Below are 56,587 nucleotides of genomic sequence, written 5' to 3' on the forward strand. Positions count from 1 at the left end.
CTCGCCCGCATGGCCAAACTCGTCGAGGACGCCCAGAACGGCAAGGCGTCCGCCCAGCGCCTGGCCGACCGCATCTCCGCCGTCTTCGTCCCCATCGTCATCGCCCTCGCCCTCGCCACCCTCGGCTACTGGCTCGGCAACGACGCCGGACTCACCGCCGCCTTCACCGCGGCCGTCGCCGTCCTGATCATCGCCTGCCCCTGCGCCCTCGGCCTCGCCACCCCCACCGCCCTCATGGTCGGCACCGGACGCGGCGCCCAACTCGGCATCCTCATCAAAGGCCCCGAAGTCCTGGAGACCACCCGCCGCGTCGACACCATCGTCCTCGACAAGACCGGCACCGTCACCACCGGCCGCATGACCCTCCAGACCACCCACACAGCCGACACCACCACCGAAACCGAAGTCCTCCGAATCGCCGGAGCCCTGGAGAACGCCTCCGAACACCCCATCGCCCAAGCCGTCGCCACCGCCGCGACCGACACCACCGGCCCCCTCCCCACCCCCGAGGACTTCACCAACGTCCCCGGCCTCGGCGTCCAAGGCATCGTCGAAAGCCACGCCGTCCTCGTCGGCCGGCCCCGCCTGATCGCTGACGCCGGGATCTCCCTCCCGCCCTCGTTGTCACGGGCCCTGGAGGAGGACGAGGCGCACGGGCGTACGGCGGTCGTCGTGGCGTGGGACGGGGAGGCCCGGGGCGTGTTCGGGGTGGCGGACGCGGTCAAGGACAGCAGTGCGGCCGCCGTGGCCGAGCTGCGCGCCCTGGGGCTGGAGCCCATCCTGCTGACCGGCGACAACCGGGCGGTGGCGGAGGCCGTGGCGCGGGAGGTGGGCATCGACACGGTCCACGCGGAGGTACTCCCCGAGGACAAGGTGGACGTCGTGAAGCGCCTTCAGGCCGAGGGCCGGGTCGTCGCCATGGTCGGCGACGGGGTCAACGACGCGGCCGCGCTGGCCACGGCATCCCTGGGGCTGGCGATGGGCACTGGGACGGATGCGGCGATCGAGGCGAGCGACCTCACACTGGTTCGTGGAGATCTCAAGGTGACAGGTGACGCAATCCGCCTTTCCAGGCGTACGCTGGCCACCATCAGGGGCAACCTCTTCTGGGCCTTCGGGTACAACGTTGCGGCCTTGCCCCTGGCTGCAAGTGGCCTGCTCAACCCTATGATCGCGGGAGCCGCCATGGCGTTTTCGTCCGTGTTCGTCGTCACGAACAGCCTCCGGTTGCGTGCCTTCACGTAACTTCCACAAAGAGATTTAGATCACACCGGTTTCAGGGTAACCATCCGGTGGGTTCGCGAGTCTTAGAGTGCGACTGCCAAGGATGTCTTGGGGGACGTCCGACGGAGTGTCTTGGGGGACGCTCCTGATGGCATGCGTTGGCCGGGGCACGTGCACCGGGGAGCTTTGAGCGGCCCTCCCGTGCGTACGTACCCCGGCAGATCGCGGCACAACAGAACAACGGGAGCTTCGGCTCCCAGCAGACGCCCGGCCGGATCCCGTGGGGGGAATCCGCTCCGGGATATGGGAAGCGCCCCGACCGTCGACCCGTGGGGGGATCGACGGCGGGGCGCTTCTTCCTTTACGGGGACGGTCACCGGCCCCGAAACGCCGAATCGCCCCGGACACCGCGCTCTGTGCGAAGCGCGGTACGCGGGGCGAAGGCAGTCGGCCGAAGAGGCCGGGGCACTACGGGGCGGTCATCAGGTCCGGGTCAGCGGCCCTCGACCGGGACGAAGTCGCGCAGGACCTCGCCGGTGTAGATCTGGCGCGGGCGGCCGATGCGGGAACCCGGCTCCTTGATCATCTCGTGCCACTGGGCGATCCAGCCGGGCAGCCGGCCGAGCGCGAAGAGCACGGTGAACATCTCGGTCGGGAAGCCCATGGCCCGGTAGATCAGACCGGTGTAGAAGTCCACGTTGGGGTAGAGGTTGCGCGAGACGAAGTAGTCGTCGGAGAGCGCGTGCTCCTCCAGCTTGAGCGCGATGTCGAGCAGCTCGTCGGACTTGCCGAGCGCGGACAGCACGTCGTGCGCGGCAGCCTTGATGATCTTGGCGCGCGGGTCGAAGGACTTGTACACCCGGTGGCCGAAGCCCATCAGGCGGACGCCGTCCTCCTTGTTCTTCACCTTGCGGATGAAGGAGTCGACGTCGCCGCCGTTGGCCTGGATGCCTTCCAGCATCTCCAGGACCGACTGGTTGGCGCCACCGTGCAGGGGGCCCCACAGCGCCGAGATACCGGCGGAGATCGAGGCGAACATGTTCGCCTGCGAGGAGCCGACCAGACGCACGGTGGAGGTCGAACAGTTCTGCTCGTGGTCCGCGTGCAGGATGAGCAGCTTGTCCAGCGCCGAGACGACGACCGGGTCCAGCTCGTACTCCTGGGCGGGGACCGAGAAGGTCATGCGCAGGAAGTTCTCGACGTACCCGAGGTCGTTGCGCGGGTAGACGAAGGGGTGGCCGATCGACTTCTTGTAGGCGTACGCCGCGATCGTCGGGAGCTTCGCCAGCAGGCGGATCGTCGACAGGTGACGCTGCTGCTCGTCGAACGGGTTGTGGCTGTCCTGGTAGAACGTGGACAGGGCGCTGACGACCGAGGACAGCATGGCCATCGGGTGGGCGTCGCGCGGGAAGCCGTCAAAGAACCGCTTGACGTCCTCGTGCAGCAGCGTGTGCTGGGTGATCTCGTTCTTGAACGCCGCCAGCTCGTCGACCTTGGGGAGGTCACCGTTGATCAGCGTGTACGCGACCTCGAGGAACGACGAGCGCTCGGCGAGCTGCTCGATCGGGTATCCGCGGTAGCGCAGAATGCCCTGCTCACCGTCGAGGTACGTGATGGCGGATTTATAGGCGGCGGTGTTGCCGTATCCGCTGTCCAGCGTCACCAGGCCGGTATTGGCCCGGAGCTTCCCGATGTCGAAGCCCTTGTCGCCGACGGTGCTGTCGATCACCGGGTAGGTGTACTCGTCATCGCCGTACCGCAGTACTACAGCGTTGTTGGTGTGCTCGCTCACGTCATCCCTCACCGACGTAGTGCCTCTTCTTCGAGGTGCCCTGACTGTCTTCCACCCTCCCCCATTCGGCTCAGGAGAGTGCACTCGGGGTCGTCCATTGGACCTACTGGCGGCACTGAGTGCCGCCAACTTACTCATCCTGCCCCCTTGACTGCGGTTCCGGAAGACCTCCGTGATGTTTCCCACCGATTTGATCGATCATTTTTGTGCAGGGGTCACGAGAAGTCTTCTCCGGAGCCGCCTCTGAGCCGGAAATCCAGTGCCGTACAACGCCTGCCTGCGGAAACCGTGCGGACCGCCTGGCCGATCGCCTTACGGGACCCGACGAGGACGACGAGCTTCTTGGCCCTCGTCACGGCGGTGTAGAGAAGGTTGCGCTGGAGCATCATCCAGGCACTGGTGGTGACGGGGATGACGACGGCCGGATATTCGCTGCCCTGGGAGCGGTGGATCGTCATGGCGTACGCGTGGGCCAGCTCGTCCAGTTCGTCGAAGTCGTAGCCGATCTCCTCGTCCTCGTCGGTGCGGACGGTGAGCTTCTGCTCGTCCACATCGAGGCTGGTGACGACGCCGACGGTGCCGTTGAAGACGCCGTTCTCGCCCTTGTCGTAGTTGTTGCGGATCTGGGTGACCTTGTCGCCGACCCGGAAGACCCGGCCGCCGAACCGCTTCTCGGGGAGGTCGGGGCGGCCCGGGGTGATGGCCTGCTGGAGCAGCCCGTTGAGATGGCCCGCGCCGGCCGGGCCCCGGTGCATCGGGGCGAGGACCTGCACGTCACGGCGTGCGTCGAGGCGGAACTTGGCCGGGATGCGGCGGGCCGCGACATCGACGGCGAGCTTGCCCGCGTCCTCCGTCTCGTCCTCCACGAAGAGGAAGAAGTCGCCGAGCCCCTCGGTGAGCGGTGGCTGTCCGGCGTTGATGCGGTGCGCGTTGGTGACCACGCCGGACTGCTGGGCCTGGCGGAAGATCCGGGTGAGCCGGACGGCCGGGACCGGGCCGCCCTCCGCGAGCAGATCGCTCAGCACCTCCCCCGCGCCGACCGACGGCAGCTGGTCCACATCGCCCACCAGGAGGAGGTGGGCACCGGGTGCCACCGCCTTCACGAGCTTGTTGGCGAGCAGCAGGTCGAGCATCGACGCCTCGTCGACGACGACCAGATCGGCGTCCAGCGGACGGTCCCGGTCGTACGCCGCGTCCCCGCCCGGCTTCAGCTCCAGCAGCCGGTGCACGGTGGACGCCTCGGCCCCGGTCAGCTCGGAGAGGCGTTTGGCGGCGCGCCCGGTGGGGGCGGCGAGCACCACCTTGGCCTTCTTCGCCCGGGCCAGCTCGACGATCGACCGGACGGTGAACGACTTCCCGCAGCCGGGGCCGCCGGTCAGGACGGCCACCTTGCGGGTGAGCGCGAGGCGTACGGCCTGCTCCTGTTCGGGCGCGAGATCGGCCCCCGTGCGCGTGGCGAGCCAGGCCAGGGCCTTGCCCCAGTCGACGTCCCCGAAGGCGGGCATCCGGTCCTCGCCGGTGTTCAGCAGCCGCCTGACCTGCCCGGCGAGGGACAGCTCGGCCCGGTGGAAGGGGACCAGATAGACGGCCGTGATCGGCTCGCCGCCCTCGGGGGACGGCACCTTCTCCCGTACGACGCCCTCCGGATCGGCGGCCAGCTCGGCCAGGCACTCGATGACCAGTCCGGTGTCGACCTGGAGCAGCTTGACGCCGTCCGCGATGAGCCGCTCCTCCGGGAGGTAGCAGTGCCCCTGGTCGGAGGACTGGGACAGGGCGTACTGGAGCCCCGCCTTGACCCGCTCGGGGCTGTCGTGCGGGATGCCGACGGCCTGGGCGATCTTGTCGGCGGTGAGGAAGCCGATGCCCCAGACGTCGGCGGCCAGCCGGTAGGGCTGGTTCTTGACGACGGAGATCGAGGCGTCCTCGTACTTCTTGTAGATGCGGACGGCGATGGAGGTGGAGACGCCGACGCCCTGGAGGAAGACCATGACCTCCTTGATCGCCTTCTGCTCCTCCCAGGCCGCCGCGATCATCTTCGTGCGCTTGGGGCCGAGGCCGGGGACCTCGACGAGCCGCTTCGGTTCCTGCTCGATGATGTGGAGGGTGTCGACGCCGAAGTGGGTGGTGATCCGGTCGGCCATCACCGGACCGATGCCCTTGATCAGCCCGGAGCCGAGATAGCGGCGGATGCCCTGGATGGTGGCGGGCAGGACGGTGGTGTAGTTCTCCACGGTGAACTGCTTGCCGTACTGCGCGTGCGAGCCCCAACGGCCCTCCATCCGCAGCGACTCGCCGACCTGCGCGCCGAGCAGCGCACCGACCACGGTGAGGAGGTCGCCTCCTCCGCGCCCGGTGTCGACGCGGGCGACCGTGTACCCGTTCTCCTCGTTGGCGTAGGTGATCCGCTCCAGGACCCCTTCGAGGACGGCCATGTTGGACATGACCCGACGCTACCGGGTGCCGCTGACAGTGCCGTTCGCGGCAGAGTGCCGGTAAGTCGGTTCAGGGGGCGGGGGGCGTCGGGCCGCCGTTCTCGTACTCGTTCGCCAGCAGCGCGTCCATGGTGGAGCGCAGCGTGCCGAGGAACTGCTCGAACCGCTCGATCTCCTCGGGCGGGTACGCCGCCATCGCCTCGGCCATCCGTTCGCTGTACGGGCCGAAGAACGCCATGGCGCGCGGCCGGATGTCCGGGCTGCTGCGCAGGGTCACCACCCGGCGGTCGGTGCTCTCGCGGGTACGGACGACGTGCCCCGCCTGTTCGAGCCGCTTGAGCAGGATGGCGGTCGCGCCGGAGGAGAGCGAGACGCGCTCGCTGAGCCGGGCCGGCGACAGGGGTGCGCCCTGGTCCTCCGCGTAGAGGATCTCGACGAGGGCGGCGGCGTCGGTGGAGTGCAGCCCGAGCCAGGCCGCGAAGCGGCGGGTGAACTCGGTGTAGTTGGCCCCGAAGGCGCGCAGGCCGTCCATCACGCGATCGACCCGTACGGCGTCGCGGTCGGCCGTGCCGTCCTCGCCGGCTGTGCCGTGCTCGTCGGCGCCGCGTCCGTTCGTCATCGGCACTGCCCCACGCTCTCTTCCGCTCCACGCGCCGGTCCCGGTTCCGGCTCCGGTTTGACAACCTACCTCCCCCTATTTAGCTTTGCCATAAAGCTATCTACCTTTGCGGCAAAGCAATAGTCGGGAGTCGAACCATCGTGACCGAACCCGCGGAAACCCCACCCACAGCCCGCCAGTGGCTGGGCCTCGTCGCCGTGGCCCTCGGCGTGGCCCTGATCGTGGTCGATCTGACGATCGTCAACGTGATCCTCGCGCCGATCATCGAGGACCTGTCCATCGGCTCGTCGGAGGCCCAGTGGATCCAGGAGTCGTACGCGATCACGTTCGCGGCGCTCCTGCTGGTCACCGGACGCCTCAGCGACCTTCACGGCGCGCGCCGGATCTTCCTGCTGGGCCTCGTCGTGTTCGGCGCGACGAGCCTGCTGGCCGCGCTCGCTCCCAGCGGTGGACTGCTGATCCTCGCCCGGTTCGTCCAAGGCGTGGGCGGGGCGATGATGCTGCCCACCTCGCTGGCCCTGCTGAACGCCACGTTCACCGGGCGCGCGCGCGGACAGGCGTTCGCCGTGTGGGGCTCGACCATCGGAGCGGCGGCGGCCGTCGGCCCGCTGCTGGGCGGGTGGCTCGCCGACATCACCTGGCGCTGGGCCTTCGGCATCAACATCCCGCTGGTCGCCCTCATCGTGCTGGGCGTCCTCCGGTACCTCGACGTGTCGCCCCGGACCCGGGGCCGTATCGACGGCGTCGGCGCGGTGCTGTCGGCGTTGGGCCTGGGGCTCCTCTCCTTCGTCCTGATCGAGGGACGTACGTACGGCTGGCTGATGACGACGAAGCCGCTGGAGGCCGGGGGCTTCTCCTGGTCCGGCGGGCTCTCGCCGGTGTTCGTCGCCCTGCTGCTGTCCCTGCTGGCGCTGGGCGCGTTCTGGCGCAGGCAGGCAGCGCTGAGCCGGGCCGGGGACGAGCCGCTGATGGACGTCGGGCTGTTCTCCATCCGCTCGTTCCGCAACGGGAACTTCGTGACGCTGATGGTCGGTCTCGGGGAGTTCGGCATCATCGCGGTCCTGCCGCTCTGGCTGCAATTCGCCCTCGGTTACAGCGCGTTCGAGGCGGGTCTCGCTCTCGTCGCCCTGGCGGCGGGCAGCTTCGCCGCATCCGGGGCGAGCTTCCCGATGGCCGCGACCGTGTCCGCGCTCGCCCAGGTCAGGATCGGCCTGGTGCTGGAGGCCGCCGGGCTGACGATGCTGGCCCTGATCGCCTCCACGGACAGCCCGTGGTGGCTCATCGCCATCGCGTTGTTCGTGTACGGGATCGGCGTCGGTTTCGCCACGGCGCAGGTGACCAACATCGTCCTCGTCGACGTACCGGAACGGAGCGGAGGGCAGGCGTCGGGCATCCAGAGCGCGGCCCGCGAGCTCGGGTCGGCCCTCGGTATCGCCCTCCTGACCACGCTGTTCTTCAGCACCCTGGCCTCCGGGGTGACCGACCGGCTCACCCGGGACGGCCTCGCGACCGACGAAGCGGAACGGATCGGCGGTGTGGTGACGGACAGCGCCGGATCGGTGATCGATGCCCTCGCCGCGCAGCCGCGTACGGCATCGGCGGCGGAGGCGGCACGCGAGGCGATGGCGGTCGGCGTCCAGGTCACCGGCTACGTCTGCGCGGGGCTGCTGCTCCTGGCGCTGGCGGCGACGCTGTTCATGTCGCCGAAGGCGCGTACGGCGAACGGTGGGCCGGGACCCGAGGCGAACGCGGGGCCGGAAGCTCGCGGGAAGGACCTCGGCGAGCGGACCGGAGCCCGGCCGCCGGAGTGACCGGAGTGTCCGGGATCCGCGCTACTCCCGTGGGGCCGGGCCGGCCAGCCCGTTCTCCCAGAGAGCAGCAGGCCGGTGGCGCAGTCCCGGTGCCGGCTGTGTGCCGATCGGCGGATGGGATCGGGGGCGGCGGAGAACGAGGCTTGAGCCGTTCGCTCGACCAGGGGTCAGCCCAATCCCCCGCCAGAACAAGGGAGTCCACCATGCCCGGCACCGTGAGCAGTCCGAGGCGGCGGGCCGTCGCGTCCGGCGCCCCCGCCGCCGGGGCGCCCGTCACGTCCTCGCCCCGAGTCCCCCGCTCCATCCGCCTGGCGGCGCACGCCGCCGCGCTGACCCTGGTGCCGTCCGGGCTGTGGCGGATCGCCATGGCCCTGGGCTGGGACTCCGGCTTCACCGACGAGCACCTCAACCCCGCGAACTACCCCGGCCCCCTGTCCTTCTACCTCATCGGCCTCAGCCTGCTGGCCGAGGCGGTCGGCCTGCTCACCCTGGGCCTGATCCACCGATGGGGCGAGGAACTCCCGTACTGGGTACCGCTCCTGGGCGGCCGGAGGATCCCCGTCCCGGCGGCGGTGATCCCCGCCTCGACCGGAGCGGCGCTCGTCACCCTCATCACGGTCCTCGGTGCGTTCAACTGGAACGACGCGGACAACATGGGTGCCCCCGGCGCTCCCGAGGGTGTCCACTACTGGGTGATGACCGTCTGCTATCTCCCGCTGCTGGCCTGGGGCCCGCTGCTCGCGGTGGTCACGGCGGCCTACTACCGCCGTCGGCGCCGGGAGGGCTGAGGAGGGCGCGGGACGCGGGCCCGGCTCAGCGCGTGCCCTCGTTCCTGCTCCGGCCGGCGTTGAAGCGCGCCTTCTTCTGGCGGTTGCCGCACGTGTTCATGTCGCACCATTTGCGCGTACGGCTCTGACTGGTGTCGAAGAAGGCGGCCCGGCAGGTCGGTGAGGCGCACAGGGCCAGCTTTCCGTCCCGTTCGCCCGAGATGACGTCGACGGCGTCGGCGGCGATCACAGCGAGGGCGTCCTCCACGGAGGAGGAGCCGAGCCGCCACCGCCGCTCCCCCTCGGGCGTCAGGACCGCCGCGGCCCGCCCCTCGATGCTGCGGTCGTCGATCACCTCGACCGCGGCGGCGGGGAGAGCCTCCCGGAGCGCCGCGGCCGTCGCGGCCGCGTGGATCGACTCCCGCAACTCCCTGGCGAGATCGAGCTGTTCAGGGGTGCAGGAGTCCACGGTGAGGCCGTACACCGCCAGCCAGTCGATGAGCCGCCGAGGCACGGGGATGCGCTCCACGGAGTCGCCGAACCGCTCCGAAAGGGTCCCGGTGAAGCTCGTCGCCAGCACGTTGCCGAGGCGGAAGTCAGGAAAGCCAGCACGCATGGAACCACCTTAGCCGGTTGCGGGGTGGCCCGGAGGACTGTTAGAACCGTCTTAGACGGTTCACACGATGAGTCGGCTTCGATGCCCACGATCGCCAGGAGGCACCATGCCCCGCCCGACCAGCGACGCACCCGTACCCAGCGGCGCACCCGTGACCAACGACGTACACGTCCACGCCTGCGAGACCCACGCGACCGACGCCGACCTCGACGATCTGCGGGCGCGACTGGCCGCGGCGCGGCTGCCGGAGGCCGAGACCGTCCGGGGCGCGCCGCCCGGCCCCCGCCGATGGGACCAGGGTGTTCCGCTGGCCGACCTCGCCGATGTCGTGGAGTACTGGCGTACCGGATACGACTGGCGGGCGTTCGAGGAGCGGCTGAACCGCATGGGCCAGTTCCGTACGACCGTCGACGGGCTGGGCATCCACTTCCTGCACCGCCGGTCCGCGCGCCCGGACGCCGTCCCGTTGCTCCTGACGCACGGCTGGCCGGGCAGCGTCGTCGAATTCCTGCACGTGATGGATGAGTTGGCGGATCCGCAGGACGCGGAGGCGCCGGCGTTCCACGTCGTGGCCCCGTCGCTGCCGGGCTTCGGTTTCAGTGAGAAGCCCGCCACCACCGGGTGGGGTACCGAGAAGATCGCGGCCGCGTGGGTGGAGCTGATGGGGAGACTCGGCTACGGCCGGTTCCTGGCCCACGGCGGCGACTGGGGCGGCAACATCACCACGGTGCTGGGCGGCAGGTTCCCGGACCAAGTGATCGGCGTCCACTCCACGTTCGCGGAGGCCCCGCCCGGGCTGACCACGGACGGGCTGACGGAGACCGAGCGCGGGTGGACCGAGGAGACCCGCCATTTCTGGCGCCACCGCGCGGCCTACGCCAAAGCGCAGGCGACCCGGCCGCAGACCATCGGCTACGCGCTCGTCGACTCACCGGTCGGACTGCTCGCCTGGATCCTCGACAAGTTCGCCGAGTGGTCGGACACCGAGGACAGCCCGTTCGAGACGATCTCCCGGGACCGGGTCCTCGACAACGTCACCCTGTACTGGCTGACGCGGACGGGCGCGTCGGCGGCCCGCATCTACTACGAGAGCCACAACTCGCTCGACCCCGCGCTCCGGGTCGACGTCCCGTCGGCGATCACCATGTATCCCCGCGACATCGACAAGACTCCGCGCCCCTGGGCCCAGGAGCGGTACCGGAACATCGTCCGGTGGCGGTCGCCCGAGGCCGGGGGCCATTTCCCGTCGCTGGAGATGCCCGGGTTCTTCGTCGCCGACCTGCGGGAGGGCCTCGCGGCGGTGCTGGCCGCCCGCGAAGTCGCCTGAGCCCTCGGATCACATGAGCTTGCGGCGACCGGTCTCCTTCTTCAGGCCGCCCGCGTTGATCGGCTGGAGGATGACCGTGATCGCGCCGACGGTGAAGTGCTGCACCGGGCCGCCGGTGTTCCGCCCGTGGAAACTGTTCGGCAGCGCCTGCCCGTTGGTCGGGTCCGTGCCCGCCGTATACATGTCGATGATGCCCTCGTGCCCCTGCCGGGCCTTCGCGTCGTTCCCGTCCGCCGCTTGTTCCACGGTGATGTGGTCGTCGCCGTCCACGGCGACCACGGCCGCCACGTGGTAGGGCCACCCGCTCGTGTTGGCGGGCCGCTCGTAGTCACCCTGCCACGCGGTCTCCACGATGGCGTACGCCTGGCCGGGGCCCGGCCGCTCCTCGCCGTTCGCGTGCGGGCCGCCGGGCCGGGCCGCCGCGTAGGCCTGGGCGCCTTCCACGTTCTCCTGGTCGCCCAGGCCGAACTGGGCACCGCCCAGGGCGAAGGCGCTGGCGTCCTGCCCGAGGGCCAGCCGCTGCCGGTGCATGATCTCCTCGGCCGTGTGGGCGCAGTCCGCGAGGAAGGCCGTCTCCGGCTCGTACTCCGTGTACGTACGACCCCCGATGTCACCGCTCTGCCCGGTCGGCGTGCAGTACCGGGGCGGCGAGGCGCCTTCCGCGACCCAGATGACGGTGGTGTCCGCGCCCGGTGTGAGCGGCATGAGGTAGAGGCCGTTCTCCGAGAGCCGTACGCTCCCCAACTCCTCGGTGTTGCTCTCGGAGAAGCGCTGGACGGCCGTGGCTTCGGTACCGCGCGCCGCGTCCCGGGCGGTGGCGTGCGCTTCGCGCTGTACGGGGGTGTCGTGGGAGCCCTGACCGCTCTGGGCGCTCTCCTCGGGCGTCCGCCTCATCACCCGGACCGCGTTGGCCTCGGCCTCGCGCTCGAAGCGGTCGCCGGGGTCGGAGACGCTCAGCCCGGACCCGTTGTCCGTACCGGCCACCGGGCCCTGGCGCTGCTGGATGACGTGCGTCAGCTCATGGGCGAGCGTGTGCTTGTCGCCGCCGCCGTCGCCGATGACGACATGGCTGCCGGAGGTGTAGGCGCGGGCGCCCACCTCGGCGGCGGAGGCGCGGGCGGCGGAGTCGGTGTGCAGGCGGACGTCGGAGAAGTCGGAGCCGAGCCGGGATTCCATCTCCTCGCGCAACGGTGCGTCCAGCGGTCTGCCCGGCGCGCGCAGCACGTCGTGCACGGCGGAGCGCTGCACCGGCTCCGCGCCGGGCTGTTGGTGACCGCAGTCCGGGCCGTGCCGGTGCCGGTCGCGCTGGAGCATGCGGAGGACGGCGGCGTTGCCGGTGGTGCGCTGGAGAGCGAGAAGCGCGTCAGGCACCCGGCCACTCGGGGCCGCCGCCTCCCCCGGCCGCTCGGCGGCGCCCCTGGCGGGGCGCTGCGGCTCCCGCTCGTTCTCTTTCGGCTCGTGCGCGCGCATGGACTTCCGCTCGTAGGGCTGGCGACAGGGCTGTTTCCTCCTGCCTACCCGGTGCGGCGGTCGAGGGTAAGGGCTGTACGGGACACAGTGCGGTGGCCCGTGGGGGCAACACGTCCGCCCGGCGGGCCCCGCCCCTCACCCCATGCTCGCCGCGACCTCGCTCCGCAGCTGCGGCAGCTTGTCGTGCAGGACGCCCGGGCAGAGGGTGTCGCCGAAGTCCTTGTGTCCGTACAGGCGGCTGGGTGCGATGCCGTACTGCCGGCAGACGTACGCGCAGAGCGCCACCAGGACCTCCCACTGGGCCCGCGGCGGCTGTGCGCCGTCGTGGTACGCGCCCTCGTTGGCGATACCGATGGCCTGGTCGTTCTGGCCGGACGTGTGGGCGCCGAGGACGAAGTCGCTGCCGCCGCGCAGGGTGCTGAGGCTCTGGTGGCGGCCCTCGGTGATCCAGCCGCCCCGGCTGATGAGGAAGTGGTAACCCGTGTCGGTCCACCCGTTCTTGTCCAGGTGCAGGTCCTGGACCCAGTGGGCGTGACGGTGGGCCTGGGCACGGGAGATGTCGGAGGTGTTGGCGCTGACCGTGTGGTGCACGATGATCTTCGTCGGACGTTTCCCCACCAACTCGATCGGCCCCTGCGGCGGACGGGCCTGCCACTGGGCCGTACCGTCGATGTCCGGTTCCACGGCGGCGGCGTCGAGGGCGTGGGCCGTGCCCGGTAAGGCGGCTGCGGCCAGGCCGCCGGCACCGGCGAGCAGAATGTGGCGACGGGACGGCTGCGGAAGGTTCACTGCGGGCTCCTGGTGTGAAGGGGTGGGCACACGGCGGGGGTGTGCGGCCGGGTGAGCCGCCGACGGGCTCGCCCGGTCGTCACGAGAAGGATTACGCCGTGTTGTTGGCTAGGGCCTGGAGCCGCGCCAGGCTGCCGTTGAACTTGTTGCGGTCCACGTCGCCGGAGACTCCGCCGACCCGGCCGGTGGCCGTGTACTGCCAGATCGTCCACGTGGGGAAACCTGCGGGGATGGTCGGGCTGGCGGTGCCCCAATGCGCGATCCAGAGAGGCGACTTGGCGGCCATGCCGGTCCAGCCGCCGGTGCAGGTGTTCCACCAGCTGGCCGTCGTGTAGATAACGACGTCCCGGGTGGTGCGCGCCTTGTACGTGGCGTAGAAGTCGTTGATCCACGTCCGCATCTGGGTCGTGGAGAGGCCGTAGCACATGGCGCCGTACGGGTTGTGCTCGATGTCCAGCACACCGGGGAGGGTCTTGCCGTCCTGGGACCATCCTCCGCCGTTGCCCGCGAAGTAGCCCGCCTGCGTTGCCCCGTTGGAGACGTCGGGGCGGGCGAAGTGGTACGCGCCGCGGATCAGGCCGGCGTTGTAGGAGCCGGTGTAGTTCGCGCTGAAGCTGCTGTCCTTGAAACTCGTGCCCTCGGTGGCCTTCATGTAGGCGAAGCTGATGCCCGCGGCCTTCACCGAACCCCAGTTGATCGCCCCCTGCCAGTGGGAGACGTCGATGCCCTGGACGCCGCTGGTGTCCATCGCCGTGATCCCGCCCGCCGCCGAGGACGCGGGGCCCTGCTCGATGCGGGTGCCCGCCCCCATCCACGCCTGGCCGGACCGGACCGGCTCGTCGGGCGCGGGCGGTGCGGCGGCGGCCGTGCCCGTTCCGGTCAGGATCAGCGCCACGGCCGCACCGAGAGCACCGGCCGACACAGCGCCTCGGGGTCTCTTGAGTCGGCGGGACGGAGAACGGTACGCGGGCATGGCCACCTCCGGGCACGTTGACGAGGACGGGATGCGCACGGCATGGCATCCGAGCGGCATCCGATCAGCGGATGCCATGCACATGTCACGAGTAGGCCATGGACCCGGAAAGGCGTAAAGGGGCCTCTTGGTTTAGACCTGTGCCGCCAGCCCCTACCTGCGAGAACGCCCCGAGGCGGCGAGAATTTTCATTTCTGAAAGGCTGCGGCCGCCGTTGACCGAGGTATTCAAATTTGACTAAAGTGCGGCGCATGACCGAGACGACGATCCCGATGCTTCCCTGCCGGACCTCCCTGATCGACTCCGTGGTCGCTTTCTACGCCGCCCTCGGCTTCGAGACGACGTCCCTGCAGAAGAGCCCGTACGGGTACGCCGTCGTCGAACGCGGTGCGGTCGAACTCCAGCTGTACGGGATGAAGGAGTACGACCCCGCGTCCTCCCACTCCGGGTGCTACGTCCTCACCGAGGACGTGGACGGCCTGCACGCGGCGTTCCGGTCGGGGCTCAAGGCGGTCTACGGGCGCGTCCCGACGCGGGGGCTGCCGCGCATCGGCCCGCTGAAGGACATGTCGTACGGGGTCCGGCAGTTCCTGGTGACCGACCCGACCGGCAACACGATCCGGATCGGGCAGCCGATCAGCGACGACCTGAACCACCGGCCCGCCCCTAAGGAGACGTTCGCCCGCGCCCTGCACATGGCGGACCTCTTCGCGGACTCCAAGCAGGATCTGCCGGGGGCCGCGAAGATCATCGACCGGGTGCTGGGCCTGACGGACGAGCGGCCGACTCCGGTGCAGAAACTGCGGCTGCTCGTCCTGCGCGGGGACATCGCCCAGCGGATGGGCGATACGGAGCGGGCGGCGGGGCTGCTGGAGGAGGCGGAAGCGGTCCGGCTCGGGCCGGGAGAAAGGGCAGAGGCCGCCGACGCCCTGGCCAGACTGGCGGAGCTGCGGGGCTGATCCGCCCGGCTCAGACGGTCCGCGTCAGCTTCTTCGCCGTGCTGCAGGAGCCGGCCCGCGCATGCCGCCACAGCTGGACGGCCGTGAGGGCGAACAGGGCCGTGAACGCGAGCAGGAACACGCCCGCGATCCCGACCTGCCGACCGCCCGGATCCCGGTCGGCCTGAAGGACGAGAACCAGCAGGGAGAGGAGCATCCCGCCGAGGTAGACCGGCCGGATCCGCCGCAACTGCCGTACGGCACGGGGTGCGAGAGCTACACGCTTCAAGGTGGCCATGCCCGCCGGGTACCCCCCACTCGGGCGGCCACGCGTCGGTGCACCCGTTCGTGTCGGCCGCCGGGCAAAATTCGATGGCCGGTCCCCCGGCCCCCTTGTTACGGTGCTCGCTCCTCCACCGCGGGACCGACCGCGGGTGACCTCTGGGCGCGAGCCCTGGAAAGCAGTTGATGTATGCCCCGGACAGTGACTCCGAGCCTCCCTCGTCGCACCTGTGACGCCGGGGTGACCGGGCCTGACCGTCCGCGGCCGCCGTACGCGACCGACTGCTGACACCTCACGGCCGGCTGCCGTCGCGCAGCCGGCCGGCCCCGCTCCCCGTACGCCCCTGACGCGAGGGGTGCTCGGTACTTCCCTGCTGCTTCGTTCCTCATCTTCGGCAAGGAGTATCCGGGTGTCTCACGACAACCCCCAGCACCGCTCAGCCATGTCCTCCCTGGACACCTTCACCTGCGTCCGCTGCGGACTGACCGTCGCCGCGTACGCGCCCGACGGCAGCCGGCGCAACCACTGCCCCAGCTGCCTGCACTCGCAGCACCTCGTCGACCACGTCGAGGGCGGCCGCTCCGACTGCGAGGGCCGGATGGCCCCGATCTCCATCGCGGTGCTGCGCACCGGCGACTGGATGGTCGTCCACCGCTGCACCCGGTGCGACGAGCTGACCTCGAACCCGGTCTGCGGGGACGACAACCAGCTGATCCTGATGCGGATGGCCGTACGTCCGCTGGCCCAGCCGCCCTTCCCGCTCGAAGCCTTCGGTGACCTGTGAACCGGGCGACCGAGGAGCTCCGATGACGCGGCGCAAGCCCCGTCGGGGATCGGAACGGCGTCCGCAGCGGGCCAAGGACGTGCTGCACGGACCGGGCGGGGCGCGCGGTGACGCGTTCCGGTGTGTCGGCTGCCGGCTCGACGTCCCGCTGGCGGCGCCGGGCACCGCCCACCGCAATCACTGCCCGTCCTGCCTGGTCAGCCTGCATGTGGACGGGCGCGTTCCGGGTGACCGGGCGGCGGGGTGCCGTGGGCGGATGGTGCCCCTGAGCCTGTCCGTGCGGCAGGACGGGGAGTGGATGCTCATCCACCACTGCGTCGCGTGCGGGCGGCTCAGCGCCAACCGCATCGCGGGCGACGACAACGCGCTGGCGCTCGTCCGGCTGGCGCTGCGGCCGCTCGCGGACGCAGCGGTCCCCGTGCGGGCGATGCTCGCGCTGTGATCCCGGGGGCCGCCCGGCAACCGCCGGGCGGCCCCCGGTCAGCCCTGCCCTTCAGGTCACCCCGACCCTCGACCCTCGGCTCACCCCGGGTCCTCGCCCGTCAGGCCGTCGACCGACTCACGGATGAGGTCGGCGTGGCCGACATGGCGGGCGTACTCCTCGACGAGGTCCAGGAGGATACGGCGGAGGTTGGGGCGTTCGCCGCTGCGGGTGACGTACGCGCCGAGCTGGTCCAGGCCGCCGCCGGTGCTGAGCGCCTCCTCGACCAGGGCCCGGGAGCGGGCCGCCGACTCCCGCCACAGCGTGCGCAGTTGCTCGGGAGTGTCCTCGGCGGCGGTGCGGTAGGCCCAGTCCGGGTCGTGGTCCCAGTCGACCGTGTTCCACGGTGCACCGGCCGGGACACCGAGCCAGAGGCGGGCGAAGTGGCTGTCCTCGACGTGCGCCAGGTGCTTGAGCAGGCCGCCCAGGGTGACGGAGGACGCGCCGACCGTAGCGCGCAGTCCGTCCGCGCCCAGGCCGGAGGTCTTCCAGGCCAGCGTGGCCCGCTGGCGTTCCAGCGCGCCGAGGACGGCCTCGGCCTCCGTGCCGGCGAGGGGAGGTTCGGGCCATTCTTCCGCTGCGCTCTCCGTCATGGCGGCAGATCCTAACGAACCGCGTGAGACCGGCTGACGGATGGCGTAGAGCCCGCCGGGAAAGCGGAATGGGGCCCGGCCTCGCGGCCGGACCCCCCTCGCTTTCCCCTCCCGTCGGGCCTTCCCGTTCCCCCCGGACCCCTCCCCGGAAGTCCCGACGCCATGTGTGACCCGGGAGGGTACCCAAAGGTTGCAGCCCTTTACGATCTCTTTACCTTCGGTCGGGTGCGGGGCTCTCAGCAGGCATGTTGCACGTACCGCTCCGCTACTTCCGCCAGGACCTCCGCGCCGTCACGGGCCCACAGCGCCTCGTTGAAGATCTCCACCTCGACCGGGCCGTCGAAGCCGGCGGATTCCACTGCGCGGCGGAACTCCCGGAAGTCCACGCTTCCGTCGCCCAGTTGTCCCCGGCCCAGCAGGACGCCCGCCGGGAGCGGGGTGATCCAGTCGGCCAGCTGGAAGGAGTGGATACGTCCGCCCCGGCCCGCGCGGGCGATCTCGGCGGGTGCCCGGTCGTCCCACCAGAGGTGGTAGGTGTCCACGACCACCCCGACCTGTTCGGCCGGGAAGCGTTCCGCGAGGTCCAGGGCCTGGGCGAGGGTGGAGACCACACAGCGGTCGGACGCGTACATCGGGTGGAGCGGTTCGATCGCCAGGCGTACGCCGCGTTCGGCGGCGTACGGGGCGAGGACCGCCAGCGCCTCGGCCACCCGCTCGCGGGCCCCGGTCAGATCGCGGCTGCCGGGCGGGAGGCCGCCGGAGACCAGGACCAGGGTGTCGGTGGACAGGGCCGCCGCCTCGTCGATCGCCGCCCGGTTGTCGTCCAGGGCGCGGGCGCGTTCGGCGGGGTCGAGGGCGGTGAAGAAGCCGCCCCGGCAGAGGCTGGTGACGGTGAGCCCGGAGTCCGCGAGGAGCCGGGCCGTGCGCTCGACACCGTACGCCTGCACCGGGGCCCGCCACAGGCCGACCTTGCCGATGCCCGCCTTGACGCAGCCCTCGGCGAGCTCCGGCAGCGACCACTGCTTGATGGTCTCCTGGTTGATGCTCAGACGTGCCAGATCGCGGTTCGTCATCGTGCGCCTCCGTGGACGGCGAGCAGCGCGCGCATGCGGTGTGCGGCCAGGCCGGGGTCCGGGAACAGGCCGAGGCCGTCGGCCAGTTCGTACGCCGTCGCCAGATGCGGCAGCGAGCGGGCCGACTGGAGTCCGCCCACCATCGTGAAGTGGTCCTGGTGGCCGGCCAGCCAGGCCAGGAACACCACGCCCGTCTTGTAGAAGCGGGTGGGCCGCTGGAAGAGGTGGCGGGACAGCTCGACCGTGGGGTCCAGGAGGGCCCGGAAGCCGGCCACGTCCCCCGTGTCCAGCACTCGTACCGCATGCGCCGCCAGCGGGCCCAGCGGGTCGAAGATGCCCAACAGCGCGTGGCTGAAGCCGCGTTCGTCGCCCGCGATCAGCTCCGGGTAATTGAAGTCGTCGCCCGTGTAGCAGCGCACCCCGCCCGGGAGGCGGCGGCGGACGTCGATCTCGCGGGCCGCGTCCAGGAGGGAGATCTTGATGCCGTCGACCTTGTCCGGGTGTTCGGCGATGACCTTGAGGAAGGTGTCCGTGGCCTCGTCGAGGTCGGTGCTGCCCCAGTAGCCCTCCAGGGCCGGGTCGAACATCGGGCCCAGCCAGTGCAGGATCACCGGTTCCGACGCCTGGCGCAGGAGATGGGCGTACGTGGCGAGGTAGTCCTCCGGCCCCCGGGCGGCGCGGACCAGGGCGCGCGAGGCCATGAGGATCGGCTGGACGCCGTGCTCCTCGGCCAAGGCGAGCTGCTCCTCGTACGCCGCCGTGACCTCGGCCAGGGTGGGTGCGGGACCCCCGGGCAGCTGGTCGGTGCCCACGCCGCAGGCGATCCGCCCGCCCACCGCCTTCGCCTCGGCGGCCGAGCGGCGGATCAGTTCGGCCGCACCCGCCCAGTCCAGGCCCATCCCGCGCTGCGCGGTGTCCATGGCCTCCGCGACGCCCAGGCCGTGCGCCCAGAGGTGGCGGCGGAAGGCGAGCGTGGACTCCCAGTCGACGGCCGCCGGGTCGTCCGGGCCGATGTCCGCGTACGGGTCCGCGACCACGTGGGCCGCCGAGAAGACGGTACGGGAGGAGGGAGTCCCGGCGCCCGGCGGCAGATCGAGCGGGGTGGCGCGGGGGGTGTAGGGACCCCGGGGCAGGGGGACGACAGCCGTCACAGCGTCAGCTCCGGGATGTCGAAGCGGCGACCCTCGGCGGACGACTTCAGTCCCAGTTCGGCCAGTTGGACGCCCCGGGCCCCGGCCAGCAGGTCCCAGGTGTACGGCGCGTCCTGGACGACATGGCGCAGGAACAGCTCCCACTGCGCCTTGAAGCCGTTGTCGAACACCTGGTTGTCCGGGATCTCCTGCCACTGGTCGCGGAACGACTCGGTGACCGGGAGGTCCGGGTTCCAGACCGGCTTCGGGGTCGACGAGCGGTGCTGGACACGGCAGTTGCGCAGGCCCGCGACGGCCGAGCCGTGCGTTCCGTCGACCTGGAACTCCACCAGCTCGTCGCGGTTGACCCGCACCGTCCAGGAGGAGTTGATCTGCGCGACGGCCCCGCCCGCCAGCTCGAAGATGCCGTATGCGGCGTCGTCGGCGGTCGCCTCGTACGGCTTGCCCTGCTCGTCCCAGCGCTGCGGAACGTGCGTCCTGACGTGCGCGGTCACGGTGGTGACCTGGCCGAACAGCTCGTGTATCACGTACTCCCAGTGCGGGAACATGTCGACGACGATGCCGCCGCCGTCCTCCGCACGGTAGTTCCACGAAGGGCGCTGGGCCTCCTGCCAGTCGCCCTCGAAGACCCAGTAGCCGAACTCCCCGCGCACGGACAGGATTTCGCCGAAGAAGCCGCCGTCGATGAGGCGCTTCAGCTTGCGCAGGCCCGGCAGGAAGATCTTGTCCTGGACGACACCGTGCTTGATGCCGGCGTCACGCGCGAGCCGGGCCAGGTCGAGGGCCCCCTCGACGTCCGTGGCGGTCGGCTTCTCGGTGTAGACGTGCTTGCCCGCCGCGATCGCCTTCTTGATCGCCTCCACCCGGGCCGAGGTGACCTGGGCGTCGAAGTAGATCTCGACCGACTCGTCCGCGAGCACCGCGTCCAGGTCCGTCGACCACTCGGTCAGACCGTGGCGCTCGGCGAGTTCCTCCAGGGCGTGGGCGCGACGGCCGACGAGCACGGGCTCGGGCCACACCACCTCGCCGTCGCCGAGATCCAGGCCCCCCTGCTCGCGGATCGCGAGGATCGAGCGCACCAGGTGCTGCCGGTATCCCATGCGTCCCGTGACGCCGTTCATGGCGATGCGCACTGTCCTGCGTGTCACGAAGGTCCCTCCATACAGCCGTAGCAAGCGCTTTCTACGGAAGATGACGCTAGCCTGCCGACAGCGGCCGGACAAGAGGGGGCCGCACGTGACCTCACGGAGGACAGCGATGACAGTCACCCTGGCGGATGTGGCGGCCCGCGCCCGGGTGTCCCCGGCCACCGTCTCCCGCGTGCTGAACGGCAACTACCCGGTGGCGGCGTCGACCCGGGAACGGGTCCTGCGTGCGGTGGACGACCTGGACTACGTGCTCAACGGACCCGCCAGTTCGCTCGCGGCCGCCACGTCCGACCTGGTCGGCATCCTGGTCAACGACATCGCCGACCCCTTCTTCGGGATCATGGCGGGGGCGGCGCAGACGCAGATCGGCGGACCCGGGGACGGTTCGGGACGGGCGGGCGGCGAGAAGCTGGCGGTCATCTGCAACACCGGCGGCTCCCCGGAGCGCGAGCTGACCTACCTCACGCTCCTCCAGCGCCAGCGCGCCGCCGCCGTCGTCCTCACCGGCGGGGCGGTCGAGAATCCGGAGCACCAGGCCGCGATGGCGGCGAAGCTGGCGAAACTCGCCGACGCGGGCACCCGGATCGTCTTCTGCGGGCGGCCCCCGCTGCCTGAGGGCGACGCGCTCGTCGCCGCCCTCGCGTTCGACAACCGGGGCGGCGGCCGACGCCTCACCGAGCACCTGATCTCGCTCGGCCACCGCAGGATCGGTTACGTCGCCGGGCCCCGGGAACGCACCACCACCCGGCACCGGCTGGAGGGCCACCGGGAGGCGCTGCACGCGGCGGGCCTGGATGACTTTCCGGCAGGGGGCGGTCCGGGCGACGGATCCGGTCACCGGGCGGCCGACGACGACCCGCTCGTCGTGCACGGGCCCTACGACCGGCGCTCCGGCTACGAGGCCACCCTCGAACTCCTGCGCAGGGCACCGGACGTGACCGCGATCGTGGCCGCCAACGACACCGTGGCGCTGGGCGCGTGCGCGGCGGTACGGGACCAGGGGATGCGCATCCCGCAGGACATCTCGGTGGCGGGCTTCGACGACCTGCCGTTCTCGGTGGACGCGGTGCCGGCCCTCACGACGGTCCGGCTGCCGCTCTTCGAGGCGGGCGCCCGGGCGGGGCGGCTCGCGATGGGCAAGGAGAACCCGCCGCCCGGTGGCATCGCGACCATCGCGGCCGAGCTGATGATCCGGGGGTCCACGGCGGCGCCGAGGGGCTGAACCGGTCCGCGGGGCGGGCCCTTGAGCCGGCAGGCGAGGCGAGCACGGAGCTCCTGGAGCCACCAGGACGCGCTGCGACTGCTGGGTAGCCTGGAGCGACTGCTGCGGGGCGTCGGCTGAGGCGGCCCCGTACCAGGTCGCGTACGGGGACCGCCCGGCCCGCGCGAGGGAGTAGCCACCGGCCCGGCGGGCAGGAGCGGGGCGTCAGCACCAAGGGAAGGACACGCACGATGAAGCTCGCTTTCTCCACCCTCGGGGTGCCGGGGACGCCGGTCGCCGAGGTCGTCCGGCTCGCCGCCGGAAACGGCTACCAGGGCGTGGAGCTGCGCGTCCACCCCGAGGAGCCCGTGCACCTGGGGCTCTCGTCGCTGGAACGGGCCGACGTGGTCGAGGCGTTCAAGGCGGGCGGGGTGGAGATCCTGACCCTCGCCGGGTACGTCCAGGTGGCCGCCGAAGGGGACGACGAGCCGGTCCTAGCGGAGCTGTCCGAGCTGGTAAAGCTCGCCCGGGACCTGGGCGCGTCCTACGTCCGGGTCTTCCCCGGCGGCGGCGACCAGGAGCAGGCGGAGGCCGACGCGACAGCCGCCCGGCGGCTCGGCGCGGCGGCCCCGGCAGCGGCCGACATGGGCGTGACCATCCTGCTGGAGACCCATGACTCGCACCGCGCGGGCCTCGACGTCGCCCGGGTCGTCGCCACGGTCGGGCACCCCCGGGTCGGCGCAATCTGGGACGTGCTGCACACCTGGCTCGCCGGTGAGGAGCCGGCCGCCAGCCGGGCGGTGCTCGCCCCGCACCTGGGCTACGTCCAGGTGAAGGACGTCGCCTCCGCGGAGGACCTCACCCCGCTGCCGCTGGGCTCCGGGGTGCTGCCGCTGGCGGAGTGCCTGGACGGGACGGGTCCGGACACCTGGGTGTGCTGGGAGTACGAGAAGCGCTGGCACCCGGGGGCGGCGGAGCTGCCGGGTCTGCTGGGCGCCGGACGCGAGCACCTGCTGCGACTCGGGGCCCCGAAGCAGTAGCGGGGCCGGCGGCCGTCGTAACGGCACCGGCGGCGGCCGTCACAACGGCCCCCGCGTCCGGCTCCGGCAGGGGCGCCGCGGTCCGCCCGGAGCGCAGGGTCGTCGCGGTCCGCAGCCCGACGCCCGAGGTCAGCGCCACCCCGCCCACCAGCAGTGCCGCCGCGCACCAGCGCAGCGGGCTCACGTCCTCGCCGAGCACGAACGCCGCCGAGGACATCCCGAAGACCGGGACGAGCAGGGTGAAGGGCGCCACGGACGAGGCGGGGTACTGGCGGAGCAGGAAGCCCCAGGCGCCGAAGCCGAACACCGTGCTGACCCAGGCGACGAACAGGATGATGCCCACCCCGCTCCAGTCGAGCGCGGCCAAGGCCTCCGCGTCCCGGTCCGGGCCCTCGAAGAGGAGGGACAGACCCAGCAGCGGCAGCACGGGAACGGCCGAGACCCAGACCATGAAGGTCAGGGCGTCCTGGGGCGCCGCCCGCCGGGTGAACACGTTGGAAACGCCCCAGCAGGCGGCGGCCCCGACGACGAGGACGAACGCGAGGACCGGGCCGCCCGCCCCCTCGTCCACCGCCGCCACGACGATGCCCGCGAGCGCGACGGTCATACCCGCCACCCGGATCCGGCCGGGCCGTTCGGAGAGGGCGAGGGCGGCGAAAAGTGCGGTGAAGACGGCCTGGATCTGGAGGACCAGGGAGGAGAGCCCGGCGGGCATCCCCTGGTCCATGCCGATGAACAGGAGCCCGAACTTGCCCACCCCCAGGACCAGTCCGACCCCCACGACCCACCTCCAGGCGACCGAAGGACGCCCCAGCAGGAAGATCGCGGGCACGGCGGCGGCGAGGAAGCGCAGCGCGGAGAAGAGGAGCGGCGGGAAGTGGTCGAGCCCCAGCTCGATCACGACGAAGTTCACGCCCCAGAGTGCCGCGACGAGCACGGCCAGGGCGATATGGCGTGGACGCATGCGGCGAGCATTCAGCAGGATGACCGTGTAGCACCAGCGCGGGTTTCTTCATGGTGAGATTCAGCGCTGCTGAAGAATTCCTCTGAAAGACGCCCGTGAAAGATGCCCCTGAAAGATGAGGTCACCGTGCTCGATCTGGCCCGGCTGCGCGCCCTGCACGCGGTCTTCGTCCACGGTTCCGTCGCGGGGGCGGCGACCGCCCTCGGCTACACCCCGTCCGCGATCTCCCAGCAGATCACCAAGCTGGAGCGGGAGACCCGGACGACGTTGCTGGAGCGGCGCGGGCGCGGGGTGGCGCTGACCGAGGAGGCGCTGCGGCTGGCCGACACGGCTCAGCGGCTGCTGGCCATCATGGAGCAGGCGGAGACGGAGCTGGAGGAGCGCCGGGGGCTGCCGACGGGCCGGCTGACGATCGCCGCGTTCGCCTCGGCCGCGCGGGGGCTGCTGCCGGGTGTGCTGGCCGAGCTGGACCGGGAGCACCCGGCGCTGAACGTCCGGCTGGACGAGGTGGACCCGCATCTGTCGGTGGACCTGGCGGCGAAGGGGGTCGTCGACCTGGCCGTGGCGCACGACTGGGACATCGCCCCGCTGCCCGCCCCGGAGGGCCTGGCCCAGGCGGTGATCGGGCTCGACCGGTGCGATCTGCTGGTGCCCGAGGGGCATGCGCTGGCCGGGCGGGACGGGGTGCGGCGCGAGGAGCTGGCGCGCGAGCGGTGGATCTGCCAGCCGCCGGGGACGGTGTGCCACGACTGGCTGGTGCGGACGCTGCGCACGGCGGGGTACGAGCCCGACATCCGGCACCGGGCGGAGGAGAACCACACCCAACTCGCTCTGGTGGCCGCCGGTCTGGGTATCGCGATGATGCCCCGGCTGGGGCGGGGGCCGCTCCCGGACGGGGTGGTGGCGGTGCGTCTGGACCCGGTGCCGGAGCGGCGGCTGTACGCGCTGTGGCGTACGGAGGCGGCGCGGCGTCCGGCGATCACGGCGGCGGTGGACGCGCTGCGGGCCCACGGTGCGGCGGCCGGCCTGGCGTGAGGCGGGTCCGGCCGCCGCCTCCCCGAAGCCCACCCTTCCCACCCGTCCCACCCTTCTGGCGGCACGTCACTCCCGGCCCCGGCACGGCCTCTTGACCGGAAGTTATTTTCCCTATAAGCGTACTTCCTTGGAAGTTTCTTTCACCCCGGGAAGGAGCTCACGTGCCCCACCGCACCTCAAGACGCACCCTCCTCACCGCCACAGCGGCCGTCACCGCCGCCGCGGCGACCGGCGCCCTCACCCCGCCCGCCGTCGCCTCCGCGCACTCCACGAACGCCTCCACCGACCGCCGGCTGCGGCGGATCATCGCCGGGATGAGCCTGGAGGAGAAGGTCGGCCAGCTCTTCGTGATGCGGGTCTACGGGCACTCCGCCACCGACCCCGACCAGGCCGACATCGACGCGAACCTCAAGGAGATCGGGGTCCGTACCGGCGCCGAGCTGATCTCCACGTACCACGTCGGCGGCATCATCTACTTCACCTGGGCGCGCAACACCCGCGACCCGCACCAGATCGCCGACCTCTCCAACGGACTCCAGCGCGCCGCGCTCGCCGAGCCCCACCGGGTGCCGCTGCTCGTCTCGACCGACCAGGAACACGGCATCGTCTGCCGGGTCGGCGAACCCGCCACCCTGCTGCCGGGCGCGATGGCCCTCGGCGCGGGCGGCTCGCGCTCCGACACCCGGCGGGCGGCCTGGATCGCGGGTGCGGAGCTGGCCGCGCTCGGCATCAACCAGAACTACGCGCCGGACGCCGACGTCAACGTCAACCCGGCCAACCCGGTCATCGGCGTACGGTCCTTCGGCTCCGACCCCGCCGCGGTGGCCGACCTGGTCGCCGCGCAGGTGAAGGGCTACCAGGGCGCGGGCGTCGCGTCGACCGCCAAGCACTTCCCCGGCCACGGCGACACGAACACCGACAGCCACACCGGGCTGCCCGTCATCAACCACACCCGCGCCCAGTGGGAGGAGCTGGACGCCCCGCCGTTCCGCGCCGCGATCCGGGCCCGCATCGACTCGATCATGACCGCCCACATCGTGGTCCCCGCACTCGACCCGTCCGAGGACCCGGCCACGCTCTCCCGGCCGATCCTCACCGGCATCCTCCGCGAGGAGCTGGGCTACGACGGAGTGGTGGTCACCGACTCGCTCGGCATGGAGGGGGTGCGCACGAAGTACGGCGACGACCGCGTTCCGGTCCTCGCGCTGCTGGCGGGTGTGGACCAACTGCTGAACCCGCCGAACCTCTCCGTCGCCTGGAACGCCGTGCTGGAGGCCGTCCGCAGCGGCGAGATCAGCGAGGAGCGGATCGAGGAATCGATCCTGCGCATCCTGCGGCTGAAGAGCGGACTCGGCCTGTTCCGGGACCCGTTCGTCAGCCACCGGGGCGTCGAGCGTACGGTCGGCAGCCGCGCGCACCGGGCTGCCGCCGACCGGATCGCCGAGCGCACGACGACTCTGCTCGCCGATCCGGAATCGCTGCTGCCGCTCTCCCGGCGCACCCACCGGAACCTGCTGGTGGTGGGGGCCGATCCGGCCTCCCCCTCCGGGGCGACGGGCCCGCCGACCGGCACCCTGGCCCACGCCTTCGGTGAACTGGGCTTCAGCGCACGGGCGTTGTCCACCGGTACGGCCCCGAACCGGGCGAAGATCGACGAGGCGGTCGCCGCGGCCGAGGGCAAGGACGCGGTGGTCGTGGCGACGTACAACGTCACGGCGAGCAGTTCGCAGCGCACCCTGGTGACCGCGCTCGTGGCGACCGGCGTCCCCGTCGTCACCGTCGCGATCCGCAACCCGTACGACGTCGCCCACCTCACCGGGACCGGCGTCGCGGCGAGCCTCGCCGCGTACTCCTGGACCGATGTCGAACTGCGCGCGGCGGCCCGGGTGATCGCGGGCCGCGCCGAGCCGGAGGGCACCCTGCCGGTTCCGGTGCAGCACGCGGACGACCCGACGCAGGTGCTGTACCCGGTGGGCCACGGACTGTCGTACTAGCCCTACGGCGACCGGACGGCCCCGGCCTCCGGCCATCGGCGCAAAGAACCCCCGCATCTGGCGTGGTCCCGCTCCGGCGGGCCACGCCGGGTGTACGTCTTTGAGGACGTATTGGGGGGTTTTCATGGATGAGCGCGTGTCCTCGGGGGCCCGGAGCCGACGGCCCGCCCCGTTACCGGCCCGCGTGGCCCTGGCGGCCCGTGTGGTCTTGGCCGTGGCCACCTTCGTGGTCGCGCTCCTGCTGGCGGCCTGCGAGGCCCCGGGCCGTACGGTCACCGACGACCGGGGGCCCGTCCCCGCCCCGCCCGGCCCGTCTCCGTACGGCGTGGTGTTCCTCGGGCCCGGGGACTGCAGTTCGCGGGGCCCGGTGATCCGGGAGGTGTTCTGCCGCAGCGAGAAGGCGGCGGCCACCGTCCTCGCCCGGCACCTCGGCACCCCGTCGTCGGGCCCGCCCTGCCCGGATGCCACCGACTTCGTCCTGCACGTCTCCGAGACGGGCACCGGGGCCCGTTCCCGGCTCACGACCGGTTACGCCTGCATGCGGAACCTGGAGCCCCCGCACCCGGGCGACCCGGGGCAGGGCGGCGGACCGCTGACCGTCGTCGGCGACTGCGTCACCGCCTCCCGCGCGGGCGAGGTCACGGAGACCGCCTGCGCGGACGCGGGCGGCCGTGCCCCGCGCTACCGGGTGGAGTCGGCGGTGCGGCGGCGGGCCCAATGCCCGGACGACACGGACCTGTTCGTCTCCCTGCGCGGGGAGAAGCCGGTGGGTTGCGCCCGCCGGTCCACCGGATGGTGACGGCGACCGACGGGCGCGGCCCGGGACGAGCGGCTGCGAGCGACTACGGGCGCAGCGTGGCCTCGTCGCGCTCGACCTCGCCGTTGCGCTGGTCCAGCCTGGTGTCGAACTTCGCCAGCGGCTTCGCCTTCGCCGGGTCGTTCTCGACGGCCGCCGGGGCGACGCCCGCCCAGCGCAGGATGTCGGCGGTGGCCTTCGCCCGCTCGGCCTCGGGGAGACCCGAGACCCGCGCGCCGTGGTTGCCCCCGGGTACGGTGTGAACGGCGCTGTCCTTCGCGCCGCGGCCGAGGCGGAACGGCTCCGCGCTCCACGGGTCGTTCTCGCCGTTGACGTACATCATCTGACGGGCGTTGTGCCTGACCCAGCTGTCGATGTCCCGCATGGCACCCCGGTCGAACTTCATCGGGATGGAGCGGGGCACGAAGTTGCGCGGGGGCTGGTAGCCGTAGCGGCTCAGGTTGCCGAGCCAGGGCTGCTTGATGTCCGGCGATCCGAGCTGGGTGCCCGCCTGGTAGTAGTACGGGGTGTACGTCTCCAGGCCCTGGTCGGCGTAGGCGGAGAAGCCGGAGATGGAGTCGACGGAGTTCCAGATGTCGTCGTCCGTGGCCTTCTTCGCGTCGGCCGGGATGTCCACGCAGTCGGCGAGCAGGCTGTACTGCCAAAACGCCCACCCGTAGTCCATGACCGTGGCCTCGTAGGCGCGGTCCATGGAGCCGATGGTGTTGAAGGTCCAGCCGTTGGCGGCGGCCTGCTCCTTGTACTTCTTCTGGAGCGGGGCCCGCCGGATCAGCGCCTCGCGCTGCACGCCGGCCAGCTTGTCGCGGCACTCCTTGGTGCCGACGTTGCGGAAGAACCGGTCGTACGCCGAGTCCTCGTCGTTGTTGACGTCGTTGGGCGCGACGTAGGCGACGACGCCGTCCATGTCCTTCGGGTAGAAGCGCTCGAAGTACGTGGCGGTCATCCCGCCCTTGGACCCGCCGGTGGCCAGCCACTTCTTGCCGTAGATCTTCTTCAGCGCGGTGAACACCCGGTGCTGGTCGCTGGCGGCCTGCCAGATGTCCAGCTTGGACCAGTCGGCCGGGGCGGGGCGCGACGGGGTGAAGAAGCGGTATTCCAGGGAGACCTGGTTGCCGTCGATGATCTGCGTCGGCTCGCTGCGGCTGGGGTTGGTCGAGACGTTGTAGCCGCTGGTGGAGAAGACCGTCGGGCGGGAGACGTCCTTGTGCAGCACGGTGATGCGCTGCTGGAACGTGCCCTTGGACGGGCGCCGGTGGTCGACCGGCTGGGTGTAGTTGAGGACGAAGTAGCGGTAGCCCGCGTACGGCTTCTCCTCGATCAGGCTCATGCCCGGGATCGCCAGGATGCGGTCCTTGATGTCCTCGGCGCTCGCTTCGCCGCCGAGGGCGGTTCCGCTGCTCTTCGCGGCCGGCTCCGCGGCGGTGGCCGCACCGGCCGAGGCCCCCGTGGCTCCGACCGTGCCTATGAGCACGGCGAGCGAGAGAACCCCTGTGAGTGACTTGCGCATGCACGCTCCCCTTGGTTCACAACAGTCGCCGTGAACTTATCGGGGGTAACACACGCCACGCCAGACCCGGTTGTCCGTGTCAGCACAGAATGTCAGCGCGGAATGTCAGCACCTGATGTCAGCAGAGGATCCATCCGGTGGAGACGGACTTCTTGCCGATCCCGCCGGTGGCCCGCACGCAGCGGTTCAGCGCGTTGACCGTGACCGGGCCCGCCATCTTCGTGTACGAGCCCTTGTCGGAGACCGCGCGACCGCCGCGCGCCTGGAGGGTGACGCTCATCGTCCGCCGCTTGCCGGGCTTCTTGGCGACGGTCACCGCGCAGGCATGAGCGCGGGTCTTGTAGACGCGCAGCTCTCCCGTGGAGAACTCGACCGTCTTCGCCGGGCGGCCGGAGCAGGCGGAGGCGGCCTGGGCGGTGCCGGGGGCGGCGAGGACAGGGACGAGTCCGCCCAGCAGGGGAAGGACGAGGAGGCCGACGAGCGGCAGCCGTCTCCGCCGCACCGGTTTCACCGCTCCGGCCGGTCCCGCGGCCCCGTCCGGACCCACCGGCCCCGCAGTCCTGTCGAACACGTTCGCCCCCACCTGACATCCGTACGCCCATGCGTCCCTGGCTACGACGCAGCAGACGCACGAGAGGTTGCACGGCCCGGGTACCCCGGGCCGCCGGGCCCTCACACGGCCGCGGGCTCGTCCTCCCCTATGCCCTCCCCTATGAAGGTGCGCCACAGCCGGGCGTACTGCCCGTCCAGGGCGAGCAGCTCGTCGTGCGTGCCGTCCTCGGCGACGCGTCCGTTGTCCATCACCACGACCCGGTCGGCGCGGGCGGCCGTCGTCAGCCGGTGGGCGACCACCAGCGTGGTCCGGCGGCCGGTGAGCCGGTCGGTCGCCTGGTTGACGAGGGCCTCGGTGGCGAGGTCGAGGGCGGCGGTGGCCTCGTCCAGGAGCAGGACGTCCGGGTCGACCAGCTCGGCGCGGGCCAGGGCGATGAGCTGGCGCTGCCCGGCGGAGAGGTTACGGCCGCGTTCGGCGACCTCGTGGAGGTAGCCGCCCTCCAGCGTGGCGATCATCTCGTGCGCGCCGACCGCGCGGGCGGCGGCCTCCACCTCGGCGTCGGTGGCGGCGGGCAGCCCGTAGGCGATGGCGTCGCGGACCGTCCCGGCGAAGAGGTACGCCTCCTGCGGGACGACGCCGAGGCGGTGCCGGTAGGCGGTCATGTCGAGCTTGCGCAGATCGGTGCCGTCGGCGGTGACCCGGCCGCCGGTGGGGTCGTAGAACCGGGCGACCAGCTTGACCAGGGTCGACTTCCCGGCCCCCGTCTCGCCGACGAAGGCGACGGTCTGCCCGGCCGGGATGTGCAGGTCGATCCCGGTGAGGGCCTCCTCCTCGTCCCCGTACGCGAAGGAGACGTCCTCGAACGCGATCTCGCCGCGCAGCGAGAGCACGTCGAGCGGCTCGTCCGGGTCGGCGGTCGAGGTGGGCTCGCGCAGCAGCTCCTGGATGCGGCCGAGGGAGACGGTGGCCTGCTGGTAGCCGTCGAAGACCTGGGAGAGCTGCTGGACGGGGGCGAAGAACAGGTCGATGTAGAGGAGGTAGGCGACCAGCGCGCCGACGGTCAGCGTGCCGTTGTCGATCCGGCCCGCGCCCACGATCATCACCGCGGCGGCGGCGACGGAGGCCAGCAGCTGGACGAACGGGAAGTAGACGGAGATCAGCCACTGGCCGCGCACCCGGGCCTGGCGGTAGCTGTCGCTGCGCTCGGAGTAGCGGGCGGCCCCGTCGTGCTCGCGGCCGAAGGCCTGGACGATCCGGAGACCGGCGACGGACTCCTGGAGGTCGGCGTTGACGGAGCTGATGCGGGTCCGGGCCAGTTCGTACGCCTTGACGCTGCTGCGCCGGAAGAAGAAGGTGCCGACGATCAGCACGGGCAGGGTGGCGAAGACGACCAGGGCGAGCTGGATGTCCAGGACGAGCAGCGCGACCATGATCCCGAAGAAGGTGACCACGGAGACGAACGCGGTGACGAGGCCGGTCTGCAGGAACGTGGACAGCGCGTCCACGTCCGTCGTCATCCGGGTCATGATCCGGCCGGTCAGCTCGCGCTCGTAGTAGTCGAGACCGAGGCGCTGGAGCTGGGCGAAGATCTTCAGGCGGAGCGAGTAGAGGATCCGTTCACCGGTCCGGCCGGTCATCCGGATCTCACCGGTCTGGGCGATCCACTGGACGAGCACGACGGCCAGGGCGATCGCGGAGGCGGCCCACACCGCACCGATCGAGATCTGGCTGACGCCCTCGTCGATGCCGTGCCGGATCAGGACCGGCAGGAGCAGGCCCATCCCGGCGTCGACGGCGACGAGCCCGAGACTGATGAGCAGGGCGGCACCGAAGCCGCGCAGCAGCCGGCGCAGCCCGTAGGACTCCTCCGGACGCACGGCGGTGGCCTCGTCGACCTCGGGAATGTCCGTGGCGGGCGGCAGCGCCTCGACCTGGGCGAGGAGTTCGGGGGTCGCGGGCATGCCGGCGACGGTGGTGTCCCGCTCCTCCTCGTTACGGATCCACAACTCGGGGGTGATGCCGCGCTCCGCGTCGAACTCGGCGTCCAGCTCCTCCTGCAGGGCGCGGTCGTCCTCAAGGCCGGCCCCGGCGCGCGACGGCCGGTGGCCGGGCGAGGTGGCGCCCAGCTCGTCGGGGTCGGTGAGGAGTCGGCGGTAGAGGGCGGAGGTGCGCTCCAGCTCCTCGTGGGTGCCGATCGCGGCGAGCTTCCCGCCGTCCAGGACGGCGATGCGGTCGGCGAGCTGGAGAGTGGAGCGGCGGTGGGCGATGAGCAGCGTGGTCCGCCCTGCCATCACCTGCTTGAGCGCCTCGTGGATCTCGTGCTCGACGCGGGCGTCGACGGCGGAGGTCGCGTCGTCGAGGAGGAGGAGCCGGGGGTCGGTGAGGATGGCGCGGGCGAGGGCGACGCGCTGGCGCTGACCACCGGAGAGGGTGAGCCCGTGCTCGCCGACGGTGGTGTCGTACCCCTTCGGCAGGTCGGAGATGAACCCGTGGGCCTGGGCGGCGCGGGCGGCCGTCTCGATCTGCTCCTGGGTGGCATCGGGGAGGCCGTAGGCGATGTTGGCCCGGACGGTGTCGGAGAACAGGAAGCTGTCCTCGGGGACGAGCCCGATGGCGGAGCGCAGGGAGGCCTGGGTCAGCTCGCGGACGTCGTGGCCGCCGATGAGGACGGCCCCGTGGGAGACGTCGTAGAAGCGGGGCAGCAGGAGGGAGACGGTGGACTTGCCGCTGCCGGAGGCGCCGACGACGGCGACGGTCTCGCCGGGTTCGACGGTGAGCGAGAACCCGTCGAGGACGGGCCGGTCCGCTTCGTATCCGAAGGTGACGTCGTCGAACTCGATCCCGGCCGGAGCGTCGGCGGGCAGCTCCTTGGCGCCGTCCGTCATGGAGGGCTCGGTGTCGATGAGCTCCAGGACGCGTTCGACACCGGCGCGGGCCTGCTGGCCGACGGTGAGGACCATGGCGAGCATCCGGACCGGGCCGACGAGCTGGGCGAGGTAGGTGGAGAAGGCGACGAACGTGCCGAGGGTGATCTCGCCCCGGGTGGCCAGCCAGCCGCCGAGGGCGAGCATGGCGACCTGGCCGAGGGCGGGCACGGCCTGGAGGGCGGGGGTGTAGCGGGAGTTCAGCCGAATGGTGCGCAGCCGCCCGGCGAAGAGCCGCCTGCTGACCTCGCGGAGCTTCCCGGTCTCCTGGTCCTCCTGCCCGAACCCCTTGACGACCCGGACCCCGGAGACGGCCCCGTCGACGACCCCGGCGACGGCGGCGGCCTGGCTCTGGGCGTACCAGGTGGCGGGGAAGAGCCGAGCCTTGGAGCGGCGGGCGATGAACCAGAGCGCGGGGGCGACGGCGAGGGCGACGAGGGTGAGCGGGAGGGAGAGCCACGCCATGATCACCAGGGAGATGAGGAAGAGCAGCACGTTCCCGATGGTCATCGGGAGCATGAACAGCAGCCCCTGGATCAGCTGGAGGTCACTGGTGGCCCGGCCGACGACCTGCCCGGTGGACAGCTCGTCCTGACGTTTCCCGTCGAGCCGGGTGATCGTCGCGTACATGTCCGTACGCAGATCGTGCTGGACGTCCAGGGCGAGCCGGCCGCCGTAGTAGCGGCGGATGTAGGTGGCGATGTAGACGAGGACGGCCGCGCCGATGAGCAGCCCGGTCCAGACGGCGAGCGAGCGGGTGTGGTCGGTGACCACGTCGTCGATGATCACCTTGGTGATGAGTGGCACGAGGGCCATGACGGCCATGCCGGCGAGCGACGAGCCGAGGGCGAGCACGACGTTCCGCCGGTACCGCCACGCGTACCCGGTCAGCCGCCGGCCCCACCCCTGTTGCTCTGCGCCCGTCACGCGTTGCCTCCCCGTCCCGTTCGATCTTCCGGAGGCACCAACGCGGTGGAGGGCGGATTTCATCCCGCCGCAACAATCTCTCGCCGAGCGCCGGGTCAACGGATCGCGCCCCCGCCACTCGTCCGGCGGACTTCCCTCCCGCCTAGGACAGATATATACTGTGGAATATATACGCTCCTCGACATGGAAGAACCCTTCATCATCGAGATCGAGCCGGAGGTCCGCCTGTGGCTGACGAACCTGTCGGCGAGTGACTACGAGAGGGCGGAGCACGCGGCGGGCAGGTTGGCGCAGGAAGCGACCACGCTGGACGAGCCGCACTCCCGGTACATCGGGGACGGGGTCCGAGAGCTCAGGTTCGAGATGGGGCGCAATCGCGAAGCCGTGCGGATCTCGTACTGGTTGGCCCCGCAGCGCCGGGTCGTCCTGCTGACCGTCTTCCGCAAGACCCGGCAGCGCGAGAATGCGGAGATCGCTCGCGCCAGGCGCGCCAAGGCGGTCTGCGAGACGGAGCACGAGCCCGCCCACGACACATTCATCCGCGATGTCTAGACGCGACGTCTGGAAAGGAAGAGCCACATGGTGAGTCACGCACAGTGGAAGCTTGCCCGGGACCGGAAGGTCGCCGCGAGCCTCTCGGAGGGCGAGGACAGCACCGAGAGCGCGGAGCGCGTAAGACGCCGCCGGGAGCTCGATCTGGCCTGGGATCTCGGGCAGGCGGTCTACGACCGGCGTACAGCGCTGGGCCTGGCCCAGACCGAGCTGGCGCGACGCGCGAACATGACCCAGCCGCAGGTGTCGAAGCTGGAGCTGGGCGGCTCCATGCCCACCGTGCCACTGCTGGTCCGGCTCGCCCGGGCGATGGAAGCGGACTTCAGCCTGCGGCCCGACGGGGAGGACGTGGTCCGGGTCTCCTTCATCCCGCACGCGGCCGCGGAGGAGAAGTCCGGCACGGAGCCGCCTGCCACGGAACGTGCGTCCGCGCCCGCCGCCGAAGCGGAGGCGGACGCGGACGCGGACGCGGACGCGGACGCGGGCTCGGGGAGGACGGCGGCCACCGGCTGAGGGGACCAGGGCCTGCCGGGGGCCCTACAGATGCGTCGGCTCGAACATCCGCAGCAGGGCCGGGAGCACGACGACCGACGGCCCCGGGGCCGCCAGAGCCTTCGACAGGTCGGCGGCGAGCGACTCGGGGCTGGTCCGGACGGCGGGTACGCCGAAGGACTCGGCGAGGGCGACGAAGTCCGGGCGGGCCAGCTCGGTGCCGGTGGTCTCGCCGAAGGCTCCCGTCATGTACTCGCGGAGGATGCCGTAGCCGCCGTCGTCGACGATCAGCCAGGTCAGCGGCAGATCATACTGGCGGGCGGTGGCCAGCTCCGCGATGGAGTACATCGCGCCGCCGTCGCCGGAGACCGCGAGCACGGGCTTCGTCGGGTCGGCGGCGGCGGCCCCGATGGCGGCCGGGAAGCCGTAGCCGAGGCCGCCCGCGCCCTGGGCGGAGTGCATGGTGTTGGGGCGGCGGGCGTCGAACGCGGACCAGGCCCAGTACGCCAGGATCGTCATGTCCCAGAAGCTGGGCGCGGCGTCGGGCAGCGCCTCGCGGACGGCGTCGAGGACCTGCTGCTCCAGGGTGAGGTCCTGGGCCTCGATCCGGACCCGTACCTTCTCCAGCACCGTACGCACGCGCTCGGCGGCGGTCGGGTCCTCGCGGCGCTCGACGGCCTCCAGCAGGTCGGCCAGCGCCTCGCGGGCGTCGGAGTGGATGCCGAGGGCGGGGTGGTTGGACTCCAGCTTCCCGGCGTCCGCCTCGATCTGGATCACCCGGCCGCGCGGGCGGAAGGTGTGGTAGTTCGAGGAGAGCTCGCCGAGGCCGGAGCCGACGACGAGCAGGACGTCCGCGTCCTCCAGGAAGTCGGTGGTGTGCCGGTCCTCCAGCCAGGAGCGCAGCGACAACGGGTGCTCCCAGGGGAACGCGCCCTTGCCGCCGAAGGTGGTGACAACCGGCGCGTCGAGCTTCTCGGCCAGCGCGCGCAGCTTGCCGGAGGCGTCGGAGCGTACGACTCCGCCGCCCGCGATGATCACGGGCCGCTGGGCGTTCGACAGCAGATGTGCGGCGGCGATGGTCAGCTCGGGCCGCGGGTAGAGCTCGCGCGGGGTGGCGTCCATGGCGCTGACGACGGGCAGGGTCGTCTCGGCCAGCAGCACGTCCTGCGGGATCTCCACCCAGACCGGCCCGTGCGGGGCGGTCAGCGCGGACTCCCAGGCGGCGGCGATCGCGGAGGGGATCTGCGACGCGGTCCGCACCGTGTGCACGGACTTCACGATGTCACGGACGGAGGCCTGCTGGTCGCGCAGCTCATGGAGATAGCCGTGCCGCCCGCCGCCGAGCCCCGCCGTCGGGATCTGGCTGGAGATGGCGAGGACGGGGGCGGAGGCGGCGGCCGCCTCCTGGAGCGCGGCGAGCGAGGTGAGCGCGCCGGGCCCGGTGGAGAGCAGCAGCGGGGCCACCTCCCCCGTGATCCGGCCGTACGCGTCGGCGGCGAACCCCGCGTTGTTCTCGACGCGGAGCCCGACGTACCGGAGCGAGGAGCGGCGCAGCGCGTCGAACATGCCGAGCGCGTGCTGACCGGGCAGGCCGAAGACGGTGGTCGCGCCGAGCCCCTGGAGGGTCTCGACGACGAGGTCACCGCCGTTGCGGCCGGGGGGCGGATTCAGTACGGCGGCTGCCTGGGCGGCGGTGAGCTGCGGCCGGTCGTCGTGGTCGTGACTCACTTGGCGCCCTCGGCTTCCTTTGCTTCCTTCTCCGCCGCGATCTGGCGGGACATGATCGTCGTCAGTTCGTACGCGGCGTGGGAGGCGGCCACGGAGGTGATCTCGGCGTGGTCGTACGCGGGGGCGACCTCGACCAGGTCGGCGGAGACCAGGTGGCAGGAGGAGAGCCCGCGCAGGATCTCCAGCAGCTCGCGGGAGGTGAGGCCGCCGGCCTCGGGGGTGCCGGTGCCGGGGGCGTGCGCGGGGTCGAGGACGTCGATGTCGATGGAGATGTACAGCGGCCGGTCGCCGATGCGCTGACGGAGCTGGTCGGCGATCTCGTCGACGCCGCGCCGCATGACGTCGGCGGAGGTGACGATGCCGAAGCCCATCTTCTCGTCGTCGGTCAGGTCCTGCTTGCCGTAGAGCGGGCCGCGGGTGCCGACGTGGGAGAGGGCTGAGGTGTCGAGGATGCCCTCCTCGACGGCCCGGCGGAACGGGGTGCCGTGGGTGTACTCGGCGCCGAAGTAGGTGTCCCAGGTGTCCAGGTGCGCGTCGAAGTGGAGCAGGGCGACGGGCCCGTGCTTCTTGGCGACGGAGCGCAGGAGGGGCAGGGCGATGGTGTGGTCGCCGCCGAGGGTCATCAGGCGTGCGCCGGTGCCCAGCAGGTCGTCGGCCGCGCCCTCGATGGTCTCGACGGCCTCGTTGATGTTGAACGGGTTCGCCGCGATGTCGCCGGCGTCGGCGACCTGGGCGAGGGCGAAGGGGGAGGCGTCCTGGGCCGGGTTGTACGGGCGGAGCAGCCGGGAGGCCTCACGGATGGCGTTGCCGCCGAAGCGGGCGCCGGGCCGGTAGGAGACCCCGGTGTCGAAGGGCACGCCGACGACGGCGACGTCGGTACGCCCGACCTCGTCGAGCCGGGGCAGCCGGGCGAACGTCGCGGGCCCGGCGTAGCGGGGGACGCGGGAGGAGTCGATGGGGCCGCGCGGCGCATCGGTGCTGCTCATGGGGGGTGTGCCTTTCCTTCGGTTTCGTACGGTGTCAAGTGTGCGGGGTGCGGTGGGGTGCCGTGGTCGTCCGGCGGCCGCTTCGCCCTCAATCGCCGGGCGGGCTGATTCGCTCGGCCCGCCCGGCCACTTCCAGCCCGTCCGGCCGCAACCAGCCAGTCCGGCGATTGAGGACATCGGTGGGCTCGGCCGAACTCAGCCCGTCCGGCCACTTCCAGCCCGTCCGGCGATTGAGGACATCTTTGAGCTCAGCCAAACTCAGCCAGTCCGGCGATTGAGGACATCGGTGGGCTCGGCCGGATCCGGCGCAAGGGTTCCGTCCTCAAACGCCGGACGGGCTGGGGTGGCCCGGCGCGAGGGCCTCGTCCTCGGGCGCCGGACCGTCGGGGCGGCCCGCCAAGCGTTCGCGCCACGCGGCCAGCACAGCCGCATCCGTCGGCGGCGTAGCCAGCGACACGACCACGTACACGGCCAGCGACGCCAGCAGCCCGTAGTAGATCGGCTGATTGGCGAGGATCCCGTAGTGCCACATCAGCCCGACCACCGCGACACCCCCCACGCACACCGCCGACAGCGCCCCGGCAGCCGTGCCGCGCCGCCACAGCAGCCCGCCGATGATCGGCACGAGCAGTCCGCCGACCAGCAGGTTGTAGGCCACGGTCAGCGCCTCCACCACATCATTCAGCGCGATGGCGATAAAGATGACAGCGATGCCCATGATGAGGATGAACGCCCGGTTCCCCTTGACCTCGTCATGCGCCTCGTCCCCGGTGCCACCCCCGCCGCGCCCGACGACCCCCCGCAACCGCGACCAGATGTCGTTGTTGGCGACCGTGGCGCAGGCGATCAGCGCACCGGAGGACGTCGACATCACGGCGGCCAGCGCGGCGGCGAGCACGAGCCCGCGCACCCCCACCGGCAGCTCGTCCTTGACGATCGTCGCGAAGGCGGAGTCGGCGCTCGCCAGGTTCGGGTACATCACCTTGGCTGCGGTGCCGATGACGGCCCCGGCGATGGCGTAGACGAGACAGTACGTACCGGCGACCGTCCCGCCCCACCGCGCCGTCGTGTCGCTGCGCGCGGTGAAGACCCGCTGCCAGATGTCCTGCCCGATGAGCATGCCGAAGGTGTAGATCAGGACGTACGTGAAGATCGTCTCGCCGCCGATGCCGAGCGGGTCGAAGTACTCGGTCGGCAGCTGGGCCTTCATCTCGCTGAAGCCGCCCGCCTTGATGACGGCGATGGGCAGCAGGAGCAGCAGCAGTCCGATGGTCTTGACGACGAACTGGACCATGTCGGTCAGGGTGATCGACCACATGCCGCCGAGCGTCGAGTACGCGACGACGATGGTGCCGCCGAGGACGATGGCGACGGTCCGGTTCACGTCGAAGAGGACGTCGAAGATGGTGGCGTACGCGATGGTCGAGGTGACCGCGAGCATCAGCGTGTACGCCCACATGACGACGCCGGAGATGATCCCGGCCCGCCCGCCGTAGCGAAGGTCGAGCATCTCGGAGACGGTGTAGACCTTCAGCCGGGCGATCCGTGCCGAGAAGAAGACGGAGAGCGCGAGGAGCCCGAGGCCGATGGTGAAGACCATCCACGCGCCGGAGAGCCCGTACTGGTAGCCGAGGCCGACGCCGCCGATGGTGGAGGCGCCGCCGAGGACGATGGCGGCCATGGTGCCGGAGTACATGGCGGGCCCGAGGCGGCGTCCGGCGACCAGGAACTCGCTCTTGGACTTGGCGCGGCGCATGCCCCACCAGCCCATGGCGAGCATGCCGGCCAGGTAGACGACGATCACGGCGTAGTCGACAGCCATGGGCTTCCCTCCGTCTCGCGCAAACAGATGTACGTGCGAGGAAGACGGTAGGTGGCCGAAAGCCGACGCTGAAGTGTACGTTTCCTCCACTCTCACCGAGCTGAATGGATGAACCGTCCATGCCGACCCCTCCCGCGGGCACCACACCCCCGTCGGCCCCGCCCTCGCCCCCCGGCCCGCCGACCCCGCCCATCCCTCTGACGGAGCTGCTGGCGAGCAAGGATCTGGGCCTGCGCCGGATCGCGGGCCCGGCCGAGGCCGAGCTGCTCTGGGTGCACACCTCGGAGATGGCGGACCCGTATCCGTACCTCCTCGGCGGCGAGCTGCTGCTGAGCGCCGGGGTGCTGCTGACGGACCCGGACCACTACGTCGGCCGGCTGGTGGCGGCGGGGGCGGCGGCGCTGGGGTTCGGGGTGCGCCCGGTGCACGAGACGGTGCCCGGGGCGCTGATCGAGGCGTGCGACCGGCAGGGCCTGCCGCTGCTGGAGGTACCGCCGGAGACCCCGTTCACGGCGATCGCGCGGGCGGTGTGGCGGCTGATGGCCGAGGCGCGCCACCGCGAGCTGCGCCGGGTGACCCGCGCCCAGCAGGCCCTGGCGACGGCGGCGGCCCGCCCTGACCCCGTACCGGCGGTCCTGCACCAGCTGGCGACGCATCTCGGCGGCCGGGCGGTACTGCTGACGGCACGGGGCGAGGAGGTCCACGCGGCGGGCCGCCGCCTGCCCCCGGAGCCGGCGGGAGCCCTGACGCGCCTGGCCCGCGTGGTGGCCCGGGAACGCCCCGGTTCCCCCGCGTCGGCCACGGACACCCACGGCGACACGCATCTGTCGGCGTACGCGCTGGGCGGCGGCGACGGCCTGGTCCTGGCGCTGGCGGCCGGGCGGCGGGAGTCCGGCGACCACACGGTGGCGGGCATCGCCGTGGTCCTCCTCTCCCTCCTGGCCGCCCCGCACCAGGGCGCGGACGCGGCGGGCCGTTCGGCGGCCCTGGTCCGCATGCTCCTGGGCGCCACCCCCGACGAGGTGGCCCCACTCCTCGGCTCCACCGGCCCCTGGACGGTGATCCACGCCCGCCGCACGGACGGCGCCCCGGCGGACGCCCTGACGGCCGGGGCCCTGGGCGCGTCGCTGGGCACGGCCCTGGTGGACGCGGGCCGCGGGGGCGGCGAGGCGGTACGGCTGCTGCTGCCGGGCGAAGCGGTACGGCCGATGCAGGAGAACGAGGCAGCACGGCCGCTGCCGGAGGCTGAGGCGGACAGAATCACCCCGCAGCCAGGCTGGACGCTCGGCGCGTCCGCCCCCACCCCCGTCACCGCGCTCGACGCCGCCGACGCCCTGGCCGCCCGCGCCCTGGCCCACGCACAGGCGACCCGCACCCCACTGACGGTGGACGCGCCCGTGAGCGGGCTCGCCGCCCTGGTCCCGCCGGAGGAGGCGGCCGCCCACGCCCGCGCCCTCCTCGCCCCGCTCACCGCGCCGCTGGCCGACACCCTGCGCTGCTGGCTCTCGCTGCACGGCAACTGGGACCGTACGGCGGTGGCGCTCGGCGTCCACCGCAACACGGTGCGCCAACGCATCGGGCGGTGCGGGGAGTTGCTGGACGCGGACCTGGACGACATGGACGTACGGGCGGAGCTGTGGTTCGCGCTGCGGCAGGGGTGAGCGCGGAAGACCGGGCCCTCGTGTCACCGATGAGTTTCGGCACCCACCCCTGTCCTATGGATGAACACCGCGACGAGCCCCGCCGCGGGCTCACGGACAGACGGACAGGCGGTACCGACGATGGACAAGCAATTCACCGCGACTCTGCGGAAGAGCCCGAGCAAGGGCGGCTGGACCTATGTGGTGTGGCCCGAGTCGGCCGAGTTCTTCGGCACCCGCGGCCTGGTGAAGGTCCGGGGCACCGTCGACGGCCACCCGTTCCGGAGTTCGTTCATGGCCCTGGGCGACGGCACGCACAAGCTGCCCGTGAAGGCGGACGTACGCAAGGCGATCGGCAAGGAGGAGGGGGACACCGTGACCGTCCGCCTGGAGGAGCGCATTTCCGACTGACCAGGGGCGGGTAGGACACCCCCTATCCTCGCCCCCATGCCTCCTGTCGTACGGCGCACCCTGTCCCGCTTCGACACCCCCCGGGCGCTGCGCGCGCTGAGCGTGTGGACACCGGCCGACGCCCCGGCCGGGGGCCTGCACCCCGGGGACGTGGGCTGGCTGCTGCGCCACGCGGACGCGACGGTCCACCTCTGGGTCGACGCGCGGGGCACGGGACGGCCCGACCCTCGACTCGACCCCCGGCACGACGCCGCGGCCCCGGTCGCGGTGGGCTTTCTCGACGGACGCGTCCTCCGGGTGACGGCAGCGCCCGACGCCGACCTCGGGGCGCTCGCGGCGGACGCCGAGGAGTTGCTCGTACCGGGCATCGACCGGTCCGACGGCCTGCCCGTACCGGGGTGGCACCCCCACCCGGAGGAGACCCGGCTCGTCCTGTCCTGGACCCCGCAGCCGGTGACGACCCGCGCCGAACCGGTCGGCGAGCCCGATGCCGCCGACCGGGTACTGATCCACAGGGCGGCCTTCCCCGGGTCGAAGTTCGGCCTGAAGCACTGGGAGACGATGCGGGCGGCCCCGGCGGGCCACATGTCGGTGGAGACGCTCGTCCGCACACCCGACGGCGATCCGGCAGCCGCCGCGACGGGCTGGTTCGCGGGCGCGGGCCGATGCGCCCTGCTCGAACCGGTCGGCACTCACCCGGACCACCGCGGCCACGGCTACGGCCGCGACGCCGTCCTGGGCACGTGCGCGGCCCTCGCCGACCGGGGCGCGAGCGCGGTGGCCGTCGTGACTCCGGCCCACAACGAGGCGGCGGTGGCGCTCTACACATCGGCCGGATTCACCGTCGTACGCGAGAACCGCGACTGGATCCGGCCTCGCCGGGCGTGAACGCCTCGCCACTACCCTTTACCGGCATGGGCATATGCATCGACGTGCTGATCGTCGACTGGGACCATCATGTCCGCGCCGGGCGAGGATCAGCGATACGCGATGCGCGGGTGGGGTGACGTCATCGACCAAGCCCAGCAGCGTGGTTGGGGCGCCGTCGGGCTGCCCTGCTGAGCAACAGGCTCAGTCCCGCGCCCCGTTGCCGTCCAGCTTCCGGCGTTCGCGCTTGCTGGGGTGGCGGATGACCACGCCGGCCATGCCGCCGGACCCGGTGAGCCGGATCAGTGGCGTTCCCGGGAGGCGGTCGGGCGTGGTCCTGTCCTTCAGGCCGCCGAAGCCGGGGTCCATGCCGGTGGTGTCCGTGGCCCAGCCGTCCGGGATCACGATCGTGACGCCCGAGGTCTCCCCGTACGCCTCCACCACGACCGCCGTGAGGCGGCACTCGGCCCGGGTGAAGTCGAGGCTCACCCCGCCCACGCCCGCGTGCGCGATCACGTGCCCGGGGACCTCCCAGCGGCCGGGGCCCCGGGACGCGCCGTACATGCCGCCCTTGAGCACCAGCGGCGGCAGGTTCTCCGCTGCCGATGACGGTGGCTTCGGCAGGTCGGCTGTCAGGACGGCCAGTTCGGCGTAGGTCTTCGACGTCAGCGCCTGCTCCAGGCGGGTATCCAGCTCATCGAGGTCGATGCGCCCCTCGGCCGCCGCATCGCGCAGCTGCTCCACCACTGCTTCCCGGTCGTCGTGAGAAGCGCGGAGCTCTCCTGATGGGCCGGGGCGTGGAGTGGGCTCCGGGGGCTGGGAAGTCATGATCCCAAGGATAGGCAGTGGGCGGACCGGGCGAACAGGGGCAGCGCATGGCGAGCGCCGCCCCCTGCGATGCCCTCGTACCGGGGTTGCGATGCCCTCGTACCGGCGTTGCGGCGCGCTTGTACCGGCGTATCGCGCGGAATGTCCGCCGACCATGCCCATGCCTCGTGAACGGCCCCCTCAGCCAAGCCAGTTGCCGAAGCGGACCGCCGACGGCGTCACGCCCAGGCTCGCCTCGCCGAAGGAGACGCTGCCCTTCGTGACCGGGCCCGTACGGCTGCCCTTGAAGAGCCAGACGCCGCCCTGGTTGGTGTTCTCGCCGGGGGCCGCCACCGCCAGCATGGCCGGTACGTTCTTGGCCCCGGACACCACGTGGACCTCGCCGCCGAACGCGTCGCCCTGCTCGTCGACGCCGGGGACGTCCGCCGTGGACTGGCCGATCACCTTCGTGTCGGCGCCCGTGATGCCCGAGGCGCGGCCCTTGAAGATCAGGACTCCGCCGGCGTCCTTCGCCGTGCCGACGTCCTCGCCCGGCAGGCCCACGACGACCTCGCCGTAACCGTCGCCGTCCAGGTCCCCCACCGCGGCGCTCGCGCCCATGGCGTCGCCCTTCTCGTCGGCGCCCGGTACCCCGGCGGTGTCCTGGGTGATCCACTTCGGCTTCACGGACGTGTTCTGCCCCTTGGGGCCGCCGAGGGCGACCGCCACCGCGCCGCCCTTGCTCGGGAAGTCCACGTCGCTGTCCAGGCCGGTGGGCTGTCGGGTGAAGACCAGGTCCGGGTATGCGTCGCCGTTGACCGAACCGACCGTCACCGAGGCGTGGTTGAGGTACGTGCCCGGCGCGGTGACGATGGGGGTGCGGGTGAAGCCCGTACCGGTGGACAGGTACAGCGACGTCCCTCCGCAGTCCGGCTCGTCGTTGCAGCCGGTGCTCACCAACAGATCGTCCTTGCCGTCGTTGTTGATGTCCGCGGCCTGCAGACCCTCGTAGGTCGTGACACCGTCTTCCGTGAGCACCGTGCGGGTGCTCCCGACCGAGCCGTCCGTGCCGATCTTCTCGCTCAGCACGACCTTCCCGGCCCAGTCGGCGTGGTCGATCCCGGCCACGTCCGCCCGGCCGTCGCCGTCGAAGTCGCCGACCGCGTTGCCCTGGCCCTGGAACTCGACGGCCCGTGTGCCTGGACCGCTCGTGCCTCCGAACAGGATGATCGGGCGGCCGTTTCCGGCCGAGACCAGCAGGTCGGTGTAGCCGTCAGCGTCGATGTCGGCGGGCGCCGAACCGCCGAAGCGCGCGTTCGCGGTGGCCGAGCCGGGGACTCCGGCCGTGTCCTGGTTGATCACCTGGTGCCGGGCCGGGCTGATGCCCTTCGCATCGCCCGGATACACCGCCACGTAACCGGCCTTCTTGATGCCGGAGACCGTCCCGTCGGGCACCGAGGCGATCATGTCCTCGTACCCGTCACCGTTGAAGTCGACCTGCTGGCGGACGGCGGAGGCCTGCGGGGCCGCCACCGCCGCACCGGAGAGGGCCGGGGCGGCGGTCGCCGTGGCGGCGAGCGTCACGAGGATCGCCGAAGTGGTACGGAGTCGAGAAGTCTTCATGGTCATCCCCCGGATGCGCGCGTGCGTACTGCGGGCGGGCCTACTGCCCGCCATCTGCCCAGAAAGACCATCCGTGCGGCGAATGGTTGTGCACTCCGGCCCCGGACGATTTACCCGCCGGCCGCCCAGGAGCCGCCTGCGAGCTGTCTGGGCATTGCCTACGTGGCTGGCTTCGGCGCCATCTTCTTGCGTTATGGGCAAGATTGCATGCGTCAGGCGCAGGAGACCGTACGCTCGATCTCATGGCTCACGCACACCAGCACCAGCACCAGCACGGGGCACCCTCCGCGCATGCCCACTCCCACTCCCACGCCCACGACACCGACGCGACACCGAACGGCCTTCCCGAGATCCTCGACCTCGACGCCGCCCTCTTCGCGCCCCACCTGACCGCGCTCACCGGGCGTATCGCCTGTCTGGCCGGTGACGACGTCCGGCACATCGTCGACCTCGGCTCGGGTACCGGGACCGGCACGTTCGCCCTGCTGGAGCAGTTCCCGACCGCCCGTGTGACCGCCGTCGACAGCTCCCCCGCGATGCTGGAGCGGCTCGTCTCGGCGGCCCGCGAGCGGGGGCTGGGCGACCGGGTGCGCACGCTGGAGGCCGACGCCGGTGCGGGGCTGCCGGGAGTGGTCGACGCCGACCTCGTCTGGGCGTCGGCGTCCCTGCACCACCTGGACGACCCCGCGACCGGACTGGCCGGCATCCGAGCCGCGCTGCGTCCCGGAGGGCTGCTGGCCGTCGCGGAAGTGGACGGCATGCCGTCCTTCCTGCCCGCGGACAGCGGGCCGGGCGAACTGGAGGCCCGCTGTCGCGCCGCGCTCGACGGCCTGCACGCCGAGCGGATGCCGCACCGGGGCGCCGACTGGGGCTCCCTGCTGACCGCCGCCGGCTTCTCCGTCGAGCAGGAGCGCGCCGAGCCGTGGGAGCTGCGCGCCCCGCTGCCCGAAGGGGCGGGCCGGTACGCCTTCCTGGTCTTCGAGCGGATCCGCGGCTCGCTCGACGGGCGCGTCGACGCCGACGACCTGGCCGCGCTCGACCGGCTGATCGACGGCGGGCCCGAGGACGTACGCCACCGCGACGACCTCGTCGTACGGTCCACGCGCCGGACCTGGATGGCCCGCCCCGCCGAAGAAGGCGTGGAGGCATAAGGAAGCAGGCAGCATCGCCGGGCCCTCGGGGCATCGTGTACTGCCCTGCCGTACCTTCCGCCGGGCGTACGGCGTCGAGCAGCCTGGAAAGGCCAGCCATCGACGCGACGAAGGAACCTCTCTGTGCGTGCGCATGCCTCGGGATCGGGAAAAGAGTCTGCCGGTAGCCCTTCGCGGGGCCGGACCCGGGCCGCGGCTCCGGCCCGCGCCGCAGGCGCCCCCCGAGCCCTTGACTCCAGGAGTGCCCTCGCGCTCCAACGGGCCCTGGGCAATGCGGCGGTGACGCGCCTGCTGGAAGAGGAACGGGAACGGCAGGAGGAGTCGGCCCGGCCCGGCGGGGCGGAAGCCGCGCCCGATGTGCAGCGTTCCGCCGTCCAGAACGTCCTCCGGGCCCCGGGGCGCCCCCTGGACGCCGCGCTCAAGGACGACATGGAGAGCCGGTTCGACGCCGACTTCTCCGACGTCCGCCTGCACACCGGCGCGGCCGCCCGGGACTCCGCCGCCGAGATCGGTGCTCGCGCCTACACCTCCGGAAGCCACATCGTGATCGGCGACGGGGGCGGCGACCAGCACACGCTCGCCCACGAGTTGACCCACGTCATCCAGCAACGCACGGGGCCCGTCTCCGGCACCGAGGACGGAACCGGTCTGCGGATCAGCGACCCCTCCGACCGTTACGAGCGCGAGGCCGAGGCGAACGCCTCGCGGGTGCTGTCCCGGCCGCCGGCCCACAGCCCGGCGGCAGAGAGCGCGGGCCATGCCCCGTCCTCCCCCGACACCGCGGCCACCGTTCAGCGGCGCCCCCGGGAGAAGCCCGCCGAGGAGGAGGGCGACCACACGCACGTGGACCCCGACTACCCCGGGCTGCGACTGACGCTGGACCAGGCCCTGACCGACGAGTACTACGAGACCATCTTCAAGCTCGGCGGATCCGAAGAACGTGTGATCTTCGACGGAGACGGCAGCTTCGGCTACATCAAGGTCGACGAGGGGCTCCAGACCTACTACAGCCTCGTCAGCGGCGACATCGGGGCCCAGGAGGCCCAGGCGAATCTGAGCGGCCACTTCTCACCGCAGCGGGACAGCAGTTACCACGTCCGGGCCAACGGCAAGCAGTTCCAGGACGCCCGGATCAACAGCCTCCAGGACTTCGAGGCCGCGGGCGTCGGACCGGGCCAGCTGGTCGAGGTGAGCGTGGCGCTGCTCGGCCAGGCGAGCGGTCGCGCGGAGACCGTGGCGGGCGGGCTCGTCGAGAGCCGGCTCGACAACGCGACCACCGGCATGCGGAACAGCGCCGCCCTCGATCCGATCAAGATCCGCGTCACGTCGAGCGGCATCTCCATCTCGGACGGGAACCACCGGCTCGCCGCGGCCACCCGCGAGGGCCACGCCTACGCGCCGTGCATGATCGTCTGATCCGCCGGCCCCCCGACGCCCGCCCCGCGCCCCCGGGCCTCGACGGGGCCGGGCCAGAGGCAGAGGGCAGACGGCAGGCCTAGGTGCTGCTGACGGCGACAGCGGTCCCCGCCGAAACCGCCGCCACCGTCCGCAGCACCGCCGCGTTCACCGCTTCCGCGCCCCAACTGCTCCGCTCCAGCTCCTTCGCCCGCTTGTAGACCTTGCCGGACCACGGGATGGAGCGGTGCAGCGTCGGGAGCGTGCCGCTCGCGGAGAGCAGTCCGGCCAGCGCCGCCGTACGGTCGTCGGGCTCGGCCCCGTCGACCAGGACGGCCCGGACCTTCTCCACCAGGGCTTTCTTGTACCCGGTGTCCGCCACCGAGATCGACGTCGTACGGAACAGGCCCAGGGTCTTCTTCGTCTCCTGGCGCAGCACGCCCCGCTCGACCAGCCGGTCGAGCACCGCCTCCCGCTTCCCCACCCCCGTACCGATCTCGATCAGCAGGGTCTGTACGCCGCGCACCCGCTCGCCGACCTTCGCCTGGGCGGCCCGGAGCAGCGAATCCGACGGCGTACGGCCGGCGACGGCGTGCACCTTCACGCCGTTGAGGCCCGTGTCGTTCTCGTCGGCCCTGATGTGCCCGCCGAGGCCCAGCTCCACGAGCAGTGCGCCGCCGAGCGTGTAGTACAGCGTGCCCGCCCCCGCGATGGCCCCCGACGTGTCGTCCATCATCAGCAGCGTCAGGTCTTCGACGATGAGCAGGTCGTTCTCGGTCTTCTTCTGCATGGCCTCTGTCCAACCGTCGGCGTCCGGTGCGCGGGTCTCCCTCCAGCCTGCCCCGCGCGGGCGGAGGAGAGCGGTGCGCCCTGTCACCACTGTTCATGACAGACGTCATGTCCGGGCGTACGGCGGGGCCACCGGCCCCAGGGAAGCGCCATTAGCATCCGGGGGAAACCCGAACGGACGAGGACAGAGGAGGAGCGGCACGTGCGATTCGCGCTGGAAGCACTGTTCGCGGACGTGTCCGCCGAGCAGGTCGCCGAGGCCCGGGACTTCTACCGGTCGCGGGCGGCAGGCCGGGGGCCCGCCAGCTTCGACGAGCTCAAGGAGGCGCGGGCGAAGAAGCCCGCCCCTCGTGCCGCCGTGCCGCCGCCCGCCGAGGAGACGGTCGAGGCCGCCGGAGTACGCGTCCCGGTCCGGATCTTCCTGCCGTCCGGCGGTCCGCCCCGGGGTGTCCACCTGGAGATCCACGGCGGGGGCTTCTACATGGACTCCGCCGCGCACAGCGACGTACGCAACCGGGCTCTCGCCGACGCCCTGCACACCGCCGTCGTCGGTCTCGACTACCGGCTCGCACCCGAAGCCCCGTGGCCGGCCGCGCCCGACGACTGCGCAGCGGTGGCCCTCTGGCTCGTCGAGCGGGCCGAGGCCCGCTTCGGGACCGCACGGCTCACGATCGGCGGGAGTTCCGCCGGGGCCACGCTCGCCCTCGCGACCCTCCTCCGGCTACGGGACCGGGGCGTCGTCGACCGGTTCGCCGGGGCGGCGCTCCGCTTCGGCACCTACGACCTGAGCGCGCACACCCCGAGCGGCCGCCTCATCGCGGACGAGTACTTCATCCAGGCGTACGTCGGCCACGTGCCGGACCGCGACCGCACCCTTCCCGACATCTCTCCCCTCTACGCCGACCTGAGCGGGCTTCCCCCTGCCCTGCTGGTCGTGGGCGCCGAGGACATCCTGCTGGAGGACAACCTGACCATGGCCGGGCGGCTGTCGGCCGCCGGGAACGACGTCGAGCTGCGCGTCTACCCAGCCGCGCCCCACGGCTTCACCGGCCATCCCACCGCTCTGGCCGCCACCGCGCTCGACGGGATCAACTCCTGGCTGCGCGAGAGGATCGGCTGAGCGAACGAATCAGCTGGGCAACCGGATCAGCGGTCGCCCCTGACCCTGGCGTGCAGATGCATGTCGTGCCGCCCGTCGTCGTGCACGGCCGAGCTGCGCTTGGTCCCCTCCAGCACGTAGCCGGCCCTGGTCGCGACCCGGCAGGAGGCGTCGTTGCGCGTCGAGTGGTCCAACTCCAGCCGGTGGAAGCCGACGTCGTCCAGCGCCCACGCACTGACCGCCGCGAGCGCGCGGGGGGCGACCCCCGCGCCGCGTGCGGCCGGGAGCACCCAGTACGCCGCGTTCGCGACGCCGTCTTCGAAGTCCACGCCCCGCAGGGCCATCCTGCCGAGGACCTCGCCGCTGTCGCGGGCGACGGCCCAGTGGCAGCCCTTCTCCCGCTCCCAGTCCTGGCGGTACCCGTCGAACCACTCCTCCACCTGGGCCACGGTCGAGGGGCGGTGCGTGTGCCAGCGGCGGGTTCCCTCGTCCTCGTACGCAGAGAGGAAGGCAGCCGCGTCGGCCCGCTCCCACGGACGCAGCAGCAGCCCGCCACCGGCTACCGGAATCACGGGTTGCGGAGCGCCGGCGAGACAGCCGGAGGCCAGGGTGGGTGGCGTCGACAACGTACGGGTCATGGCGTCATGGTCGCCTATACCCGGCTGACAGTGGATCTCCCCCTGCCTACGCTCAGCCCATGAACATCTTCTACGGGGGTGACGGCCGGTACCTGGAGATGCGCAACGGCGGTACGGCGGTGTTCGTGGACGTCCTCGTGCTCGCCGTGTCCGCCCTGGCCCGCGAGCCCTGGCACTTCCGCTTCGCCGCCCTGCTCACCCTCCAGGACCAGAGCGTCATGGGTCGCGGAGTCGTCGGCTTCGACCTGGCGGAGCTCGACTGGGGAGACACCCCGCAGGAGCAGGCGACGGCGAAGGACTGGCTGCTGCGCGTCCTCGACCTGGCGCTGACCCGTCACCGCTGGGACGAGCTGACCTACGAACCGCCTTACGCCGAGGGGTACTTGCGCACGTACCGGGCGATGGTGGAGGCGTTCGACCCGGCGACGGCCGAGCCCGGTAGGGATGTCCTGCCCGGGCCGGAGGACGCCGCGATGGCCTCGTGCGTACGCCACCGGGTGCTGGACGCCCTGCCGTACTGGGCGGGGTGCGTGTTCTGCACGGCCGGGGTCTGAGGGCCCGTGCCCCCGGCAGCCCTGCCGCGTCAGTGACGCCCGCCGCGCTCCCAGCGCTGCGCCGTGAGTTCCGCGGGCAGTCCACCGGTCAGCCGTTCCGCGAACGGCCGGACCAGTCCCCGCGCTTCGTCCGGGAGCGCCCGCACGGCCGCGACCACTCCCGTCGTGCCGGTCCCTCCGTCGTCGACCAGCGCGGCCACGAAGATGAGCCGACTGTCCGTCTCCGCACCCGACAGCCCCCGCGGCTCGAAACCATCCGGAGCACCCGCCGACAGCGGCCACTGAGCGGTGACGAGGGTGTAGGGGACGTCCACCTCGGGTTCACAGCTCACCAGCACGTCAGCCGGGACGACCGTGAGATCGCGGTAGAGGCCCGCCTTCCAGAACGGTTCCTCCCGCGCGAACCGCTCCGCCGCGGCCCGGTCCGCGAGGTCGACGACGTGGACGCTCCCCGTGTGCTCCTCCCCGTCGTCGGACACGGTGGGGCCGCGGAGTATCAGCCGGTCCTCGAACCGGTCCATGTAGGACCAGTGCTCCTCGGACAGTTCCATCAACTGGTCGGCGACATCCGGCTGGTCCGGGGCGTACACGTAGAACGGCATGCCGTGACCGTACCGGGACTCCTGACGCGGACCCTCTCCGCCTGACCCGGAAGACAGGCGGAGAGGGCGCGGGCCTCACTCCCCCACGTACTCCGCGAGGTGCTCGCCCGTCAGCGTCGAGCGGTCGGCGACCAGGTCGGCCGGGGTGCCCTCGAAGACGATCTTGCCGCCGTCGTGGCCCGCGCCGGGGCCGAGGTCGATGATCCAGTCGGCGTGGGCCATGACCGCCTGGTGGTGCTCGATGACGATCACCGACTTTCCGGATTCGACCAGGCGGTCCAGCAGGCCGAGGAGCTGCTCCACGTCCGCGAGGTGCAGGCCGGTGGTCGGCTCGTCGAGGACGTACACGCCGCCCTTGTCGCCCATGTGCGTCGCCAGCTTCAGGCGCTGGCGTTCGCCGCCGGACAGGGTGGTGAGCGGCTGGCCGAGGCTCAGATAGCCGAGGCCGACGTCCGCGAGGCGGTCGAGGATCTTGTGTGCGGCGGGGAGGGCCGCCTCGCCCGAGGAGCCGAAGAACTCCTCGGCCTCGGTGACCGACATCGCCAGGACCTCGCTGATGTCCCGGCCGCCGAGGTGGTAGTCCAGGACCAAGGGCTGGAACCGCTTGCCCTCGCAGTCCTCGCAGGGGCTGGAGACGCTGGCCATGACGCCGAGGTCGGTGAAGATGACGCCCGCGCCGTTGCAGGTGGGGCACGCGCCTTCGGAGTTGGCGCTGAACAGGGCGGGCTTCACGCCGTTGGCCTTGGCGAAGGCCTTGCGGATCGGCTCCAGCAGGCCGGTGTACGTCGCCGGGTTGCTGCGGCGGGACCCCTTGATGGGGCTCTGGTCGACCGAGATGACGTTCTCGCCCGCCGGGATCGAGCCGTGGACCAGCGAGCTCTTTCCGGAGCCGGCGACGCCCGTGATGACGGTGAGGACGCCGAGCGGGATGTCGACGTCGACGTCCTGGAGGTTGTGCGCCGTCGCACCGCGGATCTCCAGCGCGCCGGTGGGCTTGCGGACCCCGTCCTTGAGGACGGCCCGGTCGTCGAGGTGGCGGCCGGTGACGGTGTCGGAGGCGCGGAGCCCTTCCAGGGTGCCTTCGAAGCAGACGGTGCCGCCCGCCGTACCGGCCCCGGGGCCGAGGTCGACCACGTGGTCCGCGATGGCGATGGCCTCCGGCTTGTGCTCGACGACCAGGACCGTGTTGCCCTTGTCGCGCAGGCGCAGCAGGAGGTCGTTCATGCGCTGGATGTCGTGCGGGTGGAGGCCGATGGTCGGCTCGTCGAAGACGTAGGTGACGTCGGTGAGCGAGGAGCCGAGGTGGCGGATCATCTTGACGCGCTGGGCCTCGCCGCCGGACAGGGTGCCGGAGGGGCGGTCCAGGGCGAGGTAGCCGAGGCCGATCTCCACGAACGAGTCCAGCGTCTGCTGGAGGGCTTCGAGCAGCGGGGCGACCGAGGGTTCCTTCAGGCCGCGGACCCATTCCGCGAGGTCCCGGATCTCCATGGAGCAGGCGTCGGCGATGGAGATCTTCTTGATCTTCGAGGAGCGGGCGCCCTCGGTGAGCCGGGTGCCCTCGCACTCGGGGCAGGTGGCGAAGGTGACCGCGCGGTCGACGAACTCCCGGATGTGGGGCTGCATCGCCTCGCGGTCCTTGGAAAGGAACGACTTCTGGATCTTGGGGATCAGACCCTCGAAGGTGAGGGTGGAGCCCTCGACCTTCACCTTGGTCGGCTCCTTGTAGAGGAAGTCCTGCATCTCCCGCTTGGTGAACTTGGCGATCGGTTTGTTCGGGTCGAGGAAGCCGGACTCGGCGTAGATCCGCACGGTCCACCAGCTGTCCGACTTCCAGCCGGGGATGGTGAACGCGCCCTCGGCGATCGACTTGGAGTCGTCGTAGAGCTGGGTGAGGTCGATGTCGGAGACCGACCCGCGGCCCTCGCAGCGGGGGCACATGCCGCCGGTGCGGCTGAAGGTCGCCTTCTCCGTCTTCTTGTTGCCGCGCTCGACGGTGATCGCACCGCTGGCGGTCACCGAGGGGACGTTGAAGGCGAACGCGCCGGGCGGGCCGATGTGCGGCTTGCCGAGCCGGCTGAAGAGGATGCGGAGCATGGCGTTGGCGTCGGTGGCGGTGCCGACGGTGGAGCGGGGGTCGCTGCCCATGCGCTGCTGGTCGACGATGATCGCGGTCGTCAGGCCGTCGAGGACGTCGACGTCGGGGCGGGCCTGGGAGGGCATGAAGCCCTGGACGAACGCGGGGTAGGTCTCGTTGATCAGCCGCTGGGACTCGGCGGCGATGGTGGCGAAGACCAGCGAGCTCTTGCCCGAGCCGGAGACCCCGGTGAACACCGTCAGCCGGCGCTTCGGCAGCTCGATGCTGACGTCCTTCAGGTTGTTCTCCCGCGCACCGTGCACGCGGATCAGGTCGTGGCTGTCGGCAGCGTGCGGCGCGGGCGGCTGCGGGGTCTTCGTTCTCGGAGCCATGCTCGTCGTCTCTCCATCACGGGAACTGGTGCCACTGGATTACGGGTGCCACTGGACAGCTGGTGCCACTGGACTGCTGGTGCGCGGAGCCTACTGTCCGTGCGTGGGGCCGGGGCCCGGATTCCCGGGCTCCGGCCCCTGGGGGCGGTGGGGCGGGTGCTACTTCTTGGCCTGGGTGATGCGCAGCATGTTCCCGGAGGGGTCCCGGAAGGCGCAGTCGCGGACGCCGTACGGCTGGTCGATCGGCTCCTGGAGCACTTCGCCGCCCGCGGCGCGGACCTTCTCGAACGCCGCGTCGACGTCGTCGGAGGTGAGGATGACGCCGCGCAGCATGCCCTTGGCGAGCAGCTCGGCCATGGTCTGCCGGTCGGCGGCCGGGGCGTTCGGGTCGGCGAGCGGGGGCTCCAGGACGATCTCCACGTCCGGCTGCGCGGGGGACCCGACGGTCACCCAGCGCATGCCTTCGAATCCGACATCGTTGCGTACCTCCATTCCCAGGGCGTCGCGGTAGAAGGCGAGCGCCTTGTCGTGGTCGTCGACGGCGATGAAGCACTGCGAGAGCTTGATGTCCATGGATTTCACGCTACGGGCGGGGCCTCCGATCCGCTTCTCCATTCCTGACCGGTCGCGTCAGCATCTTGGCGACGCACGCGGGGACGGTCTCGCCGGCGTCGTGGGGGCGGGCCCGGTAGGCGCTGGGGCTCTCCCCGACCAGCTCCGTGAAGCGGGAGCTGAACGAGCCCAGCGACGTACAGCCGACGGCGAAGCAGACGTCCGTGACCGACAGGTCGCCCCGGCGCAGCAGTGCCTTGGCCCGCTCGATACGGCGGGTCATGAGGTAGCTGTACGGGGTCTCGCCGAAGGCGGCGCGGAAGCTGCGGGAGAAGTGGCCCGCCGACATCAGGGCGTCGCGGGCCAGCGAGGGGACGTCGAGCGGTTCGGCGTACTCGCGGTCCATACGGTCACGGGCCCGGCGCAGCCGGACCAGGTCCTCCAGCCTCACGTCATCACCTTCCTCCCGTCGCCGCCGTCGTCTCCGTTCGATGGTCCCCCACGCCACTGACAATCGGGCCGCTCCCTGCCCTCGGCCGGGTCCGTCGCGTGCCGAGCATCACCCTGGACAGCGACCGCAACCGGCGGGTAACTTCGAAGGGAGTCTGAGCAAGCGCTTAGCCATGTTCCGCGAGTTTCCGCGAATCGACTGCCGACCTAGGAGGCATCCCGTGCGCCGTACGGTATTCAACGAGGACCACGAGGCGTTCCGGGAGACCATCCGCGCCTTCATCGCGGCGGAGGTCGTGCCGGTCTACGACGAGTGGTTCGCCGCGGGCCAGGCTCCGCGCGACTTCTACCTCAAGCTGGGCGAGCTCGGCATCTTCGGCATCGAGGTCGACGAGGAGTACGGCGGCGCGGGCATCGACTCGCACAAGTACGAGGCCGTCATCTACGAGGAGACCGCCCGCGCGGGCGTTTCCTTCGGCGGCTCCGGCGTGCACACGCTGCTCGGCCTCCCCTACATCAAGATGCTCGCCACCGACGAGCAGAAGAAGCGCTGGCTGCCGAAGTTCGCGAGCGGCGAGGAGATGTGGGCCCTCGCGATGACCGAGCCGGGCACCGGCTCCGACGTCGCCGGCATGAAGACCACCGCGAAGCTCTCCGAGGACGGCACGCACTACGTCCTCAACGGCGCCAAGACCTTCATCACCGGTGGCGTCCACGCCGACCGCGTGATCGTCTGCGCCCGTACCGCCGCCCCGCGCGAGGACGACCGCCGCTTCGGCATCTCCCTCTTCGCCGTCGACACGAAGTCCGAGGGCTACTCGGTCGGCCGCAAGCTCGACAAGCTGGGCCTGAAGGTCTCCGACACCGCCGAGCTGGCGTTCGTCGACGTCAAGGTCCCGGTCGAGGACCTCATGGGCGAGGAGAACAAGGGCTTCGGCTACCTCGGCACCAACCTGGCCTCCGAGCGCTGGGGCATCGCCTTCGGCGCGTACGCCCAGGCCGCGGCGGCCGTCCGGTTCGCCAAGGAGTACGTCCAGGACCGCACGGTCTTCGGCAAGACCGTCGCCTCGTTCCAGAACACCAAGTTCGAGCTGGCCGCCTGCCAGGCCGAGGTGGACGCGGCCCAGGCCGTCGCCGACCGCGCCCTGGAGGCCCTGGACGCCGGTGAGCTGACGGCAGCAGAGGCCGCCTCCGCGAAGCTGTTCTGCACCGAGGTGGCGCACCGCGTCATCGACCGCTGCCTCCAGCTGCACGGCGGCTACGGCTTCATGAACGAGTACCCGATCGCCCGCCTGTACGCGGACAACCGCGTCAACCGCATCTACGGCGGCACCAGCGAGGTCATGAAGTCCATCATCGCCAAGTCCATGGGCCTGTAAGGGATTACCTTCCCTCCATGAACGAGAGTCCCGATCCCCTGCTCGATCTGCTCCACCTGCTCGACCTGGAGCAGATCGAGCGGGACATCTTCCGGGGCGAGAGCCGCAGCGCCCTCGTGCCCCGGGTGTTCGGCGGACAGGTCGCGGCCCAGGCGCTCGTCGCCGCGGGCCGCACCGTCCCCGCCGACCGGGGAGCCCACTCCCTGCACTCCTACTTCCTGCGGGCCGGCGACCCCGGCGCGCCCATCGTCTACACCGTCGACCGCATCCGCGACGGGAAGTCCTTCACCACCCGCCGCGTCGTCGCCGTCCAGCACGGGCAGCCGATCTTCCACCTCTCCGCGTCCTTCCAGACGCACGAGGAGGGCATGGAGCACCAGGCCCCCATGCCCGCCGCCCCGGATCCGGAGACCCTGCCGACGGCCGCCGAGATGCTGCCCCGGTACGCGGACCGCTTCAGCGATCCCAGCGTCGTGGACCGGCTGATCGAGGCGCGGCAGGCGGTGGACCTGCGGTACGTGGACGCACCGCCGTTCGGCACGGTGGGCGAGCCGCGCGAACCCCGCTCCCAGGTGTGGTTCCGGACGAACGGCAAGCTCGCCGACGACCCGCTGCTGCACGTCTGCATGGCGACGTACGTCTCCGACATGACCCTGCTCGACTCGGTGCTCCTCGCCCACGGGCGGGGCGGCTGGGCGGTCGGGGACGTGGTCGGGGCCAGCCTGGACCACGCGATGTGGTTCCACCGGCCGTTCCGGGCGGACGAGTGGCTGCTGTACGACCAGGAGTCACCGTCGGCCTCCGGCGGACGCGGCCTGGGCCAGGCCCGTATCTACACCGCCGACGGCCGCCTCGCGATCACGGTCATCCAGGAAGGCGTCGTCCGCATCCCGCGAGGATGATGTGCGTCCCGCGAGGATGAACGGCTCCTGAAGCCGCGGTTCCGACATACTCCCCACCATGAGCGACGCGCAGGCGAGCAGGGAAACCGATGGTGGGGAGTCCACCTTCACCGTGATCGTGGCGGCCCTCGCCAACCTCGGCATCGCCGTGGCCAAGGCCGTCGCCGGTCTGATCAGCGGCTCCAGCGCGATGCTCTCCGAGGCGGCCCACTCGGTCGCCGACACCGTCACCGAGGTCATGCTCCTCACCGCCCTCAAGCGGAGCGAGAAGCCGGCCGACGAGGACCACCCCCTCGGTTACGGCCCCGAGCGCTACATCTGGGCGATGCTCGCCTCCATCGCCACCTTCGTCGGCGGGGCCGTCTTCTCGATCTACGACGGCGTGCACACCCTCGTCGCGGGCGAGGAGCTGGGCGACCCGCTCATCTCCTACATCGTCCTGGCCGTCG

The 56,587-nt window shown here is 71.6% G+C and carries 50 protein-coding genes and 1 pseudogene (1 of these 51 cut by a window edge); 24 read left to right on the forward strand and 27 right to left on the reverse strand.

Translation table 11 applies throughout. The features are described 5' to 3' along the window. Positions 1–1,245, forward strand: a 1,245-nt coding sequence (locus IE134_RS18885; RefSeq protein ID WP_189431140.1) for a heavy metal translocating P-type ATPase, incomplete at its 5' end; no start/stop codon positions are given. A gap of 472 nt (positions 1,246–1,717) precedes the next feature. On the opposite strand, the gene IE134_RS18890 is transcribed toward IE134_RS18885, so the two are convergent. The 3 genes from IE134_RS18890 to IE134_RS18900 all read right to left on the reverse strand — a co-directional run bounded on the left by IE134_RS18890 (position 1,718) and on the right by IE134_RS18900 (position 6,067). Beyond that, complete coding sequence (locus IE134_RS18890; protein ID WP_010056523.1) at positions 1,718–3,016, reverse strand: citrate synthase; 1,299 nt, start codon at positions 3,014–3,016, stop codon at positions 1,718–1,720. Positions 3,017–3,231: 215 nt separating this feature from the next. Beyond that, entirely contained in the window at positions 3,232–5,457 is a 2,226-nt protein-coding gene (recD2, locus tag IE134_RS18895; RefSeq protein ID WP_189431142.1) for an SF1B family DNA helicase RecD2, read from the reverse strand. Positions 5,458–5,518: 61 nt separating this feature from the next. Then, positions 5,519–6,067: a MarR family winged helix-turn-helix transcriptional regulator gene (locus IE134_RS18900; RefSeq protein ID WP_189431144.1), complete on the reverse strand. Its 549-nt coding sequence runs from the start codon at positions 6,065–6,067 to the stop codon at positions 5,519–5,521. A gap of 140 nt (positions 6,068–6,207) precedes the next feature. On the opposite strand from IE134_RS18900, the gene IE134_RS18905 reads away from it, so the two are divergent. Next, positions 6,208–7,878, forward strand: coding sequence for an MFS transporter (locus IE134_RS18905; RefSeq protein ID WP_098016990.1), 1,671 nt, complete (start codon positions 6,208–6,210; stop codon positions 7,876–7,878). A 203-nt stretch (positions 7,879–8,081) separates the two neighbouring features. Next, positions 8,082–8,666, forward strand: a complete 585-nt coding sequence (locus tag IE134_RS18910; RefSeq protein WP_098894387.1) for a hypothetical protein — start codon at positions 8,082–8,084, stop codon at positions 8,664–8,666. A 25-nt stretch (positions 8,667–8,691) separates the two neighbouring features. On the opposite strand, the gene IE134_RS18915 is transcribed toward IE134_RS18910, so the two are convergent. Further along, positions 8,692–9,261, reverse strand: coding sequence for a CGNR zinc finger domain-containing protein (locus IE134_RS18915; protein ID WP_032785120.1), 570 nt, complete (start codon positions 9,259–9,261; stop codon positions 8,692–8,694). 106 nt (positions 9,262–9,367) lie between these two features. On the opposite strand from IE134_RS18915, the gene IE134_RS18920 reads away from it, so the two are divergent. Beyond that, on the forward strand, positions 9,368–10,588 hold the full coding sequence (locus tag IE134_RS18920; protein ID WP_229823647.1) for an epoxide hydrolase family protein: 1,221 nt from the start codon (positions 9,368–9,370) through the stop codon (positions 10,586–10,588). A 9-nt stretch (positions 10,589–10,597) separates the two neighbouring features. Here IE134_RS18920 and IE134_RS18925 read toward each other — a convergent pair whose 3' ends face one another. The 3 genes from IE134_RS18925 to IE134_RS18935 form a co-directional block, all read right to left on the reverse strand. Further along, on the reverse strand, positions 10,598–12,058 hold the full coding sequence (locus IE134_RS18925; protein ID WP_189431146.1) for an eCIS core domain-containing protein: 1,461 nt from the start codon (positions 12,056–12,058) through the stop codon (positions 10,598–10,600). A gap of 135 nt (positions 12,059–12,193) precedes the next feature. Further along, positions 12,194–12,847: a peptidoglycan recognition protein family protein gene (locus tag IE134_RS18930; RefSeq protein ID WP_098016987.1), complete on the reverse strand. Its 654-nt coding sequence runs from the start codon at positions 12,845–12,847 to the stop codon at positions 12,194–12,196. A gap of 91 nt (positions 12,848–12,938) precedes the next feature. Further along, the gene (locus IE134_RS18935; protein ID WP_189431148.1) at positions 12,939–13,820 is read right to left on the reverse strand and encodes a lysozyme; all 882 of its coding nucleotides are present in this window, start codon (positions 13,818–13,820) and stop codon (positions 12,939–12,941) included. A gap of 251 nt (positions 13,821–14,071) precedes the next feature. Here IE134_RS18935 and IE134_RS18940 point away from each other — a divergent pair, with 251 nt between their 5' ends. After that, the gene (locus tag IE134_RS18940; RefSeq protein WP_030708428.1) at positions 14,072–14,779 is read left to right on the forward strand and encodes a VOC family protein; all 708 of its coding nucleotides are present in this window, start codon (positions 14,072–14,074) and stop codon (positions 14,777–14,779) included. 10 nt (positions 14,780–14,789) lie between these two features. Here IE134_RS18940 and IE134_RS18945 read toward each other — a convergent pair whose 3' ends face one another. After that, positions 14,790–15,056 (reverse strand): hypothetical protein, encoded by a 267-nt coding sequence (locus IE134_RS18945; protein WP_030708429.1) that lies wholly within the window; start codon positions 15,054–15,056, stop codon positions 14,790–14,792. A 427-nt stretch (positions 15,057–15,483) separates the two neighbouring features. On the opposite strand from IE134_RS18945, the gene IE134_RS18950 reads away from it, so the two are divergent. Both IE134_RS18950 and IE134_RS18955 read left to right on the forward strand, forming a co-directional pair. Beyond that, positions 15,484–15,825 carry an RNHCP domain-containing protein gene (locus IE134_RS18950; RefSeq protein ID WP_032775087.1) on the forward strand — a complete coding sequence of 114 codons (342 nt, stop codon included), beginning with the start codon at positions 15,484–15,486 and terminating at the stop codon, positions 15,823–15,825. Positions 15,826–15,847: 22 nt separating this feature from the next. Further along, positions 15,848–16,267 carry an RNHCP domain-containing protein gene (locus IE134_RS18955; RefSeq protein ID WP_098016985.1) on the forward strand — a complete coding sequence of 140 codons (420 nt, stop codon included), beginning with the start codon at positions 15,848–15,850 and terminating at the stop codon, positions 16,265–16,267. Positions 16,268–16,347: 80 nt separating this feature from the next. On the opposite strand, the gene IE134_RS18960 is transcribed toward IE134_RS18955, so the two are convergent. The 4 genes from IE134_RS18960 to IE134_RS18975 form a co-directional block, all read right to left on the reverse strand. Beyond that, positions 16,348–16,899 (reverse strand): DinB family protein, encoded by a 552-nt coding sequence (locus tag IE134_RS18960; protein ID WP_030708434.1) that lies wholly within the window; start codon positions 16,897–16,899, stop codon positions 16,348–16,350. Between the two features lie 236 nt (positions 16,900–17,135). After that, entirely contained in the window at positions 17,136–17,972 is an 837-nt protein-coding gene (locus IE134_RS18965) for a sugar phosphate isomerase/epimerase family protein (RefSeq protein WP_030708436.1), read from the reverse strand. Continuing rightward, positions 17,969–19,123, reverse strand: coding sequence for a dihydrodipicolinate synthase family protein (locus IE134_RS18970; RefSeq protein WP_098016984.1), 1,155 nt, complete (start codon positions 19,121–19,123; stop codon positions 17,969–17,971). Before IE134_RS18970 ends, IE134_RS18965 begins: the two co-directional genes overlap by 4 nt. Then, positions 19,120–20,271 (reverse strand): Gfo/Idh/MocA family protein, encoded by a 1,152-nt coding sequence (locus tag IE134_RS18975; RefSeq protein WP_189431149.1) that lies wholly within the window; start codon positions 20,269–20,271, stop codon positions 19,120–19,122. Before IE134_RS18975 ends, IE134_RS18970 begins: the two co-directional genes overlap by 4 nt. 109 nt (positions 20,272–20,380) lie before the next feature. Here IE134_RS18975 and IE134_RS18980 point away from each other — a divergent pair, with 109 nt between their 5' ends. Both IE134_RS18980 and IE134_RS18985 read left to right on the forward strand, forming a co-directional pair. Further along, entirely contained in the window at positions 20,381–21,493 is a 1,113-nt protein-coding gene (locus tag IE134_RS18980) for a LacI family DNA-binding transcriptional regulator (protein ID WP_030708441.1), read from the forward strand. A gap of 230 nt (positions 21,494–21,723) precedes the next feature. Further along, positions 21,724–22,389, forward strand: a pseudogene (locus IE134_RS18985) (sugar phosphate isomerase/epimerase family protein); the annotation flags it as partial. Here IE134_RS18985 and IE134_RS18990 read toward each other — a convergent pair. Further along, positions 22,331–23,476, reverse strand: a complete 1,146-nt coding sequence (locus IE134_RS18990) for an EamA family transporter (RefSeq protein WP_444545689.1) — start codon at positions 23,474–23,476, stop codon at positions 22,331–22,333. The pseudogene IE134_RS18985 and the gene IE134_RS18990 sit on opposite strands and share 59 nt — an antisense overlap. Before the next feature lie 126 nt (positions 23,477–23,602). Between IE134_RS18990 and IE134_RS18995 the strand changes: the two genes are divergently transcribed. From IE134_RS18995 to IE134_RS19005, 3 genes are all read left to right on the forward strand, one after another. Next, positions 23,603–24,511 (forward strand): LysR family transcriptional regulator, encoded by a 909-nt coding sequence (locus tag IE134_RS18995; RefSeq protein WP_030708451.1) that lies wholly within the window; start codon positions 23,603–23,605, stop codon positions 24,509–24,511. Positions 24,512–24,672: 161 nt separating this feature from the next. Continuing rightward, positions 24,673–26,505, forward strand: coding sequence for a glycoside hydrolase family 3 protein (locus tag IE134_RS19000; protein ID WP_189431151.1), 1,833 nt, complete (start codon positions 24,673–24,675; stop codon positions 26,503–26,505). 124 nt (positions 26,506–26,629) lie between these two features. Beyond that, positions 26,630–27,304: a hypothetical protein gene (locus IE134_RS19005; RefSeq protein WP_050513563.1), complete on the forward strand. Its 675-nt coding sequence runs from the start codon at positions 26,630–26,632 to the stop codon at positions 27,302–27,304. 43 nt (positions 27,305–27,347) lie between these two features. Here IE134_RS19005 and IE134_RS19010 read toward each other — a convergent pair whose 3' ends face one another. The 3 genes from IE134_RS19010 to IE134_RS19020 form a co-directional block, all read right to left on the reverse strand. Next, on the reverse strand, positions 27,348–28,829 hold the full coding sequence (locus IE134_RS19010) for a S28 family serine protease (protein WP_030708456.1): 1,482 nt from the start codon (positions 28,827–28,829) through the stop codon (positions 27,348–27,350). Positions 28,830–28,947: 118 nt separating this feature from the next. After that, positions 28,948–29,400 (reverse strand): hypothetical protein, encoded by a 453-nt coding sequence (locus IE134_RS19015; protein ID WP_229823649.1) that lies wholly within the window; start codon positions 29,398–29,400, stop codon positions 28,948–28,950. Positions 29,401–29,501: 101 nt separating this feature from the next. Then, complete coding sequence (locus IE134_RS19020; protein WP_189431153.1) at positions 29,502–33,233, reverse strand: ABC transporter ATP-binding protein; 3,732 nt, start codon at positions 33,231–33,233, stop codon at positions 29,502–29,504. Between the two features lie 183 nt (positions 33,234–33,416). Between IE134_RS19020 and IE134_RS19025 the strand changes: the two genes are divergently transcribed. Both IE134_RS19025 and IE134_RS19030 read left to right on the forward strand, forming a co-directional pair. Continuing rightward, on the forward strand, positions 33,417–33,785 hold the full coding sequence (locus tag IE134_RS19025; protein WP_098016981.1) for a type II toxin-antitoxin system RelE/ParE family toxin: 369 nt from the start codon (positions 33,417–33,419) through the stop codon (positions 33,783–33,785). Positions 33,786–33,812: 27 nt separating this feature from the next. Next, positions 33,813–34,298, forward strand: coding sequence for a helix-turn-helix domain-containing protein (locus tag IE134_RS19030; protein WP_098016980.1), 486 nt, complete (start codon positions 33,813–33,815; stop codon positions 34,296–34,298). A 24-nt stretch (positions 34,299–34,322) separates the two neighbouring features. On the opposite strand, the gene IE134_RS19035 is transcribed toward IE134_RS19030, so the two are convergent. The 3 genes from IE134_RS19035 to IE134_RS19045 form a co-directional block, all read right to left on the reverse strand. Then, the gene (locus IE134_RS19035) at positions 34,323–36,005 is read right to left on the reverse strand and encodes a thiamine pyrophosphate-binding protein (protein ID WP_189431155.1); all 1,683 of its coding nucleotides are present in this window, start codon (positions 36,003–36,005) and stop codon (positions 34,323–34,325) included. After that, on the reverse strand, positions 36,002–36,991 hold the full coding sequence (speB, locus tag IE134_RS19040; RefSeq protein WP_030708468.1) for an agmatinase: 990 nt from the start codon (positions 36,989–36,991) through the stop codon (positions 36,002–36,004). Before speB ends, IE134_RS19035 begins: the two co-directional genes overlap by 4 nt. Positions 36,992–37,313: 322 nt before the next feature. Continuing rightward, a complete protein-coding gene (locus tag IE134_RS19045; protein WP_098016979.1) occupies positions 37,314–38,813 on the reverse strand; it encodes a sodium:solute symporter family protein in 1,500 nt (499 codons plus the stop codon). 104 nt (positions 38,814–38,917) lie between these two features. Between IE134_RS19045 and IE134_RS19050 the strand changes: the two genes are divergently transcribed. From IE134_RS19050 to IE134_RS19060, 3 genes are all read left to right on the forward strand, one after another. Next, a complete protein-coding gene (locus IE134_RS19050) occupies positions 38,918–40,474 on the forward strand; it encodes a PucR family transcriptional regulator (RefSeq protein WP_189431157.1) in 1,557 nt (518 codons plus the stop codon). A gap of 120 nt (positions 40,475–40,594) precedes the next feature. Continuing rightward, positions 40,595–40,864 carry a DUF1905 domain-containing protein gene (locus IE134_RS19055; RefSeq protein WP_010062891.1) on the forward strand — a complete coding sequence of 90 codons (270 nt, stop codon included), beginning with the start codon at positions 40,595–40,597 and terminating at the stop codon, positions 40,862–40,864. A gap of 36 nt (positions 40,865–40,900) precedes the next feature. Beyond that, complete coding sequence (locus tag IE134_RS19060) at positions 40,901–41,752, forward strand: GNAT family N-acetyltransferase (RefSeq protein WP_030708473.1); 852 nt, start codon at positions 40,901–40,903, stop codon at positions 41,750–41,752. A 183-nt stretch (positions 41,753–41,935) separates the two neighbouring features. Here the strand turns inward: IE134_RS19060 and IE134_RS19065 are convergent, their stop codons facing one another. Both IE134_RS19065 and IE134_RS19070 read right to left on the reverse strand, forming a co-directional pair. Then, positions 41,936–42,559 (reverse strand): DUF1707 SHOCT-like domain-containing protein, encoded by a 624-nt coding sequence (locus IE134_RS19065; protein ID WP_030708475.1) that lies wholly within the window; start codon positions 42,557–42,559, stop codon positions 41,936–41,938. Positions 42,560–42,739: 180 nt separating this feature from the next. Then, a complete protein-coding gene (locus IE134_RS19070; RefSeq protein ID WP_189431159.1) occupies positions 42,740–44,161 on the reverse strand; it encodes an FG-GAP and VCBS repeat-containing protein in 1,422 nt (473 codons plus the stop codon). A 242-nt stretch (positions 44,162–44,403) separates the two neighbouring features. On the opposite strand from IE134_RS19070, the gene IE134_RS19075 reads away from it, so the two are divergent. Next, on the forward strand, positions 44,404–45,312 hold the full coding sequence (locus tag IE134_RS19075) for a class I SAM-dependent methyltransferase (protein ID WP_189431161.1): 909 nt from the start codon (positions 44,404–44,406) through the stop codon (positions 45,310–45,312). A gap of 279 nt (positions 45,313–45,591) precedes the next feature. Next, positions 45,592–46,728, forward strand: coding sequence for an eCIS core domain-containing protein (locus IE134_RS19080; protein ID WP_189431163.1), 1,137 nt, complete (start codon positions 45,592–45,594; stop codon positions 46,726–46,728). A 79-nt stretch (positions 46,729–46,807) separates the two neighbouring features. Here the strand turns inward: IE134_RS19080 and IE134_RS19085 are convergent, their stop codons facing one another. Next, positions 46,808–47,497 carry a GOLPH3/VPS74 family protein gene (locus IE134_RS19085; protein ID WP_189431165.1) on the reverse strand — a complete coding sequence of 230 codons (690 nt, stop codon included), beginning with the start codon at positions 47,495–47,497 and terminating at the stop codon, positions 46,808–46,810. 201 nt (positions 47,498–47,698) lie between these two features. Between IE134_RS19085 and IE134_RS19090 the strand changes: the two genes are divergently transcribed. Further along, positions 47,699–48,616, forward strand: a complete 918-nt coding sequence (locus IE134_RS19090) for an alpha/beta hydrolase (protein WP_189431167.1) — start codon at positions 47,699–47,701, stop codon at positions 48,614–48,616. Between the two features lie 26 nt (positions 48,617–48,642). On the opposite strand, the gene IE134_RS19095 is transcribed toward IE134_RS19090, so the two are convergent. Further along, positions 48,643–49,233, reverse strand: a complete 591-nt coding sequence (locus tag IE134_RS19095; RefSeq protein WP_189431169.1) for a GNAT family N-acetyltransferase — start codon at positions 49,231–49,233, stop codon at positions 48,643–48,645. A gap of 59 nt (positions 49,234–49,292) precedes the next feature. Here IE134_RS19095 and IE134_RS19100 point away from each other — a divergent pair, with 59 nt between their 5' ends. Then, positions 49,293–49,787 (forward strand): hypothetical protein, encoded by a 495-nt coding sequence (locus IE134_RS19100; RefSeq protein ID WP_189431171.1) that lies wholly within the window; start codon positions 49,293–49,295, stop codon positions 49,785–49,787. Between the two features lie 29 nt (positions 49,788–49,816). On the opposite strand, the gene IE134_RS19105 is transcribed toward IE134_RS19100, so the two are convergent. From IE134_RS19105 to IE134_RS19120, 4 genes are all read right to left on the reverse strand, one after another. After that, positions 49,817–50,389: a YciI family protein gene (locus IE134_RS19105; protein WP_189431173.1), complete on the reverse strand. Its 573-nt coding sequence runs from the start codon at positions 50,387–50,389 to the stop codon at positions 49,817–49,819. Positions 50,390–50,464: 75 nt separating this feature from the next. Further along, the gene (locus IE134_RS19110; protein WP_030708487.1) at positions 50,465–52,855 is read right to left on the reverse strand and encodes an ATP-binding cassette domain-containing protein; all 2,391 of its coding nucleotides are present in this window, start codon (positions 52,853–52,855) and stop codon (positions 50,465–50,467) included. A 159-nt stretch (positions 52,856–53,014) separates the two neighbouring features. Then, positions 53,015–53,428: a VOC family protein gene (locus IE134_RS19115; RefSeq protein ID WP_010062862.1), complete on the reverse strand. Its 414-nt coding sequence runs from the start codon at positions 53,426–53,428 to the stop codon at positions 53,015–53,017. Between the two features lie 10 nt (positions 53,429–53,438). Further along, entirely contained in the window at positions 53,439–53,858 is a 420-nt protein-coding gene (locus tag IE134_RS19120) for a helix-turn-helix transcriptional regulator (protein WP_032785156.1), read from the reverse strand. A 220-nt stretch (positions 53,859–54,078) separates the two neighbouring features. Between IE134_RS19120 and IE134_RS19125 the strand changes: the two genes are divergently transcribed. The 3 genes in view from IE134_RS19125 to IE134_RS19135 are tightly spaced (at most 58 nt apart) and all read left to right on the forward strand, a layout consistent with a single transcriptional unit that may run on beyond the window. Beyond that, positions 54,079–55,236 (forward strand): acyl-CoA dehydrogenase family protein, encoded by a 1,158-nt coding sequence (locus IE134_RS19125; protein ID WP_030708492.1) that lies wholly within the window; start codon positions 54,079–54,081, stop codon positions 55,234–55,236. A 17-nt stretch (positions 55,237–55,253) separates the two neighbouring features. Then, positions 55,254–56,138: an acyl-CoA thioesterase gene (locus IE134_RS19130; RefSeq protein ID WP_007452771.1), complete on the forward strand. Its 885-nt coding sequence runs from the start codon at positions 55,254–55,256 to the stop codon at positions 56,136–56,138. A 58-nt stretch (positions 56,139–56,196) separates the two neighbouring features. Beyond that, on the forward strand, positions 56,197–56,587 hold the 5' end (the start) of the coding sequence (locus IE134_RS19135) for a cation diffusion facilitator family transporter (RefSeq protein WP_098016971.1). The gene runs 578 nt beyond the window's last position; 391 of the gene's 969 nt are visible here — the first part of the coding sequence; it begins with the start codon at positions 56,197–56,199; its stop codon lies beyond the right edge, outside the window.

Origin of the sequence: Streptomyces rubiginosohelvolus (assembly GCF_014649875.1) — a bacterium.
Taxonomy (GTDB): domain Bacteria; phylum Actinomycetota; class Actinomycetes; order Streptomycetales; family Streptomycetaceae; genus Streptomyces; species Streptomyces rubiginosohelvolus.

Excerpts from the sequence above, each read along its gene's own strand:
- IE134_RS19105 (WP_189431173.1), bottom strand. The coding sequence starts at position 50,389 with ATGCCGTTCTACGTGTACGCCCCGGACCAGCCGGATGTCGCCGACCAG.
- IE134_RS19065 (WP_030708475.1), bottom strand. The coding sequence starts at position 42,559 with ATGACTTCCCAGCCCCCGGAGCCCACTCCACGCCCCGGCCCATCAGGA.
- IE134_RS18955 (WP_098016985.1), top strand. The coding sequence starts at position 15,848 with ATGACGCGGCGCAAGCCCCGTCGGGGATCGGAACGGCGTCCGCAGCGG.
- IE134_RS18920 (WP_229823647.1), top strand. The coding sequence starts at position 9,368 with ATGCCCCGCCCGACCAGCGACGCACCCGTACCCAGCGGCGCACCCGTG.
- IE134_RS19085 (WP_189431165.1), bottom strand. The coding sequence starts at position 47,497 with ATGCAGAAGAAGACCGAGAACGACCTGCTCATCGTCGAAGACCTGACG.
- IE134_RS19070 (WP_189431159.1), bottom strand. The coding sequence starts at position 44,161 with ATGAAGACTTCTCGACTCCGTACCACTTCGGCGATCCTCGTGACGCTC.
- IE134_RS19050 (WP_189431157.1), top strand. The coding sequence starts at position 38,918 with ATGGATGAACCGTCCATGCCGACCCCTCCCGCGGGCACCACACCCCCG.
- IE134_RS19100 (WP_189431171.1), top strand. The coding sequence starts at position 49,293 with ATGAACATCTTCTACGGGGGTGACGGCCGGTACCTGGAGATGCGCAAC.
- IE134_RS19010 (WP_030708456.1), bottom strand. The coding sequence starts at position 28,829 with ATGCGCAAGTCACTCACAGGGGTTCTCTCGCTCGCCGTGCTCATAGGC.
- IE134_RS19005 (WP_050513563.1), top strand. The coding sequence starts at position 26,630 with ATGGATGAGCGCGTGTCCTCGGGGGCCCGGAGCCGACGGCCCGCCCCG.
- IE134_RS19075 (WP_189431161.1), top strand. The coding sequence starts at position 44,404 with ATGGCTCACGCACACCAGCACCAGCACCAGCACGGGGCACCCTCCGCG.
- IE134_RS19030 (WP_098016980.1), top strand. The coding sequence starts at position 33,813 with ATGGTGAGTCACGCACAGTGGAAGCTTGCCCGGGACCGGAAGGTCGCC.
- IE134_RS19060 (WP_030708473.1), top strand. The coding sequence starts at position 40,901 with ATGCCTCCTGTCGTACGGCGCACCCTGTCCCGCTTCGACACCCCCCGG.
- speB (WP_030708468.1), bottom strand. The coding sequence starts at position 36,991 with ATGAGCAGCACCGATGCGCCGCGCGGCCCCATCGACTCCTCCCGCGTC.
- IE134_RS18900 (WP_189431144.1), bottom strand. The coding sequence starts at position 6,067 with ATGACGAACGGACGCGGCGCCGACGAGCACGGCACAGCCGGCGAGGAC.
- IE134_RS18935 (WP_189431148.1), bottom strand. The coding sequence starts at position 13,820 with ATGCCCGCGTACCGTTCTCCGTCCCGCCGACTCAAGAGACCCCGAGGC.
- IE134_RS18950 (WP_032775087.1), top strand. The coding sequence starts at position 15,484 with ATGTCCTCCCTGGACACCTTCACCTGCGTCCGCTGCGGACTGACCGTC.
- IE134_RS18960 (WP_030708434.1), bottom strand. The coding sequence starts at position 16,899 with ATGACGGAGAGCGCAGCGGAAGAATGGCCCGAACCTCCCCTCGCCGGC.
- IE134_RS18925 (WP_189431146.1), bottom strand. The coding sequence starts at position 12,058 with ATGCGCGCGCACGAGCCGAAAGAGAACGAGCGGGAGCCGCAGCGCCCC.
- IE134_RS19115 (WP_010062862.1), bottom strand. The coding sequence starts at position 53,428 with ATGGACATCAAGCTCTCGCAGTGCTTCATCGCCGTCGACGACCACGAC.
- IE134_RS19045 (WP_098016979.1), bottom strand. The coding sequence starts at position 38,813 with ATGGCTGTCGACTACGCCGTGATCGTCGTCTACCTGGCCGGCATGCTC.
- IE134_RS18965 (WP_030708436.1), bottom strand. The coding sequence starts at position 17,972 with ATGACGAACCGCGATCTGGCACGTCTGAGCATCAACCAGGAGACCATC.
- IE134_RS18990 (WP_444545689.1), bottom strand. The coding sequence starts at position 23,476 with ATGCGTCCACGCCATATCGCCCTGGCCGTGCTCGTCGCGGCACTCTGG.
- IE134_RS19110 (WP_030708487.1), bottom strand. The coding sequence starts at position 52,855 with ATGGCTCCGAGAACGAAGACCCCGCAGCCGCCCGCGCCGCACGCTGCC.
- IE134_RS18910 (WP_098894387.1), top strand. The coding sequence starts at position 8,082 with ATGCCCGGCACCGTGAGCAGTCCGAGGCGGCGGGCCGTCGCGTCCGGC.
- recD2 (WP_189431142.1), bottom strand. The coding sequence starts at position 5,457 with ATGTCCAACATGGCCGTCCTCGAAGGGGTCCTGGAGCGGATCACCTAC.
- IE134_RS19055 (WP_010062891.1), top strand. The coding sequence starts at position 40,595 with ATGGACAAGCAATTCACCGCGACTCTGCGGAAGAGCCCGAGCAAGGGC.
- IE134_RS18940 (WP_030708428.1), top strand. The coding sequence starts at position 14,072 with ATGACCGAGACGACGATCCCGATGCTTCCCTGCCGGACCTCCCTGATC.
- IE134_RS18945 (WP_030708429.1), bottom strand. The coding sequence starts at position 15,056 with ATGGCCACCTTGAAGCGTGTAGCTCTCGCACCCCGTGCCGTACGGCAG.
- IE134_RS19095 (WP_189431169.1), bottom strand. The coding sequence starts at position 49,233 with ATGACCCGTACGTTGTCGACGCCACCCACCCTGGCCTCCGGCTGTCTC.
- IE134_RS19130 (WP_007452771.1), top strand. The coding sequence starts at position 55,254 with ATGAACGAGAGTCCCGATCCCCTGCTCGATCTGCTCCACCTGCTCGAC.
- IE134_RS18915 (WP_032785120.1), bottom strand. The coding sequence starts at position 9,261 with ATGCGTGCTGGCTTTCCTGACTTCCGCCTCGGCAACGTGCTGGCGACG.
- IE134_RS18980 (WP_030708441.1), top strand. The coding sequence starts at position 20,381 with ATGACAGTCACCCTGGCGGATGTGGCGGCCCGCGCCCGGGTGTCCCCG.
- IE134_RS19025 (WP_098016981.1), top strand. The coding sequence starts at position 33,417 with ATGGAAGAACCCTTCATCATCGAGATCGAGCCGGAGGTCCGCCTGTGG.